General features: G+C 65.3%; 48 protein-coding genes and 1 pseudogene (1 of these 49 cut by a window edge). 33 read left to right on the forward strand and 16 right to left on the reverse strand.

Features of this window, described 5'->3' with window-relative positions:
- From PanNE5_RS17940 to PanNE5_RS17965, 6 genes are all read left to right on the forward strand, one after another.
- Window positions 1-1,126: the final stretch of a cellulose synthase subunit BcsC-related outer membrane protein gene (locus PanNE5_RS17940; protein WP_261938512.1), read on the forward strand. Its footprint begins 2,741 nt before the window's first position; only the last 1,126 of its 3,867 coding nucleotides appear in the window; its start codon lies beyond the left edge, outside the window; it ends in the stop codon at window positions 1,124-1,126.
- 80 nt (window positions 1,127-1,206) lie between these two features.
- Window positions 1,207-1,977: a cellulose synthase operon protein YhjQ/BcsQ gene (locus PanNE5_RS17945; protein ID WP_261938513.1), complete on the forward strand. Its 771-nt coding sequence runs from the start codon at window positions 1,207-1,209 to the stop codon at window positions 1,975-1,977.
- The gene (gene bcsA, locus PanNE5_RS17950; RefSeq protein WP_017232215.1) at window positions 1,974-4,631 is read left to right on the forward strand and encodes a UDP-forming cellulose synthase catalytic subunit; all 2,658 of its coding nucleotides are present in this window, start codon (window positions 1,974-1,976) and stop codon (window positions 4,629-4,631) included. The genes PanNE5_RS17945 and bcsA overlap by 4 nt, the downstream gene beginning before the upstream one ends.
- Before the next feature lie 33 nt (window positions 4,632-4,664).
- Window positions 4,665-6,290, forward strand: a complete 1,626-nt coding sequence (gene bcsG / locus PanNE5_RS17955; protein ID WP_261938514.1) for a cellulose biosynthesis protein BcsG — start codon at window positions 4,665-4,667, stop codon at window positions 6,288-6,290.
- A gap of 171 nt (window positions 6,291-6,461) precedes the next feature.
- Window positions 6,462-7,460 carry an aldo/keto reductase gene (locus PanNE5_RS17960; protein ID WP_017232213.1) on the forward strand — a complete coding sequence of 333 codons (999 nt, stop codon included), beginning with the start codon at window positions 6,462-6,464 and terminating at the stop codon, window positions 7,458-7,460.
- A gap of 268 nt (window positions 7,461-7,728) precedes the next feature.
- Window positions 7,729-8,664, forward strand: a complete 936-nt coding sequence (locus PanNE5_RS17965; RefSeq protein ID WP_261938515.1) for a universal stress protein — start codon at window positions 7,729-7,731, stop codon at window positions 8,662-8,664.
- A 79-nt stretch (window positions 8,665-8,743) separates the two neighbouring features.
- Here PanNE5_RS17965 and PanNE5_RS17970 read toward each other — a convergent pair whose 3' ends face one another.
- The 5 genes from PanNE5_RS17970 to PanNE5_RS17990 all read right to left on the reverse strand — a co-directional run bounded on the left by PanNE5_RS17970 (window position 8,744) and on the right by PanNE5_RS17990 (window position 16,683).
- Complete coding sequence (locus tag PanNE5_RS17970; RefSeq protein ID WP_261938516.1) at window positions 8,744-10,003, reverse strand: NAD(P)/FAD-dependent oxidoreductase; 1,260 nt, start codon at window positions 10,001-10,003, stop codon at window positions 8,744-8,746.
- A 116-nt stretch (window positions 10,004-10,119) separates the two neighbouring features.
- Complete coding sequence (locus PanNE5_RS17975) at window positions 10,120-10,773, reverse strand: TetR/AcrR family transcriptional regulator (protein WP_261938517.1); 654 nt, start codon at window positions 10,771-10,773, stop codon at window positions 10,120-10,122.
- Window positions 10,770-12,278 (reverse strand): efflux transporter outer membrane subunit, encoded by a 1,509-nt coding sequence (locus PanNE5_RS17980; RefSeq protein ID WP_261938518.1) that lies wholly within the window; start codon window positions 12,276-12,278, stop codon window positions 10,770-10,772. Before PanNE5_RS17980 ends, PanNE5_RS17975 begins: the two co-directional genes overlap by 4 nt.
- Window positions 12,275-15,475, reverse strand: coding sequence for an efflux RND transporter permease subunit (locus PanNE5_RS17985; protein WP_017232210.1), 3,201 nt, complete (start codon window positions 15,473-15,475; stop codon window positions 12,275-12,277). Before PanNE5_RS17985 ends, PanNE5_RS17980 begins: the two co-directional genes overlap by 4 nt.
- Window positions 15,472-16,683: an efflux RND transporter periplasmic adaptor subunit gene (locus PanNE5_RS17990; protein ID WP_261938519.1), complete on the reverse strand. Its 1,212-nt coding sequence runs from the start codon at window positions 16,681-16,683 to the stop codon at window positions 15,472-15,474. The genes PanNE5_RS17985 and PanNE5_RS17990 overlap by 4 nt, the downstream gene beginning before the upstream one ends.
- 385 nt (window positions 16,684-17,068) lie before the next feature.
- Between PanNE5_RS17990 and phbB the strand changes: the two genes are divergently transcribed.
- Both phbB and PanNE5_RS18000 read left to right on the forward strand, forming a co-directional pair.
- Window positions 17,069-17,812 carry an acetoacetyl-CoA reductase gene (gene phbB, locus PanNE5_RS17995; protein WP_017232208.1) on the forward strand — a complete coding sequence of 248 codons (744 nt, stop codon included), beginning with the start codon at window positions 17,069-17,071 and terminating at the stop codon, window positions 17,810-17,812.
- Window positions 17,813-17,853: 41 nt separating this feature from the next.
- Window positions 17,854-18,444, forward strand: coding sequence for a hypothetical protein (locus PanNE5_RS18000; protein WP_017232207.1), 591 nt, complete (start codon window positions 17,854-17,856; stop codon window positions 18,442-18,444).
- Here PanNE5_RS18000 and PanNE5_RS18005 read toward each other — a convergent pair.
- Both PanNE5_RS18005 and PanNE5_RS18010 read right to left on the reverse strand, forming a co-directional pair.
- Window positions 18,426-20,423 carry a PHA/PHB synthase family protein gene (locus tag PanNE5_RS18005; protein ID WP_157211346.1) on the reverse strand — a complete coding sequence of 666 codons (1,998 nt, stop codon included), beginning with the start codon at window positions 20,421-20,423 and terminating at the stop codon, window positions 18,426-18,428. The two genes, PanNE5_RS18000 and PanNE5_RS18005, sit on opposite strands and share 19 nt — an antisense overlap.
- A 199-nt stretch (window positions 20,424-20,622) precedes the next feature.
- Window positions 20,623-21,330, reverse strand: a complete 708-nt coding sequence (locus PanNE5_RS18010) for a phosphatase PAP2 family protein (RefSeq protein WP_261938520.1) — start codon at window positions 21,328-21,330, stop codon at window positions 20,623-20,625.
- A 249-nt stretch (window positions 21,331-21,579) separates the two neighbouring features.
- On the opposite strand from PanNE5_RS18010, the gene PanNE5_RS18015 reads away from it, so the two are divergent.
- From PanNE5_RS18015 to PanNE5_RS18045, 7 genes and pseudogenes are all read left to right on the forward strand, one after another.
- Window positions 21,580-22,440, forward strand: a complete 861-nt coding sequence (locus PanNE5_RS18015; RefSeq protein WP_261938521.1) for a M23 family metallopeptidase — start codon at window positions 21,580-21,582, stop codon at window positions 22,438-22,440.
- Between the two features lie 125 nt (window positions 22,441-22,565).
- Window positions 22,566-23,561, forward strand: coding sequence for a metallophosphoesterase family protein (locus PanNE5_RS18020; RefSeq protein WP_261938522.1), 996 nt, complete (start codon window positions 22,566-22,568; stop codon window positions 23,559-23,561).
- Between the two features lie 25 nt (window positions 23,562-23,586).
- Entirely contained in the window at window positions 23,587-23,967 is a 381-nt protein-coding gene (locus PanNE5_RS18025) for a cupredoxin family copper-binding protein (RefSeq protein WP_017232203.1), read from the forward strand.
- A 115-nt stretch (window positions 23,968-24,082) separates the two neighbouring features.
- Window positions 24,083-24,757, forward strand: coding sequence for an RNA polymerase sigma factor (locus tag PanNE5_RS18030; RefSeq protein ID WP_261938523.1), 675 nt, complete (start codon window positions 24,083-24,085; stop codon window positions 24,755-24,757).
- Complete coding sequence (locus PanNE5_RS18035) at window positions 24,744-25,601, forward strand: anti-sigma factor family protein (RefSeq protein ID WP_017232201.1); 858 nt, start codon at window positions 24,744-24,746, stop codon at window positions 25,599-25,601. Before PanNE5_RS18030 ends, PanNE5_RS18035 begins: the two co-directional genes overlap by 14 nt.
- A gap of 39 nt (window positions 25,602-25,640) precedes the next feature.
- A complete protein-coding gene (tam, locus tag PanNE5_RS18040) occupies window positions 25,641-26,432 on the forward strand; it encodes a trans-aconitate 2-methyltransferase (RefSeq protein ID WP_017232200.1) in 792 nt (263 codons plus the stop codon).
- A 96-nt stretch (window positions 26,433-26,528) separates the two neighbouring features.
- Window positions 26,529-27,380 (forward strand): annotated as a pseudogene (locus tag PanNE5_RS18045) (AraC family transcriptional regulator); the annotation flags it as partial.
- Here PanNE5_RS18045 and PanNE5_RS18050 read toward each other — a convergent pair.
- Together PanNE5_RS18050 and PanNE5_RS18055 are read right to left on the reverse strand one after the other, a co-directional pair.
- A complete protein-coding gene (locus tag PanNE5_RS18050; RefSeq protein ID WP_261938524.1) occupies window positions 27,341-28,582 on the reverse strand; it encodes an MFS transporter in 1,242 nt (413 codons plus the stop codon). The pseudogene PanNE5_RS18045 and the gene PanNE5_RS18050 overlap by 40 nt on opposite strands.
- A 179-nt stretch (window positions 28,583-28,761) precedes the next feature.
- A complete protein-coding gene (locus PanNE5_RS18055; RefSeq protein WP_017232196.1) occupies window positions 28,762-29,688 on the reverse strand; it encodes a LysR family transcriptional regulator in 927 nt (308 codons plus the stop codon).
- A 122-nt stretch (window positions 29,689-29,810) separates the two neighbouring features.
- Between PanNE5_RS18055 and PanNE5_RS18060 the strand changes: the two genes are divergently transcribed.
- Window positions 29,811-30,482 carry a glutathione S-transferase gene (locus tag PanNE5_RS18060; RefSeq protein ID WP_017232195.1) on the forward strand — a complete coding sequence of 224 codons (672 nt, stop codon included), beginning with the start codon at window positions 29,811-29,813 and terminating at the stop codon, window positions 30,480-30,482.
- Window positions 30,483-30,711: 229 nt separating this feature from the next.
- Complete coding sequence (locus PanNE5_RS18065) at window positions 30,712-32,373, forward strand: methyl-accepting chemotaxis protein (RefSeq protein ID WP_261938525.1); 1,662 nt, start codon at window positions 30,712-30,714, stop codon at window positions 32,371-32,373.
- A gap of 37 nt (window positions 32,374-32,410) precedes the next feature.
- Here PanNE5_RS18065 and dapA read toward each other — a convergent pair whose 3' ends face one another.
- Window positions 32,411-33,364 (reverse strand): 4-hydroxy-tetrahydrodipicolinate synthase, encoded by a 954-nt coding sequence (dapA, locus tag PanNE5_RS18070; RefSeq protein ID WP_261938526.1) that lies wholly within the window; start codon window positions 33,362-33,364, stop codon window positions 32,411-32,413.
- Between the two features lie 629 nt (window positions 33,365-33,993).
- Here dapA and PanNE5_RS18075 point away from each other — a divergent pair.
- Entirely contained in the window at window positions 33,994-34,242 is a 249-nt protein-coding gene (locus PanNE5_RS18075; protein ID WP_017232192.1) for a hypothetical protein, read from the forward strand.
- A gap of 122 nt (window positions 34,243-34,364) precedes the next feature.
- Complete coding sequence (locus tag PanNE5_RS18080) at window positions 34,365-35,765, forward strand: bifunctional diguanylate cyclase/phosphodiesterase (protein WP_261938527.1); 1,401 nt, start codon at window positions 34,365-34,367, stop codon at window positions 35,763-35,765.
- A 28-nt stretch (window positions 35,766-35,793) separates the two neighbouring features.
- Here PanNE5_RS18080 and PanNE5_RS18085 read toward each other — a convergent pair whose 3' ends face one another.
- Together PanNE5_RS18085 and PanNE5_RS18090 are read right to left on the reverse strand one after the other, a co-directional pair.
- Window positions 35,794-36,579 carry an FRG domain-containing protein gene (locus PanNE5_RS18085; protein WP_017232190.1) on the reverse strand — a complete coding sequence of 262 codons (786 nt, stop codon included), beginning with the start codon at window positions 36,577-36,579 and terminating at the stop codon, window positions 35,794-35,796.
- 161 nt (window positions 36,580-36,740) lie between these two features.
- Window positions 36,741-37,658 (reverse strand): helix-turn-helix transcriptional regulator, encoded by a 918-nt coding sequence (locus PanNE5_RS18090; protein WP_410007540.1) that lies wholly within the window; start codon window positions 37,656-37,658, stop codon window positions 36,741-36,743.
- Window positions 37,659-37,878: 220 nt separating this feature from the next.
- Between PanNE5_RS18090 and PanNE5_RS18095 the strand changes: the two genes are divergently transcribed.
- The 5 genes from PanNE5_RS18095 (at window position 37,879) to PanNE5_RS18115 (ending at window position 43,697) form a co-directional block, all read left to right on the forward strand.
- Entirely contained in the window at window positions 37,879-38,637 is a 759-nt protein-coding gene (locus PanNE5_RS18095) for a crotonase/enoyl-CoA hydratase family protein (RefSeq protein WP_261938528.1), read from the forward strand.
- 19 nt (window positions 38,638-38,656) lie between these two features.
- A complete protein-coding gene (locus PanNE5_RS18100) occupies window positions 38,657-39,595 on the forward strand; it encodes a 3-hydroxyacyl-CoA dehydrogenase NAD-binding domain-containing protein (protein WP_039829858.1) in 939 nt (312 codons plus the stop codon).
- A gap of 99 nt (window positions 39,596-39,694) precedes the next feature.
- Window positions 39,695-40,615 (forward strand): 3-keto-5-aminohexanoate cleavage protein, encoded by a 921-nt coding sequence (locus tag PanNE5_RS18105; protein WP_261938529.1) that lies wholly within the window; start codon window positions 39,695-39,697, stop codon window positions 40,613-40,615.
- A gap of 62 nt (window positions 40,616-40,677) precedes the next feature.
- Entirely contained in the window at window positions 40,678-41,859 is a 1,182-nt protein-coding gene (locus tag PanNE5_RS18110; protein ID WP_261938530.1) for an ABC transporter substrate-binding protein, read from the forward strand.
- Window positions 41,844-43,697, forward strand: a complete 1,854-nt coding sequence (locus PanNE5_RS18115) for a feruloyl-CoA synthase (RefSeq protein WP_261938531.1) — start codon at window positions 41,844-41,846, stop codon at window positions 43,695-43,697. The genes PanNE5_RS18110 and PanNE5_RS18115 overlap by 16 nt, the downstream gene beginning before the upstream one ends.
- Window positions 43,698-43,709: 12 nt before the next feature.
- On the opposite strand, the gene PanNE5_RS18120 is transcribed toward PanNE5_RS18115, so the two are convergent.
- Complete coding sequence (locus PanNE5_RS18120) at window positions 43,710-44,747, reverse strand: NAD(P)H-binding protein (RefSeq protein ID WP_261938532.1); 1,038 nt, start codon at window positions 44,745-44,747, stop codon at window positions 43,710-43,712.
- 96 nt (window positions 44,748-44,843) lie between these two features.
- Between PanNE5_RS18120 and PanNE5_RS18125 the strand changes: the two genes are divergently transcribed.
- From PanNE5_RS18125 to PanNE5_RS18165, 9 genes are all read left to right on the forward strand, one after another.
- The gene (locus PanNE5_RS18125) at window positions 44,844-45,734 is read left to right on the forward strand and encodes a LysR family transcriptional regulator (RefSeq protein ID WP_261938533.1); all 891 of its coding nucleotides are present in this window, start codon (window positions 44,844-44,846) and stop codon (window positions 45,732-45,734) included.
- Window positions 45,735-45,829: 95 nt separating this feature from the next.
- Entirely contained in the window at window positions 45,830-46,561 is a 732-nt protein-coding gene (locus tag PanNE5_RS18130) for an alpha/beta hydrolase (protein WP_026131644.1), read from the forward strand.
- A 61-nt stretch (window positions 46,562-46,622) separates the two neighbouring features.
- Complete coding sequence (locus PanNE5_RS18135) at window positions 46,623-48,248, forward strand: AAA family ATPase (RefSeq protein ID WP_261938534.1); 1,626 nt, start codon at window positions 46,623-46,625, stop codon at window positions 48,246-48,248.
- A 205-nt stretch (window positions 48,249-48,453) separates the two neighbouring features.
- Window positions 48,454-49,611, forward strand: a complete 1,158-nt coding sequence (locus tag PanNE5_RS18140; protein ID WP_261938535.1) for a PAS domain-containing protein — start codon at window positions 48,454-48,456, stop codon at window positions 49,609-49,611.
- On the forward strand, window positions 49,608-50,255 hold the full coding sequence (locus tag PanNE5_RS18145) for a response regulator transcription factor (RefSeq protein ID WP_026131643.1): 648 nt from the start codon (window positions 49,608-49,610) through the stop codon (window positions 50,253-50,255). The genes PanNE5_RS18140 and PanNE5_RS18145 overlap by 4 nt, the downstream gene beginning before the upstream one ends.
- Window positions 50,256-50,511: 256 nt before the next feature.
- A complete protein-coding gene (locus tag PanNE5_RS18150) occupies window positions 50,512-51,780 on the forward strand; it encodes an amidohydrolase family protein (protein WP_261938536.1) in 1,269 nt (422 codons plus the stop codon).
- Window positions 51,781-51,811: 31 nt separating this feature from the next.
- Window positions 51,812-52,348 carry a DUF1097 domain-containing protein gene (locus PanNE5_RS18155; protein WP_017232176.1) on the forward strand — a complete coding sequence of 179 codons (537 nt, stop codon included), beginning with the start codon at window positions 51,812-51,814 and terminating at the stop codon, window positions 52,346-52,348.
- Window positions 52,349-52,728: 380 nt separating this feature from the next.
- Complete coding sequence (locus PanNE5_RS18160; RefSeq protein WP_410007595.1) at window positions 52,729-54,279, forward strand: gamma-glutamyltransferase family protein; 1,551 nt, start codon at window positions 52,729-52,731, stop codon at window positions 54,277-54,279.
- A gap of 59 nt (window positions 54,280-54,338) precedes the next feature.
- Window positions 54,339-55,226 (forward strand): LysR substrate-binding domain-containing protein, encoded by an 888-nt coding sequence (locus PanNE5_RS18165; RefSeq protein WP_017232175.1) that lies wholly within the window; start codon window positions 54,339-54,341, stop codon window positions 55,224-55,226.
- A 108-nt stretch (window positions 55,227-55,334) separates the two neighbouring features.
- Here PanNE5_RS18165 and PanNE5_RS18170 read toward each other — a convergent pair whose 3' ends face one another.
- The 3 genes from PanNE5_RS18170 to PanNE5_RS18180 all read right to left on the reverse strand — a co-directional run bounded on the left by PanNE5_RS18170 (window position 55,335) and on the right by PanNE5_RS18180 (window position 57,428).
- Window positions 55,335-56,174, reverse strand: a complete 840-nt coding sequence (locus PanNE5_RS18170) for a bifunctional allantoicase/(S)-ureidoglycine aminohydrolase (RefSeq protein WP_017232174.1) — start codon at window positions 56,172-56,174, stop codon at window positions 55,335-55,337.
- 146 nt (window positions 56,175-56,320) lie between these two features.
- Window positions 56,321-56,845 (reverse strand): AidA/PixA family protein, encoded by a 525-nt coding sequence (locus PanNE5_RS18175; RefSeq protein ID WP_017232173.1) that lies wholly within the window; start codon window positions 56,843-56,845, stop codon window positions 56,321-56,323.
- 79 nt (window positions 56,846-56,924) lie between these two features.
- Window positions 56,925-57,428, reverse strand: a complete 504-nt coding sequence (locus PanNE5_RS18180) for an inclusion body family protein (RefSeq protein ID WP_130026056.1) — start codon at window positions 57,426-57,428, stop codon at window positions 56,925-56,927.
- Window positions 57,429-57,671 lie beyond the last annotated feature (243 nt).

Below are 57,671 nucleotides of genomic sequence, written 5' to 3' on the forward strand. Positions count from 1 at the left end.
TGAAATCGACGAGAAGAAGGGCGACGGCGGTATCTCGATGTTCAATGCGCGCGCCGTGCCGGTGTACGGCCAATACGCGCTCGGTTACGACGGCCACGTGTTCGCCCAGACCGACTACGTGAGCGCGGATGCTGGCGACTTGCCGCTCAATGGCACGTCGGCGCTCGGCACGCTGCCGTTGCTTAACGTGCCCGCGTTCCGGGCCGCCAATCCCGGTGTGTTGGGCGACTACGGCACGAAGCGTCAGAAGGCACATGGACAGGCGCTGATGCTCGGCTATGAGAACGACTGGATCCGGGCAGACGTCGGCCATACGCCCGTGGGCTTTCCCATTTCCTATGTGACCGGCGGCGTGCGCCTGTTCGGCAACGTGGGACGCTACCACTACTGGGTCGACGCGTCGCGTCGGCCGATGGCGGGCAGCATGGTGTCGTACGCCGGGTCGTACCTGCCGTTGCCCGAGATCTTCGGCGACGGCAAATGGGGCGGGGTGCGGCGCGATGCCCTGACGTTCCACGCGTCGCGCGACTTCCTGAAGTGGGGCATTTTTGGCGAAGCGAGCGTGGCGCGACTGACCGGCGAGAATGTGCTCAACAACTCGGAGGTGTCGGCGCGCGCTGGTGTCGACCTGCCGCTCGTCTACCGGCGCGACATGCGCATGAACACCGGTGTCACGGTGTTTTTCGACAGCTTTGCGCAGAATGAGCGGTTCTATACCTATGGCCATGGCGGTTACTACAGCCCGCAAACCTATGTGTCGCTAACGCTGCCGCTGGAGTGGTACGGCCGCACACAACGCTGGTCGTATTACCTGCGCGGGTCGGTGTCCGTCTCGCAAAGTCAGGAGAAATCGATGCCGTACTTCCCGACGGACGGTACGCTGCAATCGGCCAGCGGCAACTTGACGTACGGCTCGGGCGGCGGCTTCGGCGTGGGGTTTTCGCTTCTCGGGCGTGCCGAATACTGGGTCAACCGTCATTGGGTGATCGGCGCTCAGGCGCAGTTCGAGCGTTCGGACTATTACGCGCCGAATCGCTTCCTCGTCTACCTGCGCTATCACTTCGACGCCCGCCGTGGTGATGTGCCGATGCCGCCGTCGCCGGTACGCCCGATCTGGAGTTACTGACCCATGCGCGCTCGCATCGATTTTGCCTTCGCCGCCGTTGTGTCCCACATCTCCGATGCCTGGGCGGGGAAGGGGGCCACATGCTGACACTCATTGCCGTTGTTTCCAGCGCCGGTGGCGCGGGGCGCAGTACGGTGACGGCCCATCTGGCCGCAGAACTCGCGCAGGCATCGCATCCGGTCGCCGTGCTTGAACTCGACGCACAAAACAGCATCGGTGCGCTGCTCGGATTGCGCGAGACGTGCGCGGCAGGCGTGCTGTCACCGAGCGTTGCGCCGGACGGCTGGCGTAGTGTGCTGTGCGAGACGCCGGCGCGCGTGTCGCTGCTGCCTGCCGGTCGCAGCGAGGCGGCGAGTCTGAGCGCCATTGGCCAATGGCTGCGTCAGGACGCCGGCGGGCTGCGTCGTCATCTCGACGCGATGGGTTTGCCCGAGGGCACGCGCGTCCTCATGGACACGCAGCGCTTGCCCGATGTCATTGCCCAGGCCGCCGTGGCGGCCGCCGACCTCGTCCTTGGCGTGGTGCCCGTGACGACGACCGGCTACGTCACGCAGCTGGACCTGATCGCGGCGTGCGCGGGCCGCGCTCAGATGGTGCCGAACTTCGCTGCCGCCAATTCTGCGCTCAACAACGATCTCCTCCATCTGATCCAGTCCCGCGCGGGCGACGCCAGTGTGCCGTTGCGCATTCATCGTGACGACGCGATCGGCACGGTGGCGGCCAGCGGCCAGACCCTGGCCATGGGGGCGCAGGGATCGCAGGCTGCGCTCGATTTCGCCCATTTGGCCGCATGGTTGCTGCATGCCACGACGCCGATTGATGCGGTGACCGACACCGGGGGCCGCGCATGATCCGCGACGCATTGCGCACCCTTTACCGGCTCGGCAGCGAGATTCTGGTGGTGCGTCTCGCGGTGCCACCGCGCGCGGACGGGCGCCCGCCGAGTCTGCTGCAATGGACGCTTGCGGCGACCTTGCGTTCGCCGAGTCATCAACGCTGGGTCACGCAGGTTGGCGACCACGCGGTGACGCGCCTGGCGATGCGACTTGAGGTGAATCGGTTGGATCAATGGCGCGACTGGTGGTTGCGTCTCCTGTTTCCGCCGCCGCGCGCCGGACGCACTGATTATCCCGCGCGCGCACTGGCTTGGATCAACGCGCGTGTCACGCATCGGCTCGACGTTCCGATCGATGCGAGCGTCGGACAGATGGTGCAGGCACTGGTGTGGCGCCGGGCCGATCGGCGCCCGGCATTCCCACCGTACGTCGGCTGGCTGGCGCTCCGGGACAACAACGAACGCGCGCGCCTGTGGCTGGTGCAGACGCTCTTCGGCATTCCGCCCGACACCCCCGCGCAGCTCGCCCACCGCTTCGACGCGCAACTCGCGCGCGTGATGCAGTGGCGTGTCACATCGGCCGTTGTCGCGCTGCTCGGCTTGGTCGGCGTGTTCTGGATCGTCACGACACCGTTCGAGCCGTTCGAGCAGTTGCTGTTCTCGATCTGCACGCTCACGCTGGCGCTGGTATTCCGCCGGCTCGACAGTCAGTATTCGGTGCTCGTGCTGATCGGTTTGTCGTTGATTTCCACGATCCGCTATGTATGGTGGCGTCTCACGCAATCGCTGGCGTTCGACACCCTGCCGGAGGCGGCGGTCGGCTACACCCTCGTGGCCGCCGAGATGTACACGTGGATGATCCTGTTGTTTGGCTACATCCAGACGGTCTGGCCGTTGCAGCGCCGCATCACGCCGCTGCCGCCGGACACGCGCGAGTGGCCCAGCGTCGACATCTATATTCCCACGTACAACGAGGGCCTCGACGTGGTGCGCCCGACGGTGTATGCCGCCTGCGGGATCGACTGGCCGCCCGAGAAGCTCAATATCTACCTGCTCGACGACGGACGCCGCGACGAGATGCGCGAATTCGCTGCGCTCGCCGGGGTGCACTACGTGACGCGTCCCGACAATCGGCATGCCAAGGCGGGCAACATCAACCATGCGCTGGGCAAGACACAGGGCGAGTTCGTCGCCATCTTCGACTGCGATCACATTCCCGTGCGCTCGTTCCTGCAGACGACGATGGGTGCCTTCCTCAAGGACCCGCGCTGCTCGCTCGTGCAAACCCCGCACCACTTTTTCTCCGACGATCCGTTCGAGCGCAACCTCGCCACGCGCGGGGCGGTACCCAACGAAGGGCGACTGTTCTACGGAATCGTGCAGGACGGCAACGACTTCTGGAATGCCTCGTTTTTCTGCGGCTCGTGTGCTGTATTGCGGCGTACCGCACTCGACGAAGTCGGCGGTGTCGCCGTCGAGACGGTGACGGAAGACGCCCACACGGCGCTCAAGATGCACCGTCGCGGCTGGAATACCGTGTACCTGAAAGTGGTGCAGGCGGCGGGTCTTGCGACCGAGTCGCTCTCCAGTCACGTGGGCCAGCGCATTCGCTGGGCACGCGGCATGGCGCAGATCTTCCGCGTCGACAACCCGCTCTTCGGACGCGGATTGAAGTTCGGACAGCGGATCTGCTACGCGAACGGCATGCTGCATTTCTTCTATGGCATTCCGCGCATCATCTTCCTGCTCGCGCCGATCGCCTATCTGTTTTTCGGATTGCATATCGTGCAGGCGGCGGCCCTGAGCATCTGCGCCTATGTGTTACCGCATATCGCACACGCGAACATCGCCAACTCACGCATCCAGGGCAAGTATCGCCATTCGTTCTGGTCGGATGTCTATGAAGCCGTGCTGGCGTGGTACGTGGCGCTGCCCACGACGGTGGCGTTCATCAACCCGCGATACGGCAAGTTCAACGTGACGGCCAAGGGCGGTCTGATCGAGCAGAGCTTCTTCGACTGGAATATCTCGAAGCCTTACCTGGTGCTGCTTGGCTTCAATCTGCTGGGCTTTCTGGCGGGGGTGTTGCGCTACTTCTACGCACCGGCGCACGAGATGGGGGCGCTGGTCTTCAACCTGGCGTGGGTGACGTTCAATCTGGCTGTGTTGGGGGCGGCGGTGGCGGTGGCAACCGAGGTTCGGCAGGTGCGCCGCACGCATCGGGTGTCGATGCGCATGCCCGCCATGCTGTATTTGCCGGACGGCCGCACGATCGCGTGCCACACGCGCGACTTCTCCGGCGGCGGTTTGGCGCTGCTGCTGAGCGTGCCACTCGAACTGAGCGAGGGCACCGAAGCGCAGGTCGCGCTCTCGCGCGGCGCGACGGAATATGGCTTTCCGGTGCGCGTGGTCGGGGTGCGCGGGCAGGCGCTGTTTCTCTCGTTCATGCCACTCACGGTGGCGCAGGACAAACATCTCGTGCAATTCACGTTCGGCCGTGCCGACGCCTGGCGCGACTGGGACGTCGAGCGCACGCGCGACGAACCGATCAAGGCGCTCTTCGAGATGCTCGCGATGGGGCTGCGCGGTTATCAGGTGCTGGCGAATTACTTGCTGGGCAAACTCGTGACGCGCTGGCAGGATCGCCTGCGCAGCGCACGCCAGACGTAAGCCGGACAACACCGGAACTCAGGGACGCATACGATGGGCATCTGGAACCTCTATTTCATCCTGAAGCTGCTGCTCCTGTGGGCCGGCACCATCGGCTTTCACGTGCTGCCGAACTTCCTCTTCGCAGTGCTGCTCGCGATCCGGCTGCGCCCGCGCTGGGCGCGCATTGGGCGACAGGTGATCGCTCTGCCGGCCGGTGCGGCGCTGCTCTATTACGATTCGAACCTGCCGCCGTTCGCCCGTTTCGTCGAGCAGTTGCCGGCGCTGCTGCAATTCCGGTTCTCGTACCTGATCGAGCTGCTCGGACGCTTCGTGCCGACGCAATTCTGGCTTCTGCTCGCGATCCTGACGCTCGTCTACTGGATCGTGAACCGCTGGGTTCGCGTGACGACCTTCGTGATGCTCGCGCTCGTGATCGTGCCCCTCGTGCTGCGCTTCGGTGCGCTGGGCCCGGTCACGCCGGTGGTCGCGGCGACGGGCGATATCCCGGCCGCGCCGTCAGCGGGAGCGAGCGCCGCGACCGCCGGCGTGAACGAATTCGTGTCGGGTGACGGCGAGGTGCCGTTGGCCGCGAATCCAGACGCGGCACTCGATGGCTTCTACACTCGCGAACTGACGCGCACCGTCGCGATGCCGGCGCAGGCCGGGGCCGGCCCGGACTTCGACATCATCTTCCTGCACATCTGTTCGCTCGCGCAGGACGATCTCGACGTCGACAATCTCGCCAACCTGCCGCTGCTCTCGCGCTTTGATTTCGTCTTCAAGAACTTCAACTCCGCGGCGAGCTACAGCGGCCCGGCAGCCATTCGTGTGCTGCGCGCCGGCTGCGGCCAGCCGACGCACAAGGCACTGTACGATCCGGCCGGCCCGCAGTGCTACGTGATGAGTGACCTGAAGCAGCTCGGCTATACGCCGTCGCTCGCGATGAACCACGACGGGCATTTCGACAACTTCATGCAGGAGGTTCAGCAGAACTTCGGCGTGCAGGGCATCACGCCGTTCGACAACACGCGCACGCGTGTGACCATGCGCTCGTTCGACGAAACCCCGGTCCGCTCGGATGGCGACGTGCTGCAATCGTGGTGGCAGCAGCGTATGGCCATGCCCGACAAACGCGTCGCGCTTTATTACAACACGATCTCGCTGCACGACGGCAACCGTCTCGAAGGCTCGCGACTGCCCAGCGCGCAGAGCTATCCGATACGCGTGAAGGCGATGTTCGACGATTTTGGTCAGTTCATCGACACCATCGCCCGGTCGGGCCGCAAGGCGGTGGTCGTGTTCGTGCCCGAGCACGGCGCCGCGCTGCGCGGCAGCAAGCTGCAGGTCTCGGGCATGCGCGAGGTGCCGCTGCCGGAGATCACGCATGTGCCGGTGGCGGTGAAGCTCGTGGGGTTCGGCAACGGGGCGGGGGCCAGCCGCGGCACGCCGATCACGATTTCCACACCCACGAGCTATCTGGCGCTGATGACGCTGGTTTCGCATCTGATCGCGAACAACCCGTTCGCGGGAACGCCCGATCTGGGGTCATATGCGGCTGATTTACCGCAGACGGCCTTCGTGTCGGCGAACGAGCAGACCACCGTCATGAAGTACGGCGGCAAGCAGCTCATTCGAGGCACTGACGGTGTCTGGGTGGACCTCAAATCGATGGAGTGACGCGCCAACCCTGCGCGAGTCTTCGCCGGATCCGCACGCGAATGGGCGTTCGGGCTCGCGCACGCGTTTTCCCGGAATCGCGCATACTGTGCGCTCTTGCCAGCGGGCGTGGCCGGCGAGGCCCGCGATCGACGCCTGGCATGGACGCATTCGAAACTTCCGGGAGTGACTGTGCAATACACCAAATTCGGCCGCACCGGCCTGAGCGTTTCCCGCTTGTGCCTGGGCACCATGACGTTCGGTCTGCAAACCGAGGAAGCCGCCAGCCATGCGATTCTCGACCGTACCGCCGACGCGGGCGTCAACTTCATCGATATTGCCGACGTCTATCCGCTCGGCGCCGACATCTCGTTGTCCGGACGTACCGAGGAGATCGTCGGTCGTTGGCTCAAGGGGCGCCGTAGCCAGTTCATCGTCGCGACCAAAGCCTGCGGCCAGATGGGACCGTCACCGTGGGACAAGGGGGCGTCGCGCAAGCATCTGCTCGATGCCATCGATGCGTCGCTGCGCCGCCTGGGAACCGACTACGTCGACCTGTACCAACTGCATTCCGACGACACCGACACGCCCATCGACGAGACGCTCGAGGCGCTCGACACCATTGTGAAGTCGGGCAAGGCCCGCTACGTCGGCGTGTCGAATTACCTCGCCTATCGCCTCGCACGTGCCCTGGGCCGCGCCGACGTGCTGCGCGTGGCACGCTTCGTGTCGGTGCAGCCGCGCTACAACCTGCTGTTCCGTCAGATCGAGCGCGAACTGCTGCCGCTGGCCAGTGAAGAAGGTCTGGCGGTCATCCCTTACAACCCGCTCGCCGGCGGCTTGCTGACGGGCAAATACCGACATGATGCCGCCCCCAGCGAAGGTCGCTTCACCACGGCGACGGTCGGCAAGGCCGGCTCGATGTACCAGCAGCGCTACTGGCACGAGCGTGAGTTCGAGACGATCGAGTCGCTCAAAGGCATTGCGAAGGACGCGGGTGAGTCGCTGACGCGTCTGTCGCTCGCCTGGGTGCTGGCGAACCCGGCGGTCACGTCGGCGATTATCGGCGCGAGCCGCGTCGAACAATTGACCGAAACACTCGGTACCGTCGATTACGCGCTCGACGCCGGCCTCAAGGCGAAGCTCGACGACGCGTCGCATGCTTATCGCTGGGGCGACGCCGCCCGATAAGCGCGACGTTCCGCCCCCGGCTTTCTGCTGGACTCACGCCGTACACAGGCCCGATGCGTCGGGCCTGTGGCGTTTTTGCGTTGCATCAAGCAAGCGCGTCTTAAGGGGGATTCCCGAGCCAGTGAAGGTAGTCGTCGGCTACGATCGAGCGCTATAGTAGCTGCATCGTGTCACGGTTCGACAGTCGAAGCGACTCGCGCGGCGGCACGATGCCGGACACGCTGCCTGCGTGCGAGGCCTTCCTGTGATGCTCTTTGCGAGGCTGCTCATGACAAAACGCATTCTGCTGGCGACCGACGGTAGCGAATCGTCACGCCGTGCGCTGCGCGAGGCGGCCGCCTTTGCGCGCAACGGCGACGTGATCCGCGTCATTCACACGGTGGAAGACCCCGTCACGCCGGTGACCTCCGCCTTCGCCAAGCTCATCGACCTGGAGCAGGTGCGTCGCGACATGCAGCGCGAGGGCGAGGAACATCTGGCGCGCGCGGTGCTGTATCTGCGCGAGGAAGGGCTCGACCCACAGGCGCATTTGCTCGATCTGCGCACGACCGGCGAGACCGTTCCGGAGGCCATCACCCGCGAGGCCAACGAGTGGGGCGCCGAAATCATCATCGTCGGCACGCACGGCCGGGGCGGTGTGCGACGCGCCATGCTGGGCAGCGTTGCCGAACAGATTCTGCGCAGCGCGGAGGTGCCGGTGATGCTGGTGGCGGGCGAGGCGCGCCCGCATTCGCCGTTGCGTGCGGGCGGACACTACGAACGGATACTCGTCGCGCTCGACGACAGCGAGACGTCGCGCCGCGCCTTCGAATACGCACTTTCGCTCGCTCGCGCGCATGCGGCGTCGTTGCGCGTCGTCCATGTGCTGGATATGCCGGGGCCATTTCCCGAAGGCTTCGACTCGGCCCCGCTGCTCGGCGCGGTGCGCGCCGTGGGCGAGCAGGCGCTGAAGTGGGCGACGCGACGCCTGCATGAGGCGGGCGTGCCCGGCGACGTCGAGTTGCGAGAGCTTCAGCCGGTCGGCGAGGGGGTTGCCGATCAGATTATCTGCGCAGGCAAAGAGACCGATGCCGATGTCATCGTGCTTGGCACGCATGGGCGGCGCGGGTTCCGGCGCTTCACGCTGGGCAGCGTCGCGGAGGACACGGCCCGTCACGCCGGTCGGCCGGTGTTGCTGTTGCCCGCGCACGCACCGGTGGAGTGACACGCGCGCGGTCAGGCGGCGCGTTGATCGCCGGGCGGAAGCGCCCGGCGTTTGGCACATCGGAAGAAGGCGTTCGGCCTCAGGCGACTGGGCCGAGTTCTGACAGAAGCGTTTTGAGGGGCGTGGCCGCGTCGGCCAGACGCACCGGGTCGACCACGGCGCGGCGACCGACGAGTTCGCGTGCGGCCAGAAACTCCTGTGCCCGATTGATGCTCACGGCCGCCACGACGGCACCTTCGCGCAGATAGAAGCGCATGAACACGGCGGCCCCTTGCGCATCCGGCAAGCGGCGCTCGATCATGGCGTCATGGCCGTCCGTCAGGCCGACCATTTGCAGCTTCGCGTTGAACTGATCCGACCAGAACCAGGGCGCGGTCGCGACGGCCTTGGGCGCATCGCCATGCACTACGCTCGCCGCCACCTTCGCCATTTCGCTCGCGCTCGGCACCGATTCCAGACGAATGCGGCGGCCCAGCGCCGGGTGTTCGTGATGCGCGCAGTCGCCCACCGCCAGGATCGCCGGATCGCTGGTACGGGCAAATTCGTCGACGACGATGCCGTTCTCGACCGCCAGCCCCGCGGCCTGTGCCAACTCGGCGTTCGGAACGACACCAATGCCAACGACCACTACATCAGCCGGCAGGCGCTTGTCACCGGCCACGACCGCGACGACCCGACCGGCCGCATCCTGCTCAAGCGCGGTCACGCCGACGCCCACCTGCACGTCGACGCCGTTCTCGCGGTGCAACGTCGCGAAAAAGTCCGCCAGATCGGCTTCCGCCACGCGGGCCAGCAGGCGCGGGGCCGCTTCGAGCACGGTCACCGCGGCGCCCGCCTTGACGGCGGTTGCCGCCACTTCCAGCCCGATGTAGCCGCCGCCGACCACGACGACGCGCTTGCCCGGGGCGAGCGCCTCGCGCAGACGCGTGGCATCTGCGATGTTGCGCAGGTAGTAGACGTTCGGGGCGTCGCCGCCCGGAATGGGCAGATGGCGCACGCGGCCGCCAAGCGCCAGCACCAGATGGTCGTAGCCGAGTGTCTGGCCGTCGTCGAATGTGACGGTGCGCGCCGCGCGGTCGATGGCAGTGGCCGTCACGCCCAGACGCACGTCGATCTCGGCCTTCTCCCAGGCGTCTGCCGGACGGATCAGCAGGCTGGCTTCATCGGCCTGACCGGACAGAAACGCTTTCGAGAGCGGCGGGCGGCGATACGGCAGGTGGCTTTCGTTGCCGGCGAGCACGATGCGCCCCGTGTAACCCAGTTGACGCAGGGCGAGGGCGGTTTCGCCGCCGGCTTGACCGGCGCCGAGAATGACAGTGGTGGAATTAGCGTCTGACATGAGGATGAAAGCAAAAGAAGGCGGCCGCCAGTGTAATGCATCGGCGCGCCTGTCGCGTCCCGGATACCGTCAAGAGGCGTTCGTGACACCGCCGCGTCGCTTGTCGCTGACGGGGGTCAGTCTTTTGGGGCGTTGGGTTCGGCGAAGAACAGGCATTCGACCTGCTTGATCAGGGCCGGCCCGAAGGCGTCGCCGCCGACCTGCGGCGCAATCAATTGCATCAGCACCGGGGAGCCGGGCGGTGGGTGCAGGGCGTGGACAAGCACGCAAAAGTACATGGCCGGATGTTCGGCACGCACGACACCCGCCTGCATGCCCTGCACGATGAGGGGCTCCATGCAGTCGTAGACGGGCATCACCAGATGGCGGTGCAGGATGGCACCGCGCTCGCCGGTCTCCGATGCGTGCTGCGTGATGAACTGCTTGTGCTCCGGATGGTGGATGGCGTGGGCGGCGATGATCGCAATGGCTTCCTTGAGACGATCGGTCACCGGACGCGCAGTGTCGAGCGACAACGCGCGCAGCCGCTCGCTCGGACCCGCGAGCGCGCCTTCGAGCGTGTCCACGCATGCGCGCCACAGTTGCTCCTTCGAGCCGAAGTGCACGCGCACCAGGCTGGCGTCGACCTTCGCCGCCCGCGCGATGCCACGCAGGTTGGCACCGTCATAGCCCAGTTGCGAAAAGGCGTCGATGGCGGCGGCAAGCAACGCCGCACGGCCTTCGGGCAGGTGTTTGGGGCGACGGCCCCGCGGGGTCGATATGGCAGTCATTGTCGGACAACGTCGTGCGCGGGGCGTGTGGGCTCAGCGGCCTGGGCCGTATCGGCCACTGGCGCCGGCGGCACCCCCATTGCGTAAAAGAGGAGCGCAGTATCCGACAAACGTGCGCCGGTTGCACGCACTGTCGTGAGATAGGCGTTCCAGTACTGCTGTTCGCGCCCGCGAGCCGCCGACGCCGGCAGGGCGCCCAGGCGCACGCGGGCGGCCGTGTCGCGATAGATCTGCTCGGCCGCCGCGCTGGCAAGGTCCGCGTGCCGCAGCGATGTGTTGTCCGCTTCGAGCGACGCCAACGTATCGGCTACGTTCTTGAACGCGGCGAGCACCGTCTGCTTGTATCGGTCGAGCGCGGCCGCATAAGTGGCGCTCGCTGCCCGACGCTGCGCGAGCAATGCGCCACCGTGGAAGATCGGCTGCGAGATCGACGCGGCGACGCTCCAGAGCGCCCCGGCGCCGGAAAGCACCATCGGCCAATGGAAACCGCCTTTGCCCATCGACGCGCTGAGCGTCAGACTCGGGAACATCTGCGCCGTGGCCACGCCGACCTCGGCCGAGGCCGCCTTGAGGGCCATCTCGGCCGCCTGGATGTCGGGCCGCGATTGCAGCAACGTCGACGGCACGACGACCGGCACCCGTTCGGGGACCTTCAGCGCGCCCAGCGGCACATCGTCGGGGGCGCGATCGGGCGTGCGGCCCAGCAACACGGCCAACGCGTAGCGTGTGGACTGCCACTGCGCGCGCAGCCCGGGCAGCGACGCAGCGAGCGTCTCGGCGTTTTGCGCGGACGCCAGCGCGTCGGCGCGGGAGACGGCGCCGAGCACTTCTCGCCGGGCCATTTCTGTAGCGTCGGCCTGCGCCAGTTCGACGAGCCGCTCGGTCGCCTTGACCTGTGCACCGAGCACCGATGCCCCGATGGCGCCGGAGACGATATTCGCCGCGAGCGCCTGCCGCGCCGATTCGAGCTGGAACGCCTGCTGATCGACCTGGGCCGCCAGCGACGCGTCGGCGAAGCGAGCGGCGCCGAATAAGTCGAACGTGTAGCGTGCCTGTACCTGTCCCACGAACATGTTGTAGAGCGCCGTCGGCGGTCCAAGATTCGGGATGCCGAGATTGCGCTCGCGTGCCGCTTCGCCGCCAAGGTCGATCGACGGGAAGAGCGACGCGCCGATCTGCGCCTTCAGCTGCTCGCGCGCGGCCTGCAAGGCATGCTCCGCCGAGGACAGGGAGGGGCTGTTGCGCAGCCCTTCGTCGACGAGGGCATTGAGGGTGTCCGAGCGATAGGCATGCCACCACGCGCTCACGGGGGCCGCGCCCACGTCGAACTGCTGTGCCGTGCCCTGCGCCACGTCGGTATGCGCGGGCGGCGCGCTGGCGCCATAGTGCGCGGGTGAGGGCATGACCGGCGGCGTGTCGCCCGGAGTGAACGCGCAGGCGCTCAGCCACAGTGGGAGGATCGGAACGAGCGGGGCGCACCAGCGCCGGGCGAGGCGCGGCATCATGAGCGGTCTCCTTGCGGGTTGGCCGCGTGTGCGGGGTCGGCGGGCGAGGCACGTTCGTCGTGACGCACGCGGAATGCCGTGGCGTACAGCGCCGGCAGGAAAAACACGGTCAGGATCGTGGCGCTGGTAATGCCGCCCATCAACGCCGTGGCCATCGGGCCGAAGAAGTTGCTGCGCAGCAAAGGGATCAGCGCGAGCACGGCGGCGGCGGCCGTGAGCGTGATTGGCCGGAAGCGCCGCACCGTGGCGCTCACGATGGCGTCGAAGCGCGGGTGTCCCGCGGCGATGTCCTGTTCGATCTGGTCGACCAGGATCACCGAGTTTCGCATGATGATGCCGAACATCGCGATCACGCCGAGCATTGCCACGAAACCGAACGGCTTGCCGAACAGCAGCAACGTGGCGACCACGCCGATCATGCCGAGCGGGGCCGTGAGCACCACGAGCAAGGTGCGCGCGAAGCTCTGGAGCTGGATCATCAGGAGTGTGAGCACCGCGATGATCATGATCGGCATCTGCGCCATGATTGAGGACTGTCCCTTGGCGGACTCCTCGACCGATCCGCCGATCTCGATGCGATAACCCACCGGGAGGGCCTTGCGGATATCGCCGAGCGATCGGTCGACGGCGTCGGTCACGTCGATCCCCTGCTTGCCCGCGCGTACATCCGAGCGCACGGTGAGCGTCGGCTGCCGGTCGCGCTCCCAGATCACGCCATATTCCAGGTCGTTCACCACATGCCCCAGCGTGGCCAACGGCACCGGGCCGTTCGGCGTGGGCATGGCGAGCGTGGCGAGCTTCGCCGGATCCACCCGCTCGGCCTTGGGCGCGCGCAGTGTGATCGAGATCAGCTTGTCGCGTTCGCGGTATTGGCTGATGTCGTAGCCCGTAAGCGTCATGGCGATGAAGTTCGAGATATCCGTCGAACTCACGCCCAGTGCGCGTGCTTTCTGCTGGTCGACTTCAAAGTGCACCGAGCGTTGTGAGGGCTCGTCCCAGTCGAACTGGACGTCGGCGGTGTCACCGTTCTTGCGCATGACGGCCGCCACCTGCTCGGCGATCTTGCGCACCGTGCCAATGTCGTCGCCGCTCACGCGAAACTGTACGGGAAAGCCGACGGGCGGTCCGTTTTCCAGTCGCGACAACCGGGTGCGCACACCGGGCATGGCCTCGCGCAGCGTCGGCTCGAGCCATTGGGCGAGCGCCTCGCGATCGTCCACGGACTTGGCGGTAACAACCAGTTGCGCGAAGTTCGGCGTGGGCAGTTGCTGATCGAGCGGCAGATAGAAGCGGGGCGCGCCGGTGCCGACAAAGCTCACCGTGTGATCGATCTCTTTCCGACCCTTGAGCAATTTTTCCAGACGTTGCGTTTCGCGCAGTGTCGCTTGATACGACGCCCCTTCCGGCAGACGGAGATCGACCATCAGTTCGGGCCGATCGGAACTCGGGAAAAACTGCTGGGGTACGAGCGAAAAGCCGGCCATCGAAATCAGGAACAGCACGACGGTGATGGCAAGCACGATCAAGCGGCGCTCGATGCACCATGTCAGCCAGCCGCGCAGGCGATTGTAGAAGCGGGTGTCGTAGACCTCGTGCTCATGATCGTCGCCGTGATGGGCCTCGCGGGCTCGCTCGGGCAACAGCTTGTAGCCGAGCAGCGGAATGAGCACGACCGCGGCCAGCCACGAGGCGAGCAGCGCAATGGCCGAGACCTCGAAGATCGAGCGTGTGTATTCACCCGTGCTCGACTTCGCCAGGGCAATGGGCAGAAAGCCGGACACGGTCACGAGCGTGCCGGTCAGCATGGGGAACGCCGTGCTCGTGTAGGCGAAGGCGGCCGCACGCTTGCGATTCCAGCCTTGGGAGAGCTTCACGGCCATCATTTCGACAGCGATGATGGCGTCGTCCACCAACAGCCCGAGCGCCAGGATCAACGTGCCGAGTGACACCTTGTGCAGCCCGATGTCGAAGAGGTACATGAACAGCGACGTCACGGCGAGGACAACCGGAATCGAAATGGCCACCACCATGCCGGTGCGCAAGCCAAGCGAGACGAGGCTCACGATGAGCACGATGGCGACGGCTTCGGCCACCGCTTCGAGGAAGTCGTCGACGGACTGTGACACGGACTTCGACATGCTCGCGACTTCAGTGAGCGTGAGGCCTGCGGGCAATTGAGCACGCAGCTCGCCCATCTTGCCGGCCAGCGCCTTGCCAAGGTGAACGACGTCCTGCCCCTTTTGCATGGTGATGCCGATGCCGAGCACGGGCTTGCCACCGAAGCGCATCTCCGAGACGGGCGGGTCGACATAGCCGCGCTTGATCGTGGCGATGTCGCCCAGCCGGAAAGATCGGTTGTTCACGCGGATGAGCGTGTCGGCAAGGTCAGCCACGCTGCGGAACTGGCCGCTCGGGCGCACGACCAGCCGGTCGTTGGGCGTGTCGATCGTGCCCGCGGGCGAGACCGCGTTCTGCGCGCCCACGGCCTGCGCGATCTGGTTCGGGGAAATGCCGAGTCGCGTCAGTTGCGTGTTGTTGATCTCGACATAGATGCGCTGCTCCTGGTCGCCGAAGTAGTCGACCTTCGCCACGCCAGGCACGCGCAGCAGCACGGTGCGTAGCGAGTCGGCGTAATCGCGCAACTGGGCGGGACCGAAGCCGTCGCCCTGGAGCGTGAAGATGTGCGTGTAGACGTCGCCGAATTCATCGTTGAAGAACGGTCCTTGCACGCCCTGCGGCAAGGTGTACGCGATGTCGCCGACCTTCTTGCGCACCTGGTACCACTCTTCCGGCACGTCGCTCGCGGGCGCCGAATCCTTCATCGAAAAAAACAGCAGCGACTCGCCAGGGCGTGAATAGCTGCGTTGGAAGTCGATCGCCGGCATCTCCTGGAGCTTGCGCGCGATCCGGTCGGTGACCTGCTCCTGCACCTGTTTGGCGGTCGCGCCCGGCCAGTACGTGCGGATGACCATCACGCGGAACGTGAAGGGCGGATCTTCTGATTGCGCGAGGCGCGAGTAGGCCAGAATGCCGAAGATCGTGGCCATCGCGATCAGGAAGATCACGAGCGCGCGATGCCGCAGGGCCCATGCGGAGAGATTGAACCGGCCCTCCTCGTGACGATAGTCCTTGGGTGCGGCGGGCGGCGCGGCGGGGGATGCCGCGGGCACAGGCGGCTTGCCGTCCTGCGGGCTCATGACGCGAAGTCCTCGGGGTGCAGCGGCGCAATCACGCGAACCTTCTCGCCGGCGGTGACGGTGTGCGCGCCTTGCCAGACGACGCGCTCACCGGGTTGAATGCCGCCCGCGATGGTGACGGTGCGCTCGCCGTAGCGAGCAATCTCCACGCGTCGCAGCACCAGCGTGTCGTCGGATTTGACGACCCACACCGCGGGTTGATCGCCCTCGTGAAAGAGCGCGGTCGACGGTAGCGTGATGGGCGGACCGTCGGCGAGTGGGGTGGCGGCGGGCCCGCCGGACACCATTGCGGCGGGCGTGGCCGATGTCGTCGACGGTGCCACAGGTGGGGCGACCGGCGGCGCGAAGGGTTGTGCGAACGCGACGTTGGCCGTCATGCCGAGTTTGACGTCGGGACTGGGTGAGAGCAGCGAGAGCTTGGCTCGGTAAGTGCGGCTCGTGGGATCGGCCGCCGGCGCGATTTCACGCACCCGCGCTTGCCACGTCTTGCCCGGCACCGCGGGCAGCGAGACGGTCGTCATCTGCCCGACGCGCAGGGCGCCGAGCACGACTTCGGGCACGTCGGTAATCACATCGACGTCGCCCGTCCATGCCAGCTGGTAAACCGGCTGACCCGCGCTGACGTTCTGTCCCGTATCGGCTTGCTCGGCGGTGATCACGCCGTCGCGATCCGCCTTGAGGCTGCCGTAGTTCAACTGGTCGCCGGCCAGTGCGGCCTGCTGCGTCGCCTGATTGCGCTGGGCGAGCGCGCTCGCGTAGGCATTCTCCGATTGTTCCAGCTGCGCCGGGGCGATGAGGTTTTCGCGGGCTTGCGCGCGGTCACGGGTGACGGTTTGTGTCGCGTAATCAAGTTGGTGCTGCGCCGCGTCGAGCTGAGCGCGCGCACTGGCAGCCTGCTTCGAGAGATCGCCCGGATCCAGCCGGGCGACGATCTGGCCCGCCTTGACGGCGTCGCCGAGTCGCACGCTGCGCTCGATGATCTGGCCTGCAACACGGAACGAGAGCGGCGTGACGTAGCGCGCCTCGATTTGCGCCGGTAGCGACACAACGGGCGCGTGCTCGGCGACCTTGGCCGCCACCGCCACGACCGGGCGCGGGGGCACCTCTGGCGGGGCTTTGCGCGAACACGCGCTCAATAGGGCGGCAATGGCCGTGATGGCGACGGCCAGGGCAAGGCGGCGTGGTGCGATGTCGGGCAGAAGGGGCATCGTGCGCTCGTAACTGACAAAGGGAGACATCAAGATTAAATCTACGGGCGATGATATATGGATTGACCGCGTGGTGCAACGGCGCTGCGCACGACTTTTCACCGCCCTGTGACTATCGACGGGGGGCGTGTCATTGGATTGTTGTCGGCAAGCCGGGAAAGGCCAACCGCCGAATTAATTTGGAGTACGATGCCTAGCGAGTACCCGACGCAACCACTGCGGACATGAGTGAGTCTTCGCGCGCACGACGCCACGTGGGCTTGAGACTTTGACCGAAGTCAAGCGAAGGGCATGCTGGGGGATCGCGCACGGCGGAAAGCTGGGGGTTCGCGGCTATGCTGGAGGTATCTGACGTTTCGCGATCATTCACCGGAGACGGATAGCCATGACAACACGCATCGCTTTGGTCACAGGCGGTATGGGCGGTTTGGGTGAGGCCATCAGCCTGCGCCTGGCCGATGCCGGGTATCGGGTTGCAGTCACCTGTTCGCCACAGAATCACGATTGCGAAGGGTGGGTCGAGCGCATGCGCGCCACGGGCCGCGAGTTCGCCGCGTACCGTGTGGACGTCGCTGATTTTGCCTCATGCGAGGCTTGCGCGAAAGCCGTCGAATCCGATACCGGTCCGGTGGACATCCTGATCAATAACGCGGGAATCACGCGCGACGCGACAATGCGCAAGATGACGTCCGAAGACTGGCAATCGGTATTGCGCACGAATCTGGATAGCGTATTCAACATGACCCGGCCGATCTTCGGCGGCATGGTCGCGCGCGGCTGGGGCCGCATCGTCAACATTTCGTCGGTCAATGGCAGCCGTGGGGCGTTTGGACAAGCGAACTACGCGGCGGCGAAGGCCGGCATGCATGGGTTCACCAAGTCGCTGGCGCTGGAGGTCGCCAAGGCCGGGGTGACCGTCAACACGATCTCGCCGGGATATCTCGCCACGAAGATGGTCACGGCGGTCCCGGCCGATGTGCTCGAATCGCGCATCCTTCCGCAAATTCCGGTCGGCCGGTTGGGGCGCCCGGATGAAGTGGCCGCCCTGGTGGCCTTCCTTGCCTCGGAAGACGCGGGTTTCATCACCGGCAGCAACCTTGCCATCAACGGTGGCATGCATATGGAGTGACTTGCAGCGACGCTGCCTACTACTTATTCAGGAGAGTCACGATGTCAAAGGAAACGAATCCGGCACTGACGATGGTCAAGCTCGGCACAGCGAGTGCGCTGGGCGCCTACGGCATTTTGCTGGAAGCTGCGCAACACATGCACCAATTGCAGGCAGAGCGCGATACCGAATTGCTCAAGGCCCATGCGGACGCCGCCAAGTCGCTCGGCGGCGCCAAGGACTTCAATGGGTTGTTGACCGCGCACTTGCAAATGCTCAACGGTCAGCTCGCGCAACAGAACGAATTCTGGCGCGAGTGGCTGGCGGTGTGCGCGAACAATCAACTGCTCTGGACCGAGCATTTGCGCAAGACGGGCGAAGAGCTGCAGCACGGCATGGCCGGTGCGATGACGCTGCCCGATCTGATGGGGGCGGGCACAATGCCAGGAGACGCCGCCAAGGCCGCCGAAGCGCCGTTGCAGAAGTGGTTCCAGGCATTCAACGACGCGACATTGGGCACGATGGACGCGTGGCGACGCTTGTCGACGCAAGCGGCACAGGCCACCGAGGCGGCCGTTTCTCAGCAGTCGCCTCTCAACGGGCGCGTACCGCCCAAGCGCGGCGGCGCTCCGGCTCAACGCTCGAGCACGTAAGCGCCGGGCGCATCGCATAGCGAGTGCGCAGGTGGCCAGGCGGTGGCGACGGATTTGCCGCTGCCTTGGGCGAGCAGCCACGCCTGCCATGCCGGCCACCAGGAGCTTGGCTTGGCGGGCGTGGTGACGAACCATTCGTCGGGATCGCGATACGCCGCGCCTGCCACGCGCGTCGCGACGCGATGGTGACTAGTCGGATGTCCCGGCTCACAGACGACCCCCACGTTGTGCCCGCCCGAGACGAGCGCAAACGTCAGATCGCCGTTGTAGAGCAGATGCATCTTGTAGACGGAGCGCCACGGGGAGATGTGGTCGCGTTCCGTCGCCACCACGAACATCGGCACGCGAATGTCCGATAGCGCGACCGGTAGCCCACCCACCTTCAGTGTTCCCGTCGCCAACGCATTGTTCAGATACAGCTCGCGCAGGCACTGACTGTGCAGCCGCGCGGGTATACGTGTGGTGTCGGCATTCCACACCGTAAAGTCGGTCGTTTGCGCCGGTTTGCCGAGCAGGTAGTCGTGCATGAGCCGCGACCAGATCAGATCGCGCGAATTGAGCAATTGGAACGTCCCCGCGAGTTGCTCACCGCTGATGAATCCCTGGCGCCACATCATCGCTTCGAGATACGCCACCTGGCTGGCGTCGATAAACAATCCCAATTCGCCAGGCTCGCTGAAATCGGATTGCGCGGCCAGCAGCGTCACGCTGGCGAGCAGGTGGTTTCCTGCCTCGCGGCCTTTCGAACGTCCGTCCCCGCCTCGGTGATCGCGACTGATCTCGCTTCCCTCTTCACCGCCGATCGGGTTTCCGCGCGCAAGCGTCGCTGCCGCGATGGCGAGCAGCGTGCCGCCCAGGCAGTAGCCGCAGGCATGAACGGGCACGTTGTCCGTCAGGCGATGCACCTCGCGCAGGGCGGTCAGCAGTCCGGCGTTCAGGTAGTCGTTCAGTCCACGGCCACGAGCCTTCGGCCCGGCGTTATGCCACGACATCATGAAGACGTTATGCCCCTGCGCGACCAAATAACGCACGAGTGAATGCTGCGCTTCCAGATCGAGGATGTAGTACTTCAGCAGCCATGACGGCACGATGAGAATCGGTTCGCGCCACGTCTGCGCCTGCGCCGGAGCGTAGTGCAGCAACTCAAAATACGCGTTGCGATAGACGACCTTGCCGGGCGTCGCGGCAATGTCGTGGCCAACGCAGAACGCTTTGCACGCTTCGGGCCCCGCCCCCGGCGCATGGCCCGCCGCCATGTCGCGCAGGTCGGACCACCAGCGTTGCGCGCCACTGACGAGGTTTTGCCCGTGCGTGTCGCGTACCGCGTTGATGACTTCCGGATTCAGGAACCAGACGTTGCTTGGCGAGAACACATCGAGCCATTGCCTTGCCATGAAGCGCACCACGTCGCGGTGGTGCCGATCGACGCCCGGGATTTCGCCCGTCATCGTGTCCACGAAATCCTGCGTTCGCAGGAAACGTTCACGCCACCAGGCGAACGGGAGTTGATCCCAAAGCGGGTCGCGGAAGCGCCGGTCGGCGATGGAGGGGCCGCCGACCTTCGCCCGATCACTGGCCGTGGGTTTGTCGATGGCGGCGAAAGCCTTGAAGACGTTGAGCTGATGCCCGGGCGCCGTCGCGGCGTGCATGGCCCAGTCGGCCCAGGCGAGCGCGACCGCTGCGGGCGAGACATTGCCGGTAAACCGCGCGGTCGCGGCCATCGCGGCACGGTCCAGGCTGTCGGTAAATGAGGTGGCCAACGACGGAAATGCGATCTCGGGCGTCTCCACTGGCGCAGGTGTGCCTCCCGTCGTGGTAGAGACAGGGCTTGCTACGGCGGCCGGCACCGGGCCAGGGGGCGTCGCACGGCGCGTCGGCGGATTCGCCGCTTTGGGCGTGCCGCGCGAGCGCGATGCGGAGGAAGATTGGGACGATGGGGACGACGGCGATTCGGAGGTCTTGGCAGTGCGAGCGGGCATGGCGGACTCCGTTCTACCTCGCTACGATCATGCGAACGCGCGCGGCGGACGACGAAGCGAGGAGGATGCATTGGGCAACCCCGGTGTCGCGACGTCAATACGTCACGGGGCGTTTCGACAAATATATCGCAGACGCTATGCACGTATCGTGATCTGCGACAAATTGCGCAGGGACGACGACGTCATTCCGTGAGGTGGTTCATCGTGCCGCGGCTGGCGTCGGGGCATCGGGCGAGGCGGCGGGTTTCGCCGGCGCGGGGCGCGAGGGCCGCAGGGTCGACGAGGGCATGGGCTTTCGTGCGCGCCAACTGATGCGACGGAACGGGTGCTCGCGTCCGGACAGCGTGAGCGCGACGTGGGTGATCCAGCGCTGCGTCGGCACGCGCTCGCCGTGCAGCCACATCACAAGCGCGAACAGGCTGGCCGCCATCGGCAGGGTTTTGAGATTGGGGGTGGCGTCGCGACGCGTATGCCAGGCAAAGGCAGCACAGATGGCGAAGCCCACGATACAGCCGGCCACCGTCTCCGAAATCGAGTGCGCAGACAGGGCGACGCGCGACGCCCCGACCGCCACGCTACCCGCCGTGGCGGTGGCCATGCCGAGCACGCGCCACGGCCACGCGAGGTGGCGCACAAGCATCCATGCAACGACGGGGTACACGGTGGCGGCGAGCATCGTATGGCCGCTCACGCCGGTGAAATCGAGTTCGCGCCACCCGAGGCCCCAGCCGAGGAACATGACCTTGGAAGCCGCCACAACAAGCGCACCCGCCGCAAACAGGGCGACCCAGGTGAATGCCATGCGCCACGCACGGGCCGAGAGCAACCAGAGGGTGAGGGCGGCGGCGGCGGGCACCGTCACGGCGGCACCACCGAAATTGGTAATCGTGATCCAGAAGCTAGACATGACTGGCAAATGACGGCCCGAGGGCGGAGGGCTTCGGGCGAAAGCGCTATCTTACGCGCGCGACGCTAGGGAGAACAAATGCCGGTCCGGCATCGCACGGCGGCAAGGCACGGAACGGGGTCTCGCGCCGGGTTAATTCCCAAATGACGGCATTTTGCTGGGACTTGATGGATGGTTTGCGCATTTTCCCGTCAATTGTTGTCGTGACGCCCCGTAGACTGCGTCGTTTTCGAACAGGTTTCTCGAACGATGTCTTTCTCTTCTCCTTCCTCCAAGCGCAGGTGCGCCGCGTTGGACGGCGGCGCGCAAGGCCTGCGGGGGCAAGGCGAAGGCCGCCGTGCCCGCTGGCGCGCGGCGTGCGTCTGGCTGTGCATGGCGGTGCCGGCGGCTGCGATGGCCGAAACTGGCGGCATGGCCGACGCATTACGCCTGCACCCGCGCCTGACCCCGTCGTTTTCCTTCTCGCCGGCGGCACCGACCGCGTCGGCCGACGCATCGTCGCCGCACGCGAACGTGGCATTGCCGCAATCCGTCTGCGGCAAGGTATCGCCGCTGTATGCCACGACCATGACGGTACGGGCGTCGAAGCCTCTCGTCATGCCGGTGACCTATTCGCGCGTTTCGTCGGATTTCGGCACGCGCTCCCACCCGGTGCGGCGCGTGAAGCATCGGCACACCGGCATCGATCTCGTGGCGCCGTCGGGCACGCCGGTGCGCGCGGTGGCGCACGGTGTGGTGAAGTCCATCGGCTTCGAGCGCCGGGGGTTCGGGCGTTACATCGTGATCGCGCATCGGCACGATAGCGAGACGATCTACGCCCACTTGTCCGCCACGGCGCGCGGGCTGCGTGTCGGTGAGACGGTGGCGGCGGGCCACCTCATCGGGGCGGTCGGCAAGACGGGAATGGTCACGGGCCCGCACCTGCATTTCGAACTGCGCCGCCAAGGTGTGCCAGCCGATCCACGCCCGTTGCTGCGCCGCACGGCCAAGATGAGCGAATCGCTGGCGGGCACGGGCAACCCTTGCCTGAGCATGATCAATGGCGTGCCGTCGTGGCTTCTCCATGGGGGGGCCGGGGTGGCCACTCGATGGCAGTACTCGCCGCTCTGAGGGGCGCGTCGAGATCGACTTTCCGGGAATAAAGCGGTACGTGCACCGGTATTACGGATATGGGCGCTCTTGCGACTCGTCACGGTGACGGGCGGGGCAGCGCACGTAACGAAGGGAGGTGCGCGATGAGCCATCAAGGGGAAGTCAAGCCGGAGACCGGTTCCGATGCCCGTTCGTTCGACGAGGGCAACCCGTCGCGACGCATGTCGCGTCGCCGGGCGATGACATGTCTTGCGTGGGCGGGCGCGGGTATCCTGTGGACCCTCGACGGGGGCGTGCCGCGCGGCCTGTCGCTGGGGGCGCCGGCTGCGGCAGCCGACGAGGCGACACGTCATGCACTGTCGTTCGTGCAGATCAGCGACAGCCATATCGGCTTCAACAAGGCGGCCAATCCCGATCCGGCGTCCACGCTGCAACTGGCCATCGATCGAATCCGCGGTGCATCGCAGCGTCCCGCGTTCCTGCTCCACACGGGCGACGTGAGTCATTTGTCGCGCGCCGAGGAATTCGATACCGCGCAGCAGATCGTAAGCAGCGCGGGCCTGGAAACCCACTACGTTCCCGGCGAGCACGACGTGATCGCCGACGACGGACGCGCCTTCTTCGCACGCTTCGCACCCGACAGCCGGGGTGTCGGCTGGTACAGCTTCGATCGGCAAGGCGTGCACTTCGTCGCGCTGGTCAACGTGATCGGGCTCAAGGCGGGCGGCATGGGCTATCTGGGCGACACGCAACTCGCCTGGCTCGAGGCGGACCTGAAGGGGCGCTCGCGCAGCACGCCGCTCGTCGTGTTCACCCATATGCCGTTGTGGTCGGTCTATCCCGCCTGGGGCTGGGGGACCGACGACGGCGAACGCGCACTCGCCCTGCTCCGGCCGTTCGGCTCGGTGACGGTGCTTAACGGGCATATCCACCAGGTCCTGCAAAAAGTGGAGGGCAATGTGCGTTTGCAGACAGCCATGTCGACGGCGTATCCGCAGCCCGCGCCGGGTGACGGCCCCGGCCCGGGACCGTTGAAGGTCGACGCGTCGCAACTGCGGCAGGCCCTCGGCATTCGTCGCGTCGACTTCACGGCGCTCGACGGAACGCCAATGCTCAGTGACACCTCGTTGGCGTCGTGACGCCCACGGCTTTCGGAGCCCTTCCATGAAATCGTCTCTTCTGAACGCTTGCGGTGCACGGCGTCGCGTATGGCTGCGTGGCGTCGCCGTGGCGTCGGCCGGCATGCTCACGCTCTGTCTGCCGGCGCTCGTGGGCGTCGTCAACGCCGCGGACGCCAATGCCGTCAATATCGACAACTTTGCGTTCTCGCCCGCGACGCTCACCGTCCGCGCGGGCACGCGTGTGACATGGACCAATCACGACGAGGACCCGCATACCGTGACCAGTTCGGACAATCCGCATGCGTTTGCGTCGGGCGCGCTCGATACCAACGGCACGTTCTCATTCATGTTCGACAAACCGGGAACGTATCGCTACTACTGCGCGATTCATCCTCACATGACCGGTGTGATCGTCGTGAAGTAGTCGCGAAATCGTCGTGGCGAAAGGCAGATGTGATTCAATGAGGCCATTGACGTCGTGTTCGCGACGACAGACCAATTCACCCGGGCACCGCGTTGCCCGCACTGGGGAGACTCCGGTGACCGACGCTGAAAAACCCGGCGCGCCTGCGTCGGAACGGTTCGATGCACTGGCCTTGCCGCACCTCGACGCGGCGTACAACCTCGCGCGCTGGCTGTCGGGCAGTGCAAGCGACGCCGACGACATCGTGCAGGAATCCTACTTGCGAGCGTTGCGTTTCTTCGACGGTTTTCGTGGCGACAATGCGCGCGCGTGGCTGCTGGCCATTGTGCGCAATACCTGGCTGACGGAGTGGCGTCGCCGCGCCGATGCGGCGCTCGGCACACCGTTCGACGAGGCCAGGCACGGCCTGCAGGATGACGCCCGTCTGCCCGGTTGGGATGACGCAACGCCCGGCGACCCTGAGCGTCTTGCCGTGCAACGTGACGAGTGCGCGCTTGTGCGCGGAGCGCTGGCCTCGTTGCCGGTGGTGTTTCGCGAGGTGCTGGTGTTGCGTGAGATGGAGGATCTGAGCTACCGCGAGATCGAGACGATCGTCGGGGTGCCGGCGGGCACGGTGATGTCGCGTCTGGCGCGCGCCAGGCAGATGCTGGCCGCTGCCGTGCTCGATGCACAGGCCGCCACGCGCACGAGCGCCAAGACCACGCCGTGCGCGCCGTCGGCGCAGGTCGCACGTCTGACACGTCTGCCAGTTGACGGCACCACGCGGGGAGGACCCGATGAACAAGCCTGACGACCCCAACGATACGACGCCGGGGACGAGCGCCGGCGAAACCCCTGTCGCCGGCGAAGCGACTACGCTCGGCAAGCTGTTGCGCGACGGTTCGTTGCGCCATGCTGCCCCGCAGACGTTACGCGAACGCCTGCGCGACGACATGGCGCTCGCCGAACGTCAAGTGCGCCTGACGTCGGCGCCCGCCACGGCAGTGCCTGCGCAGGATGCGAAGCCTGGGGGCGATCCGACGAATCCGGCCCATCCGGCGTCGCCGCCGAAGCCCTCACACGTGAATCGACCGGCCGAGCTGGCGTGGGGGCCGAGCCTTGCCCCTTGGTTGTTCGGCGGTGCCGGCGGCGCGATTCTCGGCGGACTCGCGGTCGCGATGGCGTTGCTGGTGGCGCGTCCGCCCGCGACGCCGCAGGGGATTGAGGAACCGGCTGTCATGGGCCTGCAACCGCAGGAGATCGTGGCGAGCCATGTGCGTGCGTTGCTGTCGCAACATCCGATCGACGTGGTCTCGACCGATCAGCACACCGTCAAGCCGTGGTTCAACGGACGCATCGATTACGCGCCGCCCGTCACCGATCTGTCGGCCAAGGGGTTCCCGCTGGAAGGCGGACGCGTCGACTACGTGGGTGGACGCACGGTGGCCGTGCTCGTCTACCGTACGGACAAGCATCCGATCGATGTCTACGTGTTTCCGGCGCGTGACATGGGTGCGGCGGCGCCGACGATCACGGGGTCCGATGGCTATGCCATTGCGCGCTGGCGGCGCGGCGGCATGACGTATTGGGCGATCACCGATGCCGAGCCGTCGCACCTGCGTGTGTTTGTCGAGGCATTGCAGGCGGCGACCTGATATCGTAAGGCGCTTGCCCCATCCCCCATGGAGAGCGTCATGTCGAATGCCCCGGTGAATCCTGCGTGGCAGGCCGAACAATACGTCAAGTTCGAAGACGAGCGCACGCGTCCCGTGCGCGATCTCGTCGCCGCCATTCCGCCGCTTGCGGGTCGTGGAGTGGCTCGCGTGGTCGATATCGGCTGCGGCCCCGGCAACTCCACCGAAGTGCTCGCCGCTCGTTACCCTCACGCTGACGTGCTCGGGCTCGATAGTTCGCAGGACATGGTCGATGCGGCGCGTGCGCGACTGCCGCAATGCCGCTTTGACGTGGCCGATATCGCGACCTGGGCCGATGGCCCGTTCGACGTGATTCTCGCCAACGCGGTGTTGCAATGGTTGCCGGATCACGAGACGCTGTATCCGCGTCTGGTCGATTGTCTTGCGCCCGGCGGTTCGCTGGCCGTGCAGACGCCCGACAATCTCGACGAGCCCGCGCACCGGCTGATGCGGGAAGTGGCGGCCGATCCGCGTTGGGCCGCAACGCTCAAAGGGGTGGAGCGCACGGCACGCCACGGCGCGACGTTCTACTACCCGCTGCTGCGCGCGCTGTGTTCGCGCGTCGACATCTGGCGCACCACGTACTACCACCCGCTCGCGGGCGGGGCACCGGCCGTCGTGGAGTGGTTCAAGGGCAGCGCGTTGCGGCCGTTCCTCGCGAAGCTCGACAACGCATCGCGAGAGGCGTTTCTGGCGCGCTATACCGACGCGATTGCCAACGCGTATCCGGCGCTGGCCGACGGTACGGTATTGCTGCCGTTTCCACGCCTGTTCGTGGTGGCGACGCGATGATGGACGGGATAGGGCAGGATCGCCGTGCACCGAGGACTCAAGCAGGCAAGGTGCGCGCCCGGCAAACTGCCTGACGCCGGGTGTAAAGTAGTGCACATGAATCTACTGTCCCCGCCGATTCAGCCGTTTCGCAACGCCCCTCACTACTGGCGCTCGTCGCTGGTCCCCGGTGGCGATATGGTCACCGCTGAGTACAACGACCACACCTTCGCACCGCATTGGCACGATGCATATACGTTCGCGTGCATCGTGGAAGGGGCCGAGCGCTATGCCTACCGGGGCGGCGAGCATGTGGCGGACGCCGGATCCGTGGCCGTCATTCACCCAGGCGAAGTGCATACCGGCGCGCGCGAAACCGATTTCGGGTGGCGCTATCGCGTGTTTTACCTGCCGGTCGGCTTCGTGCAAGGCGTACAGCGTCAGGTGACGCGTCCGTTGGCGGGGCTGACGATGCCGGGCGACGCGCATCCCTGGTTTGGCGAGCAGGTCATCCGCGACCCGCAGGCGATGCATCGACTGACGGCGGCGCATCGTCTACTTCAGGCTGGCGCCGACCCGTTGCTGGCGGAAAGTGTACTGATCGAGGCCGTGTCGTTCATGCTGGCGCGCCATGCGCGGGCGCGGGTGCCGGATACGCCGGCATATCGCGATGCGGTGCGGGTCGAGACCATGAAGGCGCGGCTCTCGGCCGATCTCACCGAGCCATTGTCGCTGACGGCTCTGGCCGAGGCGGTCGACCTGTCGCCGTTTCACGCCGCGCGACTGTTCTCGCGCGAGACGGGCCTGGCGCCGCATGCCTGGCGCAATCAGTTGCGTCTGGTGCGTGCCTTGCCCGCGTTGCGCGCCGGCGCGTCGGCGACCGACGTGGCCGTCGCGCAAGGCTTCAACGATCTGTCCCACTTCACTCGCTACTTCCGGCGTGCGTTCGGTGTGTCGCCTGGTAAGTGGAGCGCCAGGCGAGCGGAGGCCACGTTGACGAGCAGCCCGATCGCCATCGCGACACCGCCCACCATGAACAGCAGCGAATAGTTGCCCGACGTCGCGGCGAACACAAACGATAGTCCGTAGGCGGCGCCTGCCTGCAACGTCGCGAAACTGGTCGTGGCGGTGCTCCACGCGGCTTTTTGTCCGGCAGGATGATGGGCGAGTAGTTCGTTCACGCGTCCGAGCACCAGCGGCACGATGCCCGGGGTGAAGGCGCCCATGACCACGCTGGACACCATCAGAGCGGGCAGGCCGAGGCCGAGCACCGGCAGCAGCACCGCACAGAACTGCGCGACGTAAGCGACACGCAAGGCCCTTGCAAAGCCGATCCGGTCGGCGAGGTGCCCGGCGAAAAGCGGACCGACGATCGCCCCCAGTCCGTACAGCACCCAATAGTTCGCGCCGGCGTCGAGTCCCTTGCCCAGCCCTCGGGCGACATAGTCGACGAGAAAAATCATGTGCGGCACCAGTGCGACGGCGTTTAGTGCGTACTCGATATAGAGCGAGCGCAGCGCCACCAGACTGAGGTGTGGGCGCCTGATGGGAGCGGGGGTGCTGGCGGCCGTGGCCGTCGGCGTGCCGTCGGGCCAACCACGCCACGCCACTGCCGTGAGCACGAGCGAAAGCACGCCGAGACCGCTCCACGCGTGGGCAAGCCCGTCGCGCAACAGGAGCGGCACGAGCGTGCCCGACGCTGCGATGCCCAGCCCGAGGCCGGCGAAGATTGCGCCGCTCACGATGCCGCGCCGCGAGGGGGGCACGTGCGCCAGCACCGACGGTGCTGCCGTGACCATCAATACGCCGCCCGCAAACCCCGAGGCGAAGCGCCATCCGAAAAACCAGACGAACGAGATGGGCCAGGCGCAGGCGAAGAAAGCGAAGACGGCGACCAGCATCATCGTGCGCACGAGTCTCACGCTCGACACATGCCGGGCAAGCACGCGTGCCCCCAAGGCGCCGGCCAGGTAGCCGCCGAGATTGGCCGCGCCAAGATAGGCAGCAGTCGCGGGTGCGAACCAGTGCGCACCGATGATCGCGGGCAGAAGCGCCGTGTAGGCGAAGCGGGCAAAGCCGATGCCGACAAGACTGGCGCAGGCGGCCGACAGCGTGGCGCGCCAGGCGTTGAACGCGGCGGTTGTGGGGCGGCCAAGGGCGGCGTGGGACATGCGGACTCCGGAAGCACCGGCTTCGCCCCGGCGTGGGTCGGTGCGAGGTTTGACGGCAATGGCCTCAGTCTAGGAGGTGGCCGCGCGCAGGGGAACGGCTATGTCTCGGAAGTCATTCTTCCGCACGGCGTAACAATGTCGCGGCGGCAGGACGCCGCTTCATCGGCACTGCCCATTCCTTATGCCTGGCTCGCCAACTTGTGTACGCGTGCGAAATGCTTGCGCAGTCGCGGTACCGCGAAGTCGACGAAGGCGCGCACCTTGGGCACGGCCAACCGTCCTTGCGGTGTGATGACGTGAACCGGCATGGGCGGGTGTTCGTAGTCTTGCAAGACGATGCGCAGCGTGCCGTGCGCCATTTCGTCGACGATGTGATACGTCAACATTCGCGCCACGCCGTGTCCTGCGACGACCGAGGCAATCGCGGCCCGGATCGAATTGACGACCAGCCGCGGGGTGAACTGTACGATCTGCGGTACTGAACCGCGTCCTGTGGCGGGGAAGCGCCACGAGTCGATGCCGAAGTACGTCATGGACACGATTTGCTGCTTCGACAGATCCGCGGGGGACCCGATAGGATCGTGGGTCGCCAGATAAGCGGGCGAGGCGGCAATGATTCTTCGAACTTCGCCCACGTGTGTGGCCACGAGCGAGGAGTCGGGCAGGTGGGCGACGCGCATCGCGACGTCGATGCCCTCGTCGATCAGGCTCACGGGCAGGTCGCTCAACTGCAGGCGGACGACGACTTCCGGATAGCGTTCGATGAAGGCGTCCACGATCTCGCGCATGAACGTTTCACCGGCGGCCAGCGGCGCGGAGACGGTGAGCAGGCCGCGTGGGGCCGAGCGTTCCCCGGCGGCGATCACATCGGCTTCGTCCAGATCGAGCAGGATGCGCCGACATGCGGTGGCATAGCGCTCGCCTGCAACGCTCAGCTTGACCGAGCGCGTCGTGCGATGGAGCAGCGCCGTGCCGGTATGCGCCTCGAGGTAGCCGATGGCGCGACTTACCGCCGCGGCAGAGCGCCCCAGGCGCCGGGCTGCACCGGCGAGGCTTCCTTCGTCGACGATCGCGACGAAGACTTTCATGGCATCGATTCGGTCCATGAGGGATGAAAGAGAGGGAGAGGGCGCAGAGTCGATTCCGGATCGGCCGATGGACAAGATTACCCTTAAACCCGGCGTTGCGGCGACAATGGCGAGCGGACGTCCCGCCGGAGCCAGACCCTATGCTGACGGTTCACCATTTGAACAACTCGCGCTCGCAGCGCGTGCTGTGGATGCTCGAAGAGCTGGGCATTCCCTACGACCTGCGTCGATATACGCGCGACCCGAAGACCATGCTCGCTCCGCCGGCACTGCGCGAGGTGCATCCGCTCGGCAAGTCGCCGGTTGTGACCGACGGTGAACTGACGCTCGCCGAGTCGGGCGCCATCATCGAGTATCTCGCCGATCGCGACGAACTCGGGCGACTCGCCCCGCCGCGAGGCACACCGGAGCGGCTGCGTTGGACCTACTGGTTGCACTACGCTGAGGGGTCGGCCATGCCGCCTTTGCTGCTCAAGCTCGTCGCCCTGCGGATCGCGAGCGCGCCCATGCCGTTCTTCGCTCGTCCGATTGCCCGCAAGATCAGCGACACGCTGCAGTCGAGCTTTGTCGATCCGCAACTGCGCCTGCACTTCGACTACGTGAACGACGCGCTCACGAAGACCGGTTGGTTCGTCGGCGATCGCTTCAGCGCAGCGGACATCCAGATGAGTTTCCCGCTCGAAGCCGCGAGCGCGCGCGGCAACGCGCAGGGGCGCTGGCCCGCGATCGCCGATTTTCTGCAGCGCATTCATGCGCGTGATGCGTATCAACGCGCCCTGGCCCGTGGCGGACCCTATCAGTTGCCAGGCTGACAGGCGTCGTTTGCGCCGTTTTGGTGCGGACATCCCCCGATGGTCGCCTGTTTGAGCGGCACAGACGGACGATTCGGCGAATTCGTCGCGCAGAGGCTCAAGTTTCGTCGAATGCACTCGTTATACCTCCACAGAGGTACAGAGAGAGGCACCGACCTGCCAGGCTTGCCGGCGGCAGGCTGAAGTCACGACTACACCGCAGGATGAATCGCTTAACGCGCGCAAGGCAATGTTCAAGAACCTGAGTATCAGCAAACGGCTCGCCGCCGCCTTTTCCGTCAATGTATTCATGCTGTTGGTCGTGGCGGTGGTGGCCGTGACGAAAATGGCGACGATGGATACGAATACCCAGCTCATCGTCTCCGACCTGAACAACAAGATTCTTGAATTTCATGGCCTGAAGGATCGCGCGGCGCACGTTGCCGTACTCCTGCGCGATATCGTGATGTCCGAAGACAACACGCAACTCGATGCCCGTCTGGCCAAGATCGACGAGATGCGCCAGACCAACAACAAGAGCATCACGGGCATGGCGACGATCTTTTATACCGACAAGGGCAAGGCGCTCTACCGGACGCTGGCCGACACGAACGCGGACTATGGAAAGCAGCTCGACGCGGTTGTGGCGCTGGTTCGCAGCGGCAACTTTGCGCAAGCCAAGATCGAACTGATGGGGCCGCTGCAGAAGGCGCAGGTGGCGTATTTCGCCCCCCTCGACGGTCTGATGGAGGTCGGCAAGGTGGTCAGCGCGAAGGAAGCTGCCGATGCGACCGCCGCTTATGGATCCGCACGCCTGTGGCTGCTCGCCACAATGCTGGCGTCGGTCGTGCTCTCCGTGGTGTCGGCGGTGGCGATTACGCGCTCGGTTACGCGCCCGGTGCGCGCGGCGGTGGCGGGGGCCTCGGCGCTCGCGCGTGGCGACCTGACGCATCGTGTCAATGCCGAGCGTGCTGACGAAATCGGCCAGATGGCGAGTGCGCTCGACACAGCCGTCGAACAACTGGGCCATCTAGTGCGCAATATTCAGGGTGCGTCGGGGGCGATCGACAACGCGGCACGCGAAATTGCGCAGGGCAACACCGACCTGTCGCAACGCACCGAAGAGCAAGCGGCCTCGCTAGAAGAGACGGCAGCGTCGATGGAAGAGTTGACATCGACCGTGCGTCAGAACGTCGAACATGCGATGGAGGCGCGGCGCCTGTCGCACGAAGCGACCGGGGTGGCGGACGCCGGGGCGCAGAGCGTGCGTGCCGTCGTCGAGACGATGCAGGCAATGGCCAGCGCGTCGGCGCGCATGAGCGACATGATCAAGGCCATCGAAGGCATTGCTTTCCAGACCAATATTCTCGCGCTCAATGCGGCCGTGGAAGCGGCACGCGCCGGCGAACAGGGACGCGGCTTTGCCGTGGTGGCCGGCGAGGTGCGCACGCTCGCCCAGCGCTCCGCAGGCACGGCCAAGGACATTCGCGAATTGATCGCGGCATCGGTGCAGCAGGTCGAAGACGGCACGTCGCGCGTGGAAGTCGCGGGGCGTACCATGGACCAGATCGTCGTGTCGGTGCGACGCGTGAGCGAGCTGATCGCCGAGATCGCCGCCGCGAGCGACGACCAGGCGCGCGGCATCGAGCAGGTGGGGCAGGCTGTCACGCAGATGGATCAGGTCACGCAGCAGAACGCCGCCCTCGTGGAACAGGCGGCGGCTGCGGCGGACCACCTGCGTCAGCAGGCCGCCGACCTGGTCAACGAGACCGCGAAGTTCCGCGTGGAAAGCGACGGCAGCGCGCGCCTGGGCATTACGCCGCGTGTGCCGGCATTGGCGTTGACCGGCGCTTTGTCGTCCCGCGGCGAGCGCGGCACGACGGCGCAAGGACGACAGCGCGCGGCGGCCTGACGTCCACTGTTCCACACCCCTCGTCTTCTATCTCGCCTCAGGCGGCATTGACCGCCTTCGCGCCCAACGCGGCGTCGATGGCGGCAACGGCCGCGACCAACTGCTGTGTCAGGGCAGGTGAAGCGCTCGTCATCGGCGCGCGCAGTACATCGGCCATTAGGCCCTCATGTGCAAGCCAGGCCTTCACGGGGCCGGGATTCGCCTCGGCAAACATGAGCTGCATCATCGGCATGAGCGCATGGAACAGCACGCGCGCGACATCGAGCTGCTGCGCTTGCACCGCGCGATACAAGGCCACGAAATGCGCCGGCCGGCAGTGCGACGTCGCAATGATCGCGCCATGGCCGCCCATCGCGAGCGTGGACAGCAATTGAGCGTCCTCACCTGCCAGCACCGATAGGCGCGCGTCGGCGATGAGTGCCTGCGTGGTGTGCGCGTTGCCCGCGCAATCCTTGATGCCGCGAATGTTGTCGTGACCCGCAAGCGTGAGCAGTGTCTCCAGCGTCAGGGGGGTACCCGTGCGATACGGAATGTCGTACAGCACCACCGGCGCACGCGAACGATCCGCCAGCGTCCGAAACCAGTGGACGAGCCCGGCCTGTGCGGGCCGGATGTAATACGGCGCCGGCGTTAGCACGCCCGCCAGGGGCAGGGCGTTAAAGGCGTCCAGGCGCGCCAGCGCGTGACCCAGGTGATTGCCGGCGAGCCCGGCGATCACCGGCAGGTCGCCGACCTCGGTCAGCACGGTGTCGAGCACGGCAAGCTGTTCGGCGTCGTCAAGGGCTGCCGCTTCACCCGTCGTACCACACACGACAAGGCCGGCGATGCCCGAGCGACGATAGTGCGCGACCAGTCGACGTAATGCCGCGTGATCGACCGGTGTGTCGGCGCCATCTCTGGCGAAAGGCGTGACGAGCGGCACCCAAATACCGCGAAAGAGTGGGGCGCGAGAGGAAGCGAGCGATTGGGGTTGGGACTGTGCGGCTTGCATAAGTGTCTCCCTGGACGTTACGTGCGAAACGAACGTACGTTGACCGGTAAGAAAACCGTTCAGCAGGACGACGGGCAATGGCAGGCGCGTGGGAAACTTCGAGGCAGGCGCGCCGGGTGAGGCAGGGCGGCGCGAGGTGAGGACTGCCGGGTCCATGTGGCTGTTCCGTCGCTCAACTGACGGAACAGCACGCCCCGGTCAGTTGAGCGACTGTTTTTTGCTTTTGACGAACGCACCCCGCTGTCCCATCGGGACAACGCGCAACCGCGGCGAGCAGGGGATTCGGAAATTCGTCATGGGCAGACTCTATCCGCTGTACGCAAGTGGCGTCAAGTGCATCGATCCGCGATGGCGCCGCAATGCGCGAGGGTCATGTCGATGTCGATCACGCCGGCATCTGCGCGGCGCGATTTAAAACGCCTTTTAATTCTTCGTTTAATCCATTCAATCGAAAATCGACGTTCGGTTAACGCCGGATTGCGGTGACCGCCCCGTGGTGCGACCGCCACGGGCGCACGTTCCCGGTTGCCAATTTGAATCCGTCAAGTGACAATCGCACTCACACCCCGGAAACGCAAAACAATAATGGGCACACTGGGGCGGGGAAAACTGAAAAGTATTGAGACAAGATGGCAGCCAAAGTCGTGAAGTATTCGCGTGACGGGGTGACGTATTACGAAATTCGAGGCCCCTTGCCCGACGGTACCCGATATGAGGACCGGGTGGGATTCAGCGAGCGCGAGTTGGCATTCCGGCGTCTCGTTGCGGCGAGAATCAAGCTGCTGCGAAGTGAATACGAGACCGCGTGCCGGAACGTGCGGGCGCAATGCGCGGCAAATATCGCAGCGCCGGGGTGGCTGAAGCAACTGATTTTTTGAGGAGCGCGGGATCGTAGTGCGGCGGGGAAGCGATCGCAAGTTTTGCGTCGTCAAGGTGACGAAATATTCACATATTGAGATTGCCTTATACTGCGCGGAGCCTTCGTGTCCGTTCGAGATACATGGAATTTGTAACAAAAGACGTCTTGGCAAGCTGTATGGCGTTGCTGCTCGACGCTGTGTTTCTTGTCGACAAGGCTGGCGCTCTCGTCTATGTGAGTCCGGCCTGCGAGCGCATTCTCGGGTACACCCCGGAAGAATTGCTGGGGCGCTCGATGATCGATTTCGTCGTGAAGGAAGATCGCGAGCGCACGATTGAAGAATCGAAGTTCGTGATGGCGGGACTTCCTCGGATCGGGTTCGAAAATCGGTATGTACACAAGGACGGTCATTACGTCCACATCATGTGGTCCGCCCGCTGGTCCGAAGACCACGAACTGCGCATTGGCGTGGCGCGCGACGTGTCGGCCAAGAAGCAGGCCGAAGCGCTGCAGCGCGCCACGTACTCGATATCCGAAGCAGCCCACGACGCCGCCGATATTCGCTCCCTGTGCAAGGCCGTCCACGACACGCTGGCCACACTGTTTCCGATCGAAGCCATTGTCGTGGCGACCTGTGACGCGGCACTGATGACGTGGGAGAAGGCGTATCAGTATCGCGACAGCGCCGACATCCCCTTGCTCGACTGGCCGCAGGCGCGGGGCCTCTCGGCGCAGGCTGCGCAAGCGCAACAATCGCTGTGGCACCTGATCGAAGCGGCCCCTATCGACGGCGCGGGGCAATCGATCCCCCACCTATGTACCGAACCGTTCGCGCCAGACGCGCTCGCCAGGCCCGGCGCACAGGCGTTGGTGATTTTGCCGATGCACACGGCGCGCCGTGCCGTGGGCACACTCATGCTCTACGGCCCGGCCAGCGCGCTGCGGGCGGAGGCTGCCCAGCGGCTGCTGGCGTTCGTCTGCGACCAGACCGCGTTGGCCATCGAGCGAAAGCAACTGATCGACGACCTCTACAAAGCGGCGCGATTCGATGAGCTGACCGGACTGCCGAACCGCCGCACGTTTGGCGAATTCGCGAGCGAGGCCGTGCGCCGCGCACAGCGCACCAACGGGAAGCTGGCGCTCCTGTTCGCCGATATCGACGGGTTCAAGGGGGTCAACGACAGCCTGGGGCACGCGGTCGGCGACTTGTTGCTCAAGGAGATTGGTCAGCGTATGAAGGCCGGGGTTACGGGAAGCGGCTTCGTGGCGCGTCACTCGGGAGACGAGTTCGTCGCCATTGTCCAGGATGCGGAGGTCGTCGAGCGAATCGACGTCGCAGTCACGCGTCTGCGCGCCGAGATCGAGCAGGTCATCTCCGTCAATGATGCCAGCTTGAGCGTGCGCGTAAGCGTTGGGGTGGCGGTGTTCCCCGACGACGGCGAATCGATGAGCGAACTCATCCGCGTGGCCGATCAGCGTATGTATGCCAACAAGTCCGCGCGCAAATCCGGTGGGGCCAGTTTCTTGCAGCAGTTGATCTGACGCCTGACTGACCCGCACGCCGGGGCATTCATCCCAGCGTCTGCGTTGGCCAGATCATTTCGATTTCGATGGCAATCGAGCGGGCGAGGCCGTCGAGATCCGGAAACAGCGATGCGTTCGTGACGTTCATCCGATAAAGCCATTTCATTGCGTCCGCGCGTAGCGCCAACGGCAGCACGATCTTGCGCAGCAGCGGTTCGTCGCTCTCATAGCCGTCGAGAATGCGGTGCATCGGCCGGTCGATCACGCCGGGTACCACGAATGTGCCGGATTGTGCGATCAGTCGACCGTCCATTTCTTCCGGCTCGCCGAACCAGACCACCTCGTTGTCATTGCCGAGGAAGTACTTCTCCATGTTCCCCTTGACGCGCGGATCGATCGTATCGCGGGTGAGCCACGGTGCATGACGCGGGCGAGCACGGTCGTCGTACAGTGCGGGGGTGTTGAGCGCGAAAATGGCCGAATCGCTCGTGGCGCGCTCCAGTGCAAAGAACGCGGCGACAAAGGGCGATTTCGTGAAGTCGAGCAAACGGGTCGGGGCACCATGGTGCTGCATCAGCCCAAGGCAGCGAAGATCGTCGTGCAGCAAGTCGGGCCAGGGCACATGGTTGTGCGCCTTGCGCCGGAAGATGCGGATGGCGCGTGCCTCACGGCTGCGCCACTGTTCCTTGTCCGCCACATAGGCGTGCAGGTACCGCGAGAGCGAGCTTTGCAGATGCCAGCGTGCGTCCTGCTGCCCGCGAAAGGCCCAGCCTTCGAAGCGGGAGGACAGTTCCATGAAATCCTTCCAGCTTTCGACGACGGTGGTGTCCATAGTGAGCGAAATCCTTGAGTTGGCGTGCGGCGCCGACGTGCCGCTGATCGAGCGCGTCACGACAGCGCGAGCGATGCATGGCGTCGGCCACTATAGTACGGCGTCTGTGACAGCTCAAGCGCGCGACATGCAAATGCGTCTTTCACCCGTTGGGGGACCGCTCACGCGGCGCGGGCAGGCGACAGATCGCGCGTGAGCGCCGAGAGTGCGGCGTCGGGCGTGATGTCCGACGTATCGAGCGTAACGTCGGCTAGCCGGTAGAGCGACTCGCGCGCATCGAGCATGCGATGGATGTGATCGAGCGCCTCGTTGCGAAGCGCCTCGGTGGCAATGCGCGCGTCGTTTTGCTGCATCACGCGCTGGAAGTGAATTTCTGGGCGGGCGCGCAGCCACACCGTGCGAAATGCGCGGAGCACGCGCTCGTAGGTGGGCGCTTCCGAGACAATCCCGCCGCCGGTGGCGAGCACGACATGGTCGTGCTCCGCAATGATCCGCTCGATGCACTGCCGTTCGATGCGCCGCATCGCTGTCTGTCCGTAAAGCGTGATGACTTCACCGATGGCGATGCCCGCCTCGCGCTCGACCTCCTTGTCCAGCTCGATGAAGGGCGCGCCGATGGCCTGTGCCAATGCCGGGCCAAGCGTTGACTTGCCCGCGCCGCGCAAGCCGATGAGGGCAATGCGCTGCCCCGTGCGGCGCGCGTCTGCCGCGCCCGGCACGACAATCTGCCGACGCAGGCGTGCGAGCGTTTCCAGCGGTTGCTGACGGAGATACTCGACGAGGATGAGCAGATCGCCATCGTAAGCGGTGCGCTCGGCCACGAGCGCCTCCACGCGCACGTTCAGCGCATCGGCAAGCTTGTGCAGAACGGCCAGCGAGACGTTGCCGGTGCCGGCTTCCACGCGAGCGAGATAGGGGAGGGACACCCCCGATTGCATGGCGAGCTGCTTGCGCGTCATGCCCCGCTGCGCGCGCAACGTGCGTACCTGCCGAGCCAACGACGCCAAAGGCGACGATGCCCCTGCCTCGGCGTCATCGGCCGGATCTAGGGTGGGGTGGTCGGCGGGCGGTTTCGGCATCGGGCAGACAGGGAATGCAAGGCTTGCGCATAAATATACTATGAGATACCCGCCGTGTGTCCTACGTTATCCGGACTCGTCGCCAGAATGTCCGCATGGCGTGCATTAAATTGCCTGAAAACGTATTTATCCCTGTTAACCCTGAACTGCATTGCACCATCCGCGCAAAGCGGAAAATATCTTATAAGATACTTTTCATCTTTTGGAGCGACTGCAGACAATGACTTATCCCCACTTGCGCGTGCGCGTCGACGACGGCATCGCTTTCGTGACACTGGATCGCGCAGACAAGCGCAATGCGCTCAACGATGCTGCCATCGACTCGCTCGACGCCGCATTTCGCGATTTCAACGACAGCGTACGCGCCGTTGTGCTGAACGGCGCGGGAGAGCACTTCTGCGCCGGGCTGGATCTGTCGGAGAACAGTGCGCGGGACCCCATCGACGTGCTGCGGGTTTCGCAACGCTGGCACAAGGTGTTCCACGAGATCCAATTCAGCGGTCGCCCCGTGGTGGCGGTGCTTCACGGCGCGGTGATCGGCGGGGGGCTGGAACTTGCGCTTGCCGCGCATGTGCGCGTCATCGAGCGAAGCGCATTCTTTCAGTTGCCCGAAGGCAAGCGCGGCCTCTTCGTGGGCGGCGGCGCGTCGGTACGTGTGGCGCGCATTCTCGGGCCGGACCGCATGACGGAAATGATGCTCACGGGCCGCCGTTACGATGCCGTCGACGGTGAACGCCTGGGCCTGGGCCATTATTTGACGGAAGCGGGCGAGGGACTGGCGCTCGCGACGCAACTGGCCCACGAGACGGCGGCCAATAGCCCACTGTCGAACTGGGCGACGATTCACGCGCTCTCGCGCATTCACGATATGTCCATGGCCGACGGGTTGTTTACCGAGTCGGTCACGAGCGCGTTGATGCTCGCGACGCCGGACGCACGCGAACGCATGGAACGCTTTTTGGGCCGGGTGGCACGTTAGTCGTTCCACCCCCCTCCCTATGGAGACGAATGTGAAATACGACAACATCGAACAGATCGCCGTCATCGGCACGGGTGTCATCGGTGCCAGTTGGGCGGCTTACTTCCTGGCGCGCGGTCTGCGCGTGAGTGCCTGGGATCCGGCGCCGGGCGCGCGCGAGCGCTTGCGTGAGGCAATCGATGCGCATTGGCCCACGCTGATCCGGATCGGCCTCACGGCGGGTGCCTCGCGCGACGCGCTGACGTTCCACGACACGCTCGACGCCGCGCTCGCCGGCGCCGACTTCGTGCAGGAGAGCGGTCCCGAGCGCGAGGACCTCAAGCAAGATCTTTTTCGCAAGATGGACGCTGCCTTGCCATCGTCCGTCGTCATCGCATCGAGTTCTTCTGGACTACTGATGAGCCGTGTGCAGTCGGTCTGCACGCATCCTGAGCGCGTGGTGCTGGGGCATCCGTTCAATCCGCCGCATCTGATTCCGCTGGTCGAAGTCATTGGCGGCGAGCGGACGTCGCAGGCGGCCATCGAGACCGCCATGCAGTTCTACCGCGCCATCGGCAAACGTGCGATCCATGTGAAGAAGGAGGTCAAGGGGCACATCGCGAATCGGCTGCAGGCGGCGCTTTGGCGGGAGGCGATACATCTGGTCGACACCGGCGTGGCTTCGGTGGCCGACATCGATGACGCGATCGCCTACGGTCCGGGCTTGCGCTGGGCGGCCTTCGGTCCGTTCGTTAACCTGCAGTTGTCGGGCGGTGCGGGCGGTATCGCCCATATGCTGGAGCATCTCGGCCCGCCGATCGAATCGTGGTGGGCGGATCTCGGCGAGCCAGTGTTGACGGACGACCTCAAGGCGCGCATCGCCGCTGGCGTCGACGCCGAACTGGCCGGCCGCGGCAATGCGCAACTCGAAGCACAGCGCGATGCGGTCATTCTCGGCATTCTCGCGGGCAAGGCTTAGTCGACGCGGGCGCGGGCATCCTCGGACACACCGCCCGCGCCCCAAATTCAACGATCTATCCATTCGACGCCCCGCATTCCGGGACGCAAGGACATTGGCATGAGCAAACCGAAAGTCATCGTGACCATCGCGCCGACGGGCGGCATGGCGTACAAATCGCAGAATCCCCACCTGCCCACGCAGCCCGACGAGATCGCGCGCGACGTCTACGACTGCTACAACGCGGGCGCGAGCGTCGTGGCGATCCATGCGCGCCGTCCCGGCGACGATGGCGCCACGTGCAACCCGGCCATCTACCGCGACATCAACCGCCGCATTCGCGACAAATGCGACATCGTGATCAACAACTCGACGGGCGGCGGCGTGCATGGCGACATGATCGGCCAGGCCGACAATGGCTACTGGGAAATCCTCTGGGAAGAGCGGTTGAAGGGCATGGATGCCGGTGCCGAGATGTGCACGCTCGACGCCACCACGATCATCGCGAGCTTCGGTGGCCGGGAACTGCTCATGCATACGTCGCCGGAGCGCTCGAAACATCTCGCCATCGAGATGAAGAAGCGCGGCATCAAGCCCGAATGGGAGGTTTTCAGCCCGACGCACATCGTGCAGGACCTCGCTACCCTCACTGCTGCGGGCTTCGACGACGAACCGTTCTTTGTCAATCTGGTGCTCGGTGTGCACCGGGGATTTCAGAATGCCATGCCATACACGCCGCGCGTGTTGCAGTCGATGGTTGATCTGCTGCCCAAGGGAAGCATTTTCTGCGTGAGCGGCATTGGTCCCGCGCAACTGCCGTCGGCCATGAACTCGCTGCTGCTGGGCGGGCACGTCCGCGTCGGTCTGGAAGACAACCTGTATTACGAACAGGGGGTGCCGGCAACGAACCAGCAACTGACCGAGCGCGTGGTGCGGCTCGTGCGCGAGATGGGTTACGAGCCGGCGACACCGGCCGAAGCCCGCGACATCATGGGCCTACCTCGCAATCGCGAAGTGCTGCCGGAGTTCGCGGTGCGTTGATTCCGGCGCCGGCGCGGCATGGGGCATGGCCCCAAATACAAAAAGACAAGGAGACATGTCACATGGCGGCAAAGAGGTTCACTCACCGTTTTGCATTCTCGCGCGCCGCGCTTGGCGCAATGGCCTTCTGTGCGGCGGCGCTGTGCGTCGCGCCGCCCGCAGGCGCACAACCGCCCGGCGTCACTATCGGTGTGACGCTTTCGTCCACGGGGCCTGGCGCATCGCTTGGCATTCCGGAGAAGCAGGCCATCGGCATGCTCCCGCCCACGCTCGGAGGCGTGCCCGCGCGTTATATCGTGCTCGACGACGCGACCGACCCGACCACGGCAACCAAGAACGCGCGCCGCATGGCGACGGAGGACAAGGTCGACGCCATCATCGGCTCATCGACGACGCCGGCATGTCTGGCGGTGGCGGCGGTCGCGGCCGATACGCGCACACCGCAGTTGGGGCTCTGCCCGTTCGTGCCGAGTGCGACGCAGATGCGCTACGTCTTCTCGCTGCCGCAGTCGGTCGCCGTCATGGCGGATGCGGTGCTCGACGACATGAAAGCGCATCACGTGAAGACGCTCGGCTTCATCGGCTTTTCCGATTCTTACGGAGAGGCGTGGCTCAAGGACATTCAGGCACGCGCGGTTGCACGGCAGATTCAGGTCGCGCCGGTCGAGCGCTACGCTCGCAACGACCAGTCGGTGACCGCACAGGCCCTCAAGGTGATGTCGGCCAACGTCGACGCCGTGCTCGTCGCGGCCAGCGGCACGCCGGGGGCCTTGCCGATGAACACGTTGCGCGAGCGCGGCTACAAGGGGCGTATCTACCAGACGCACGGCGTCGCCAACAACGACTTTCTGCGTGTCGGGGGCAAGTCTGCCGAGGGCGTGATTCTGCCGGTAGGCAACATTCTCGTGGCCGAGCAACTGCGCGCGGACCACCCCGGGCGTGCCGTGGCCGTGGACTTCGTCAAGCGTTACGAGGCGCAATACGGGGCGGGTTCGCGCAATCTGTTTGCCGGCTATGCCTACGATGCTTATCTGGTGCTCGACCGAGCGGTGGCCGTGGCGGCCAAGCAGGCGCAACCTGGCACGCAGGCGTTTCGCGACGCCTTGGTCGCGGCCATTGAGCAGACCCGGGGTTTGGCGGCAACCCACGGGATGATCAACGTCAATGCACAGGACCATTCGGCGTATGGCGAAGATGGTCGCGTGCTCGTTACGGTGAAAGGCGGCAAGTGGACGATCAATTGAGCGCCGCCGCGGCCGGTGCGCGCCGATTGGCCCGGCCCGATATCGAGCGTGAGACGCGTGCCGACGGCAGCTTCGTGATTCGTTCACGGACGCCGCTGGGCGAATTCGCGCGCAGCCCGGCCGACTGGCTCGTGCAATGGGCGGCACGCACCCCCGGTGCGGTGTTCCTCGCGCAGCGGCATGCGCCCGAGGCGGGCGATCGCTGGCGTCAGGTGACGTATCGCGACGCACTGACCATGGCGCGCGGCGTCGGGCAGGCGTTGCTCGACCTCGACGTGCCGCGAGATCGACCGGTTGTGATCCTGTCCGACAATAGCGTCAACCACGCACTGCTGGTACTCGGCGCGATGATGGTGGGGCGTCAGACGGCCATCGTGTCGTCGGCCTATTCGCGCGTGGCGAAGGACATGGGCAAGCTGCATGGCATCCTGGCGCGTCTCGACCCGGCGCTCGTCTACGTGGAAGATGGCGACGCCTATGCGCGCGCGCTGGCGGGGGCGCCTATCCGATGCCCGATCGTCGCGACCGACTGCCAGCGGGCAGACTGGCTGTCGTTCAAGACGCTCGCCGCCACGGCGGCATCGCCCGCTGTGGAGGCGGCGTTTGCCAAGGTGCTTCCGGAAGACACCGCCAAATTGCTGCTGACCTCCGGCTCCACGGGAAAGCCGAAGATCGTCGTCAACACGCATCGGATGCTCGCCGCGAATCAGCAGATGATCGCGCAATGCTGGCATTTCATCGACGAGGCGGCACCGGTGGTGGTCGATTGGCTGCCTTGGAGTCATACGTTCGGTGCGAATCACAACTTCCATATGGTGCTGCGCAATGGTGGTGCGTTCTATGTCGATGACGGCCGCCCCGTGCCGGAGTTGATCGGGCGCTCCGTCGAGAATCTTCGCGATGTGTCGCCCACGCTGCACTTCAATGTGCCCAAGGGATTCGAGGCGCTCGCGCCGTTTCTGGAAGCGGACGACGCGTTCGCCGCGCGCTTCTTCGGTCGTCTTCAAGCGCTGTTTTACGCGGCGGCGAGCCTGCCTCCGGCGGTATGGCAGCGGTTCGAACGACTGGCGTCGAAGCATTGCGACACATTGCCATTCTTCACGTCGGCGTGGGGGGCGACGGAGACGTCGCCATTGATCACCAGCGTGCATTTTCCGATTCCGGGCGCAGGCAATATTGGCGTACCGGTGCCGGGCAATGAACTCAAGTTCGTGCCCAGTGGAGACAAGCTGGAGATGCGCGTGCGCGGGCCGTCGGTGTTCGAACGCTATGCGGGCGATCCGGAGGCAACGGCCGCCGCGTTCGATGAGGAGGGGTTCTACCGGACCGGAGACGCGGGCCGCCTGTGCGATCCGGACGATCCCGGGGCGGGCGTGATATTCGACGGTCGCGTCTCTGAAGATTTCAAGCTGACGAGCGGGACATGGGTGTCGGTCGGTGCGTTGCGTTTGCGTGCCGTGAGTGCGCTGGCACCGTACGCGTCGGATGTGGTGATCGCGGGGCACGACCGTGATGAGATCGGATTGCTGATCTTCCCGAGCCCCGCAATGCGCGCCAAGCTGTCATCGGACGACGCGCTGCACGAGGGCAAGGCAATGGCGCTGCACGACGATGTCCGGGCGTGGGTGGCAGGTGCGCTCGCACAACTGGCACAGGACGCGGGCAGTTCGCAGCGTGCCGCCCGCGCGGTGATCCTGGCGGCGCCGCCGTCGCTCGAGCAAGGCGAGATCACCGACAAGGGCTACGTCAATCAGCGCGCCGTGCTGACCTTGCGCGCCGACGACGTGGCTCGCCTTTACTCGGACTGCCCGTCGGTCATTCGGTTGCCGGTGGCGTGACATTGACGCGCGCTACCGCGCCCCGGGGGTCGGATGTGCCGCCGGCGTGCTGTCTGAAGGCCCGCCACCTGGCAAGCATCCGAGCCCTTCGAGCGTGGCGCTCAGCGCGACGTCCAGCGGCGTATGAGGCTCATGCCCGAGCGTCGCCACGAGTCGCGTGTTATCCATGCGCACGGGCTGCAGCCACAGATAGCGCATTTCACGCAGCTCGCGAAGCGTCGTGACGAAGGGCGATGCCGCCCAAACGAGCCACCACGGGAATCGACGGAGTTTGACGTCGACACCGTGTCGCGCCATGACACGAGTGATCGCGGCCGCCATCTGAGTGCCGTCGGCATCCCAATGCCCGGCCATGTGGAAGGTGGCGAAGGCGTCGAGCGCATGACGACGCTCGATGAGCATGACCATCGCGCGGCCGACGTCGGGCAAATAGGACCATTGATGACCCACGCCGGGTGCGTTGGGCACCTGGACGACGCGCGCGATCCGACCCGGCTTCACCAATCCTTGTCCAAACCAGCTATTGCGTGATTGCGCACCAAAAAAATCGCCGGCGCGAACGATAATCGTCTGCACGCCGTGCCGGCTCGCGTCGCGCAGACGGGCTTCCATCGTCGCGCGGATGCGGCCCTTGCGTGTGCGCGGCCGCTGCGCGGCGTCATCGCGCAGGACCGGGAATGTCTCGGGGCCGTAGTTGTAGACCGTGCCCGGCAGAACGATCGTGGCGCCATGCATCGTGGCGGCCGCGAGCGTGTTCTCGAGCATCGGCAACACTTGCGTGTCCCAGTGGCGATAGCCGGGCGGGTTCACGGCATGCACGATCACCTCGCAGTCGCGTGCCGCCGCGAGGACGTCGCCGGTCTTCATGGCGTCGCCGTCGAACCACTCGATGCCGGCGGGCGATGCAGCGGCACGCGGCGCACCGCCGCGACGCAACGCGCGCACATGCCAGCCGGCGGCGAGCAACTGACGCGCGACTTCGCCGCCGATGCCACCGGTCGCCCCGAGAACCAGCGCGCGAGAGATTTTGTGTTGGGACCCGTAGTGCATGATGCCGCTCCTTGAATGTTGTCGGTGACGCCATTCTCCGCGCGAGGCAATTCAATTAAAATTGCCTAAAACCATCTATCGGCTATACATTTTTGTATGGTGACACCACTGAACTGGGATCTCTGCCGGACGTTTCTCGCTGTGCTGACCGAGGGCTCGCTCTCCGGCGCGGCGCGTGCGTTGGGCATTACGCAGCCGACGGTCGGCCGTCATATCGCCTCACTGGAGGCGGTGCTGGGGCAAACGCTCTTCACGCGTTCGCAGACCGGCTTGCTGCCCACCGATGCGGCGGCATCGTTACGACCCCATGCGCAGGCGATGCAACACACCGCGCAGGCATTCGAGCGGGCGGCGGCAAGCCAAGGGGAGGGGGCGAACGGCGTCGTGCGCCTCTCGGCGAGCGAGGTCGTTGGCGTGGAGGTGCTGCCACCGATCCTGAGCGCGCTGCGACGCGCCCACCCGCACCTCGTCATCGAACTGGTACCCACGAACCGCATTCAGGATCTGCTGCATCGCGAGGTGGATATTGCCGTGCGAATGGCGCCGCCACAGCAGGACGCGCTGATGGCGCGTCGCGTCGGAAACATCGACGTCGGCCTGCATGCGCGCGACGATTACCTGGCGCACTACGGCGTGCCGACATCGCTGGCCGATCTCGCGCATCACACGATGATCGGCTTCGATCAGATGACGCCGTTCATCCGCGAGGCCACACGGGGCATGCCCGTCTGGTCACGCGATAGTTTTGCGTTTCGCGCCGACAGCGATCTGGCGCAACTGGCCATGATCCGGGCAGGCTACGGCATCGGTGCGTGTCAGGTGCCGCTGGCGCAACAAGATGTCCGGCTCGTGCGCGTGCTGCCCGATGCCTTTCGCTTCTCACTGCAAACGTGGGTCACGATGCACGAAGACTTGCGTCAGAGTCCGCGCTGCAAAGTCACCTTCGACGCGCTCGTGGCAGGATTGACCGCCTATATGGCCGAATAAGGCGGCTGTCCAAAGGCATATCGGACATCGGCGGAGATCTTTATTGATATACAATATATCAATAACATCAACGATCACGAGACAATCTCCTCGCTATGTTCGACCCTTCGTTGTTTGGACGAATGTCACCGGACGTGCTGACGTCCGCCTCTCCCGACGTTGGCGCAGCGGTGCCTGCGCCGACGTCATCCGGCGCGGCCTTGCTGTCCCCCTGGCCTTCCGGCCGTCACTCGCTTGGGTTGAGTGAGCAGCGTGACACTGTGCTTTACGTGCCGCCCGATCTCCCCACCGACACCGCCGTTCCTCTGTTTGTCATGTTTCATGGCGCGGGCGGCTTTCCGGAAAAAGTGTTGCCGTTCATTGAGCCGCATGCGCAGCGTCACAAGTTTCTCGTGCTCGCACCGCATTCGACCTTTCCGACGTGGGACATCGTGATCGGCGGCAACGGCCCCGATCTGGAGCGTCTTCAATCGGCGCTGCGCGAGGTCGCCAGCCGGTATCGCATCGACACAGGGCGTGTGGCGTTCGCGGGCTTTTCCGACGGGGCGAGTTACGCCTTGTCCATCGGGGTGACGAACGGCGACATTGCGACCCATGTGATCGCGTTCTCGGGCGGCTTCATGTCCATCTTCGTTCAGGAAGGGCAGCCCCGCGTCTTCATCGCGCACGGACGCGCCGATGAACAACTGCCCATCGAGACAAGCGGCCGTCAAAACGCCAGCAAGCTCGCGGCGGCGGGCTACGACGTGCAATTCGTCGAGTTCGACGGAAGGCACATCATCGAGCCGGACGTCGTGGCGCGTGCCGTCGACTTCTTTCTCGCCTGACACGCGCCTTGCCACGGGGCAACGTACGCACGGGCCATACGCCTTACGGGGAGTGCCGTTCATGGATTTCGAAATTCCCGAGTCACTGATTCATCCGCTGCTGCAACTGATCGGCACCGATTCAACGCTGGGCAAACAGTTGACGGCTTACGGCGTGTGTCGCGGCAACCTGCGAGTGTCGAGCCACTGGTTCGACGCCAAGTCGCTCAATACGCTCTACGTGCTGTGCAAGACGCAGAACGAACGGGCGCTGATGTTCCAGATGCTCGCGCTCGACAACGTCTTCAATGCCCCGCAGGCGCGGGTGATCCCAAGTCTGGACAAGCTGGTGCCGGGCCTCGTCGCCTATCTGGCGCGCGACGTCATCGATGGCTGGCTGTACCAACGTCACCGTGACGGTGCGTTGCTGCCGTGGCTCGTGCGCCGCTTGCGCCATGTGGAGCCGGAGCAAGGATCGCCTTATGTCGTCATGGACATGCTGGCGAACACGATGCAGTCGGCCAATTCCAATCTGACGGAGCATCGCCTGCGCCGCTCGGGCATGACCACGTCGCTCGTGTTCACGCGCGACGACATCGCCAATCGCACCATTCCCGAGCTGCTCGCCGAGTTCGGTTTCTACAAGGAGTGCGCCGAATTCAAGCGCGAATACGAACAGCATGCGCAGCGGTTTCTGCGCGTGCAGCGTGCCTTCGGCGCGCAGTTCGTACTGCGCCGCGCGGCGTTCTCCGTCGATGCAAAAGGCGCGACCGAGTTGATTCGCGTGGTGGACGGCGCGGCAGCGAAGTGCGTGAACGACGAAGAGCGCCTGGAGCGCAATTTCGAGATGGCGTGCGATGCGGACTTCTGGCGCAACGCCGAGGTCGCGCAGGGGTTCGAGACCATTCCGCTGCATTGCTATGTGCACGTGTTCCACCTGGACTGGCACCGCAACCTCTGGGTGCACGTGCAGAACATGACCGAGTATGCGTATCAGCCGGGGCTGCGGGACAAGCTCGTGCTGCCGGCGCATCATCACGACCTGATCGACATCCTGACATCGAACATGGAGGTGATGATGCCGGACTTCGTGCCCGGCAAATCGGGCGGTGCGACCATCCTTTGCCAGGGCGCCCCGGGACTCGGCAAGACGCTCACGGCGGAGATCTATTCCGAAGTCGTCGGCAAGCCGCTCTACCGAGTGCATTCGGGGCAATTGGGGACGACCGCGGCGTCGGTCGGGGCCACGCTCATGAGCATTCTGCGTCGGGCCATGCGCTGGAATGCCATCCTGCTGCTCGATGAGGCAGACGTGTACATCCGCCGGCGCGACAACGATCTGGAGCACAACGCCATCGTCGCGGAATTTCTGCGCTCGCTGGAATACTTCCATGGCCTGTTGTTCATGACGACCAACCGGAGCGGCGACGTCGACGACGCCATTTTGTCGCGCTGTATCGCCACGATCCATTACGAGACGCCATCGCCGTCGCATGCGCGTCGGCTCTGGCGGATGCAGGCCGATCAGGTCGGTGCGCCGCTCGACGACGCGCTGATCGAGTCGCTCGCGAGCCGTTACCCGAACGCGAGCGGACGCGACATCAAGGAACTGATGAAGCTGGCGAGCCGCTATTGCAAGGTCAAGGGCACGCCATTCACGGAAGATGTATTCCGGCTGTGCGGGCTGTTCCGGGGGTATGAAGGCTGAGGTGTCGGGCGTGCGTCAGCCCCGCAGCATGGCGATATGCGGGAAAACTAGAGGCGCGCCCAGGCGCCGGTCTGGCTATATTGGGGGCGGACCGGCACCGACGTCACGGTGTGCTGTCGATGGGGCGAGCGCCCCGTTCGCGAGCGCGTGAGGGCGTAACGTCGCCGCGCCGCTGCGGCAGTCCGTTGCCGGCCAAGGAGACGAAGTGGAGACGCATGGAGAGCTGCACCGGGCGATTCTGAACAACATTCCGGACCAGGCCTGGCTCAAGGACACCGAGTCGCGCTACATCCTCGTCAACGACGCTTTCCTGGTGGCTTGCGGCCGCACGGAAGCCGAGATCATCGGCAACACGCCCGACAAGGTCTGGTCTTCGGAATGGGGGAAGGTCTACCTCGCCACCGACAAAGCGGTCGTGGCCAGCGGCGAACGCCGGCGCTACGAAGAGAGCCGGCCGGGGGCCGACGGCGCGCCGCGCTGGTTCGACACCGTCAAGATGCCGGTTCGCGACGCGGCTGGCCGTATCGTGGGCACCGTTGGGATTTCTCGCGACATCACCGACCGCAAGCGCTCCGAAACGGCATTGCTCGACTCGCGCGCGCAACTGCGTCAGCTCTCCGCCTATCTGCAAACGGTGCGAGAAGCGGAACGCACGCGACTCTCGCGCGAACTTCACGACGAACTCGGGCAGTGGCTGGGCGGCCTTCGGCTGGGCCTGAGCTACCTGGACACGCAACCCGTTGCGTCGCCGGCCGATCGGTCCGCCCATATCCAGATGCTCAAGGACCTGGTCGACGAGACCATCGACGCGGTGCATCGCATCGCGGCCGATCTTCGGCCCGCCGTGCTCGACGAGCTGGGCCTGCACGCCGCGCTGGAGTGGCTGACCGAATCGTTCGCGCAGCGGCATGGGTTGCCGTGCGAGCTGGACATGCCGGAAGCGGTGACTACGCGTCTCGACAGCGAATGCAGCACGGCGATCTTCCGTATCGTGCAGGAGTCGCTCACGAATGCCAGCCGACATGGGCAGCCGTCGCAGGTGCGTGTGGCGCTCGAGCTGCGCGACGGCGATTGTTACGTGAGCATCGCGGACGATGGCCGGGGCATGGACACTGCACGGGCCGGGGACGGTCAGCGCCTCGGTCTGATGGGCATGCGCGAACGCGCGCTGATGCTGGGCGGCGCGTTCGAGATCGAAAGCGCCCCGGGACACGGAACGCGCGTGCGGGTGAGAATTCCTGCGCGCGCACCTGCGGCAGGGTTGACCGACGATGATGCCGCCAACGCGATGAACGCGACGAGCCTGGCGACTCCATCGAACCTCACGGACCTAATGAACCTGACGAACGAGAGGGAGTGGTGATGCGTGTCATGATTGCCGACGACCACGCGATCATTCGCGATGGGCTGAAAAAGATCATCTCGATGGCACCCGACATGTGCGTGGTGTCGGAAGCCGTGGACGGCGCGGATGTCCTCAACCGGCTTCGCCTGATCGCCGTGGACGTGCTGCTGCTCGATATGTCGATGCCCGGCAAGAGCGGCATTGCCCTCATCGCGCAGATCAAGGCAACGTATCCGGCGCTCCCCATACTCGTGCTCAGCATGTACCGCGAATCGCAATACGCGGTGCAGGCCATCCGCGCCGGGGCCGCCGGCTATCTCACCAAGAACGCCGAGTCGGAACAGTTGATGAGCGCCATCCGGCGCGTGGCACGCGGCGGCACGGTCGTCTCGCCCCTGGTCGCGGACAAGCTCGTGCGCCAGTTGCAGCAACCGGCCGAGGCGTTGCCGCACAGTGGGCTGACGGCCCGCGAATTCCAGATCTTCCAGATGCTGGTCGAGGGCCATGGCATCAACGAGATCGCACGCTGCCTGTCGCTCTCGGCCAAGACCGTGAGTACGCACAAGGCCAATATCCTCACCAAGATGGACATTCCGTCGACGGCGGGCCTCGTGCTCTACGCCATCGAACACGGCTTGATCGTCGCCGGCACCGACGCCTGATCCCACACGCGCCCCACGCCCCCAACGCGCAAGACATTCCCGACGCGATCATCGGCCACTCGCGTCCCCCCTCGGTTTCGCTTGCTGCACTGCGTCTAGGGAAATTCTTAGACGAAAACCAGCAAATCCCGATGCCCCGCCCGCGGGCACTCCCCTAATCTTGCTTCAAGCCCCGAAGGCGGGGCACCGACTTACTGCCACCCGGCCGGCGCTTGCCAGCATTTCATTCAACCCTGAGACGTAAGGAGACCGCACCATGCATGTGGACCTGCTGATCAAACACGTGTGCGTGCGCGACGATGCGCCGCTCGTGGACATCGCCATCAAAGACGGACGCATCGCTGCGATGGAGCCCGGCATCGACGCCAGCGCGACCGAGGAGATCGACGCGCAAGGCCGCGCGGCGATTCCCGGGCTTATCGAGGCGCACCTGCATCTGGACAAGGCACTGCTGCATCGCCGTCTGCCCGCACGCTTCGGCACGCTCGACGAGGCCATCCGCGTGACCGGCATTCTCAAGAGCCGGCAGGAGCGCGAGGACGTGCTCGATCGCTCGCGTCAGGTCCTCGACATGGCGATCAAGAACGGCACCGTCGCGGTTCGCGCCCATCCGGACGTTGACCTGATTCAGGGGCTGATCGGGGTCGAGACGCTGCTCACGCTCAAGGATGAGTACCAAAGCTTGCTCGATCTGCAGATCGTTGCGTTCCCGCAGGAGGGCATTCTCAAGTCGGCGGGCACCTACGAGCTGATGATCGACGCGCTGCGCATGGGGGCGGATGTGGTCGGCGGATGCCCTTACAACGAGCTGAACTGGGAAGACACCAAGCGCCATATCGACATCGTGTTCGAGCTGGCGCAGCGCTTCGATGCGCCCATCGACATGCATGCGGACTTTGCCGACGACACCAGCGATCAGCGTTTCGCGGCCATCTCGTACATTGCGCAGCGCACGATCGATACCGGCTATCAGGGCCGGGTCTCGCTGGGGCACGTGACCAGCCTGGGTGCGCTCGACAACGACGAACTCGCGCCCGTGATCGAGCAGATCCGTCTTGCCGGCATCAGCATCGTCACGCTGCCCGCGACCGATCTTTATCTGGGTGGGCGCAAGGACGTGCAGAACCCTCGGCGGGGTCTCACGCCCGTCAAGGCGTTGCATGCCGCAGGCGTCAACGTGGCGTATTCGTCCAACAACGTGCGCAACGCCTTCACGCCGTTCGGCAAGGCCGACATGTTGCAGATCGGCAATCTGCTCGCGCACGTGGCGCAATTCGGCGTGCCGGAGCACCAGCAGGCGATTCTGGACATGGGCACGCATAACGCCGCGCGTGCCATCGGACTCTCGCACGACTATGGCATCGCCGTGGGCAAACAAGCCGATCTCATCATTCTCGACACGTTCAAGGTGGCCGATGTGCTGCTCGACATCCCGCCACGCCTGTGGGTGATCAAACGCGGCCGAATCACGGTCGTGACGCAGCATCACTGCGAGATTCACCGGCATTCCTGTTGTTGCGCGTAATGCAGTTCTCATCACACTCAAGGAGACACTCATGAAGAAGCTGCCTGCGGAAGTCGTTGCCTCGTTACTGGCCGTCACCACCATCCCGATCGCGATGCTGCCGCTGCATTTGCCGCCCTGGGCGATCTTTATCAGTTGGGCCGCCACCTTTGCCATGGGGGGACCCACGTTGGTGAACCTAAAACGGATCTGGGCGACGCTGCCGGTGGGCGCGTGCTTCGCATGCCTCATCGTGCTGGGGTTCAAGCAAGCGGGTGCCCAGTTCAGCGGTAACACTCTTGTCGCCGCGGAGATGGTGATTCTTTTCGCGGGCAACGGCTCGATGATGGCGCTGGCCCGCGTGTTCCCGGCACTGAATTTCATTCCGGGCATGTTCTTCGGGTTCGCGACGTACTTCGCCACGCTGTTCGGCGGCTTCGGCCCGGTGGCACAGGACCCGTTGGCGGCACTCGGGGCGGCCGTCGCCATGAACGCCCTCGGCCCGGTCTACGCCTGGGTGAAGGAGCGCTTCTCGGCCCCGGAAGTGACGCATCAACGCCACTGGAAGGGCTGGAAGGCGGAAGTCTGACGCAAGCCTGCCGTTTCGCGCATCCAGCCGGGGCGGCGGCACGGTGCGAGCCGGTTCCGGCTCGACGCACGGATGGGATCGGGGCGAAGCGTCTGCCGGTGTCGGGCGCGCTTCGCCTTCCAATGACATTGTTTGGGGAGACGGACGGCATGACGTTCGCACAAGACATGGCCGATGGGCTGACCACGACACCTCCGGTCGCGACTGGCGACACCGCCGGCAGCACGACGCGGCGAAACTTCCTGCGAGGCACAGCTGCATTGGCCGGTAGCGCGGTGCTGCCCGCGGCGGCGGCCGACGCGGCCCAAGCCGCCCACAGCGACGCACGAGCCGACGCACGAGCCGACGCCGGCCCGCGCCTTGCGCAATCGACGCGGGGCATGGTCACCAGTCCGCACGCGCTGGCCAGCGAGGCGGGACTCGAAGTGCTTCGCGCGGGCGGCAACGCCATTGAGGCCGCGATTGCCATCGGCGCGGTGCTGAGCGTGACGTATCCTCACTTCACCGGTCTGGGCGGCGACGCCTTCATGGTGATCAGCGACCGCGAAGGCAACGTGCGTACGCTCTCGGGCATCGGACAAGCCGCCGCACAGGTGCCGGCCTACCGCGGCGCCATCCCCGTGCGCGGTCCGGGGGCGGCGCTGACCACGGCCGCGACCGTGGCGATCTGGGACAAGGCATTCGACCTCAGTCGCCAGCAATGGGGGGGACAACAGGCGTGGTCGTCGCTGTTCTCACGCGCCACGGAATATGCGGCAAACGGCTTCCCGGTCACCCCGTCGCAACACTTCTGGCAAACATTGCGCGCGGCCGAATTGCAGGGTTGGGAAGGCTTCGCCTCGGTCTTCATGCCGAACGGCCGCATTCCGCAGGCGGGCGAGCGCTTTCATCAGCCGGCACTGGCGCGCAGTCTCGATCGCATTGCCACCCATGGCGGGCGCGAGTTCTACGAAGGCGATCTGGCCGGCCGCATCGCGGCAGGCCTCAAGCAGGCCGGCTCGCCGCTGCGCGCCGGCGACCTGTCACGGGCGCAGGCGCGCGAGGAAGTGCCGCTGCGCGTGGCCTATCGCGACGGCGAGCTGCTCGGGCTGCGTCCGCCGACGCAGGGCGTGACAACGCTAGAGATCATGGGCATTCTCGATCGCTTCGATCTGAAGTCGATGCCGGAGGGCAGCGCCGACTACTACCACGTGCTGGTCGAGGCGGTGAAGCTCGCATTCATCGACCGCAATCGCTATGTAGCCGACCCCGATTTCGTCGATGTGCCGGTCGATCGCTTGCTGGCGAGCGCCCACCTTGACGCGCATGCCCGCAGCATTCGCATGGATCGCGCCATGCCGTGGCCGCATGTGTTCAAGACTGGCGACACGGTGTACATCGGTGCAGCGGACAGTCAGGGCAACTGCGTGAGCATGCTGCAGACCGTCTACTTCGATTGGGGCAGCGGTGTGGTGCTGGGCGACACGGGCGTGCTGTGGCACAACCGGGGCGCGTCGTTCAGTCTCGACGCAAGGAGTCCGAACGTGCTGCACGGTGGCAAGCGCCCGTTCCATACGCTCAATCCAGGCATGTATCTGAAGCAGGGACGCCCGCAACTGCTTTACGGTACGCAGGGCGCCGACGGGCAACCGCAGACGCTGGCCGCGGTGCTCACCCGCCTGATCGATTACGAGATGGATCCGCTCACCGCGCTGGGACGGCCGCGCTTCCTGCTCGGCAAGACCTTCTCCGACAGCCGCGATGCCCTTAAGCTCGAACAGGATGCCGGTGCCGAAGTGTTCGCGGCGCTGGCCGCGCGTGGGCACGAGATGAGCGAGCTGCCGCCGCAGAGTCAGTTGGCGGGCCATCCCGGTGCGATTCGCATCGGTGCGCACGGGCAGATGAGCGGTGCCCACGATCCTCGCAGCGATGGTCGGGCCCTGGGGCTTTGACGCTCGGTTGTCGCGCGTGATACAAGTGCTGCCATCCATCGACAACGTAAATACTTCACATGGCTGGCAGTGCAAAATCGAATCGCCCGCTGTTCGATCTGGATCTGCTGCGCTCGATCATCACGGTGGCGGATTGCGGCAGCTTCACGGCGGCGGCCGCGCGTCTGCATTCGACGCAATCCACCGTGAGCCAAAAGGTGCGGCGTCTCGAAGACCTGGTCGGGCACAAGTTGCTCGAACGCGGCAATCGCGACGTCCATGCCACCGACGCGGGCGAGCGATTGCTCGGCCATGCGCGTCAGATGCTCGCGCTCAACGACCAGATGTTCGAGGCGCTCTCCGGAGCCGTGATAGTGACGGTGCGGCTGGGCGTGCCGGAGGATTTCGCGACCGGCGCCACGACGCAGGTGCTCGCGCGTTTCAATCGGCAGTATCCGCAGGTCAAGCTCGAAGTCACGAGCGGCCTGAGCCGCGATTTGTTCGCGAGCTACGATCGCGGCGAACTCGATCTCGTGCTGGTCAAGCAGCGTCGCGGCAGTCGCGAATCGGTGGCGAGCCGCCCCGAGAAGCTGGCGTGGATCGACAGCGCAACGCATCCGTCGTTCGGATGCGATCCGGTGCCGCTCGTGACGTTTCCCGCGCGCGGGTTGTATCGCGACGATATGATTCATGCACTTGAGACGATGGGACGCGACTGGCGCATCAGCTTCACCAGTTCCAGCCTGAGCGGCATTCAGGGCGCGGTGGCCGACGGGATGGGAATCAGTCTGGTGCCGCCGCGCGCCGTACTGCCGCGGCATGCGGTGCTTGGCCGGGCGCAGGGGCTACCGGTCATCGACGCCTTCGAGCTGGCGATCTTTCACCGACCGACGGCGGATGCCATGGTGATGGCGCTCGCCAAAGTGCTCGTCGGGATGCTCGCGACGAAACCGCGCGCGCCGAAGTGAGCGACGCGCGCGGCGGGATGCGTGCGGGGATGGGCGCCAAGGGGCGCATAGCGCAGACGCTGATTTCAGCGCCTGCTACGGCACCGGTTTCAGCGCTTGTTTCGGCACTTACTTCGGCTGGGCACCCAGCGTCAGGTTCATGTGACGGTTGACGTCCTTGTACAGCAAGTAGCGGAACGGGCCGGGGCCACCGGCGTAGCACGCCTGCGGGCAGAAGGCGCGCAGCCACATGAAGTCACCGGCTTCGACTTCCACCCAATCCTGATTCAGGCGATAGACGGCCTTGCCTTCGAGCACATACAAGCCGTGCTCCATGACGTGAGTTTCCGCGAACGGGATTACGCCACCGGGCTGGAACGTCACGATGTTCACATGCATGTCGTGGCGCATGTCCTGGATGTCGACGAAGCGCGTCGTCACCCAGCGGCCGTCGGTGCCGGGCATCGGAATCGGCTCGACGTCCTGCTCGTGCTTCACGAACGGCTCAGGGGCCGGCAAACCCGGCACGGCTTGATAGTGCTTGCGAATCCAATGGAAGCGGGCGGTGCCCTGGCTGTGGTTGCGCACTTGCCAGTCGGTCGCGGGCGGCAGGAACGCATAGCCGCCCGGGGTGAGGCGGTTCGCCTTGCCCTGGATCGTCACCGTGATCTCCCCTTCGACGACGAACAGCACGCCCTCGGCGTTTTCATCCTGCTCGGGTTGGTCGCTGCCGCCCCCCGCTCCGACTTCCATGATGTATTGCGCGAAGGTCTCGGCGAAGCCCGAGAGCGGACGGGCGAGCACCCACAGGCGCGTGTTGTCCCAGAACGGCAGATGGCTCGTGACGATGTCGCGCATCACGCCCTTGGGAATGACGGCGTACGCTTCGGTGAACATGGCGCGGTCGGTCAGCAGTTCCGATTGGCTCGGATGCCCACCCTGCGGCGCGTAATACGTAGTCTTCGACATGATTGATGGCTCCTGTGTCGTTCTGATCGCGGAGTTTCGTGGGGGCGAAACCATCGGGAAAGATGCACAAGATAGCGAACCCGCCATCCATCGACAAATTAAATATCAAAATGGGTGACATTCGATTTTTGAATGAATGAAGACGCTCAGGGCACAACCACGCGCATTGGCCAGCGAAATCGGCCGAGCACATGGACATCGCGGTCCGTGACGATGGCCTCGATGGTCAGCGCTGCCGTGCCGCTGCCCACGACATCGGCTTGCCAAAAGGCATCCGGGGCGTCGCGCGCGACGGCGGCCTGCGGCGAACCCGATTGCGGCGCGTAGCGCGTGGCGTGCTCAAGGCAATGCAACTGCAGGCCGCTCAGCGTTGTCTCGTCATCGAGGCAGAGCTGGAGCATCACGGCATGTTCGCCACGCATGGCGAGCGGCGTCCAGCGCAGCCGCAAGCGGTCGCCGGGGCGAACGTCGACACGCCATTGCGCCGCATTGACACCGGTGAGCGCCGCGCTATCCGCGGCCAGCGCATGGCAGCAGTCGGCGTCTACGCCCACGGGCGCGTCGATCGCTTCGGGGTGCTGGTCAAGCAGCGTCACGGTATCGATGACAAGCAGAACGTCGGCAATCGCACCGCATTCGCCATCGCCGTCGGAGGTGTTTGCGTTGGACATTGGGATTCCTTGCCGTGAGCCTAGGTGACCGCGATCGGGCGCCCGGATTGGCGCGTCGTGGATCGCGGCGCGGCGCTCGTCAGTGATTGCGAATGGTGATGAACGGATCCCACTGGTAGCAGCCGCACAAATTACCGCTGCGATCGAGGATCATGAACTGAAAGTGGTAGGTGACGCGACCGGTCTTGAGCGTTTCGCACGACCAGAAGTAGTTCGAGCAGGTCTGCTTCTTCGGATGGGTCGGGTCGGGCGGATTCGGCACGGGGATCGTGACCTCCGCTTCCCGTGGCGAGGGCGGGGAGATCAGGTCGTTGCCCTGATTGCCGATGAACTTGTAGAAGATGCACGATTGCTCGAATCCGAGCGAGAGCGAGCATTCGCGCCACCGGATGACGTCGCCGACGGTCGCCGCGACGTCCAGCTCACCGCCCGCCTGTCCGCTCACCACGTTACCCTGCGCCACGATCATGAAGACGTGCTTGAAGTCGATGAGGGGGGGATTCGCCATGCTGGAGTTCTTGCCGTACCGGTCGACGATCGTCTTGGTGTCGATGCTGACCAGCACATCGGTGATTTGCGACATGTGTTTCTCCACGAAAGGCTGAGTTGGATGCCGTCCATCGGACGATGGCGGTCTCTAAGCCAGCGGCCTGCCGGCCGCGCGCGAAACGCGGCAACGCGCTTCACGGATGGAGCCTAGAAACGGCGACGGCAATGTTCAACCTCGCGCGGGCTGCGCTTTATGAGTGACAGTTGCGTGCAAAGCGGCGTCGCGACTCGCGTTGCGCGGATGGGCACCGATGCACCAATCGGGGAATTGGAGCGA

The organism is Pandoraea sp. NE5 (assembly GCF_024363545.1).
Lineage (GTDB): Bacteria > Pseudomonadota > Gammaproteobacteria > Burkholderiales > Burkholderiaceae > Pandoraea > Pandoraea cepalis.

Bases quoted from the DNA above. Each gene is read 5' to 3' on its own strand.
- PanNE5_RS17945 (WP_261938513.1), top strand. From the start codon at position 1,207: ATGCTGACACTCATTGCCGTTGTTTCCAGCGCCGGTGGCGCGGGGCGC.
- bcsA (WP_017232215.1), top strand. From the start codon at position 1,974: ATGATCCGCGACGCATTGCGCACCCTTTACCGGCTCGGCAGCGAGATT.
- bcsG (WP_261938514.1), top strand. From the start codon at position 4,665: ATGGGCATCTGGAACCTCTATTTCATCCTGAAGCTGCTGCTCCTGTGG.
- PanNE5_RS17965 (WP_261938515.1), top strand. From the start codon at position 7,729: ATGACAAAACGCATTCTGCTGGCGACCGACGGTAGCGAATCGTCACGC.
- PanNE5_RS17970 (WP_261938516.1), bottom strand. From the start codon at position 10,003: ATGTCAGACGCTAATTCCACCACTGTCATTCTCGGCGCCGGTCAAGCC.
- PanNE5_RS17975 (WP_261938517.1), bottom strand. From the start codon at position 10,773: ATGACTGCCATATCGACCCCGCGGGGCCGTCGCCCCAAACACCTGCCC.
- PanNE5_RS17980 (WP_261938518.1), bottom strand. From the start codon at position 12,278: ATGATGCCGCGCCTCGCCCGGCGCTGGTGCGCCCCGCTCGTTCCGATC.
- PanNE5_RS17985 (WP_017232210.1), bottom strand. From the start codon at position 15,475: ATGAGCCCGCAGGACGGCAAGCCGCCTGTGCCCGCGGCATCCCCCGCC.
- PanNE5_RS17990 (WP_261938519.1), bottom strand. From the start codon at position 16,683: ATGCCCCTTCTGCCCGACATCGCACCACGCCGCCTTGCCCTGGCCGTC.
- phbB (WP_017232208.1), top strand. From the start codon at position 17,069: ATGACAACACGCATCGCTTTGGTCACAGGCGGTATGGGCGGTTTGGGT.
- PanNE5_RS18000 (WP_017232207.1), top strand. From the start codon at position 17,854: ATGTCAAAGGAAACGAATCCGGCACTGACGATGGTCAAGCTCGGCACA.
- PanNE5_RS18005 (WP_157211346.1), bottom strand. From the start codon at position 20,423: ATGCCCGCTCGCACTGCCAAGACCTCCGAATCGCCGTCGTCCCCATCG.
- PanNE5_RS18010 (WP_261938520.1), bottom strand. From the start codon at position 21,330: ATGTCTAGCTTCTGGATCACGATTACCAATTTCGGTGGTGCCGCCGTG.
- PanNE5_RS18015 (WP_261938521.1), top strand. From the start codon at position 21,580: ATGTCTTTCTCTTCTCCTTCCTCCAAGCGCAGGTGCGCCGCGTTGGAC.
- PanNE5_RS18020 (WP_261938522.1), top strand. From the start codon at position 22,566: ATGAGCCATCAAGGGGAAGTCAAGCCGGAGACCGGTTCCGATGCCCGT.
- PanNE5_RS18025 (WP_017232203.1), top strand. From the start codon at position 23,587: ATGAAATCGTCTCTTCTGAACGCTTGCGGTGCACGGCGTCGCGTATGG.
- PanNE5_RS18035 (WP_017232201.1), top strand. From the start codon at position 24,744: ATGAACAAGCCTGACGACCCCAACGATACGACGCCGGGGACGAGCGCC.
- tam (WP_017232200.1), top strand. From the start codon at position 25,641: ATGTCGAATGCCCCGGTGAATCCTGCGTGGCAGGCCGAACAATACGTC.
- PanNE5_RS18050 (WP_261938524.1), bottom strand. From the start codon at position 28,582: ATGTCCCACGCCGCCCTTGGCCGCCCCACAACCGCCGCGTTCAACGCC.
- PanNE5_RS18055 (WP_017232196.1), bottom strand. From the start codon at position 29,688: ATGGACCGAATCGATGCCATGAAAGTCTTCGTCGCGATCGTCGACGAA.
- PanNE5_RS18060 (WP_017232195.1), top strand. From the start codon at position 29,811: ATGCTGACGGTTCACCATTTGAACAACTCGCGCTCGCAGCGCGTGCTG.
- PanNE5_RS18065 (WP_261938525.1), top strand. From the start codon at position 30,712: ATGTTCAAGAACCTGAGTATCAGCAAACGGCTCGCCGCCGCCTTTTCC.
- dapA (WP_261938526.1), bottom strand. From the start codon at position 33,364: ATGCAAGCCGCACAGTCCCAACCCCAATCGCTCGCTTCCTCTCGCGCC.
- PanNE5_RS18075 (WP_017232192.1), top strand. From the start codon at position 33,994: ATGGCAGCCAAAGTCGTGAAGTATTCGCGTGACGGGGTGACGTATTAC.
- PanNE5_RS18080 (WP_261938527.1), top strand. From the start codon at position 34,365: ATGGAATTTGTAACAAAAGACGTCTTGGCAAGCTGTATGGCGTTGCTG.
- PanNE5_RS18085 (WP_017232190.1), bottom strand. From the start codon at position 36,579: ATGGACACCACCGTCGTCGAAAGCTGGAAGGATTTCATGGAACTGTCC.
- PanNE5_RS18090 (WP_410007540.1), bottom strand. From the start codon at position 37,658: ATGCCGAAACCGCCCGCCGACCACCCCACCCTAGATCCGGCCGATGAC.
- PanNE5_RS18095 (WP_261938528.1), top strand. From the start codon at position 37,879: ATGACTTATCCCCACTTGCGCGTGCGCGTCGACGACGGCATCGCTTTC.
- PanNE5_RS18100 (WP_039829858.1), top strand. From the start codon at position 38,657: ATGGAGACGAATGTGAAATACGACAACATCGAACAGATCGCCGTCATC.
- PanNE5_RS18105 (WP_261938529.1), top strand. From the start codon at position 39,695: ATGAGCAAACCGAAAGTCATCGTGACCATCGCGCCGACGGGCGGCATG.
- PanNE5_RS18110 (WP_261938530.1), top strand. From the start codon at position 40,678: ATGGCGGCAAAGAGGTTCACTCACCGTTTTGCATTCTCGCGCGCCGCG.
- PanNE5_RS18120 (WP_261938532.1), bottom strand. From the start codon at position 44,747: ATGCACTACGGGTCCCAACACAAAATCTCTCGCGCGCTGGTTCTCGGG.
- PanNE5_RS18125 (WP_261938533.1), top strand. From the start codon at position 44,844: ATGGTGACACCACTGAACTGGGATCTCTGCCGGACGTTTCTCGCTGTG.
- PanNE5_RS18130 (WP_026131644.1), top strand. From the start codon at position 45,830: ATGTTCGACCCTTCGTTGTTTGGACGAATGTCACCGGACGTGCTGACG.
- PanNE5_RS18135 (WP_261938534.1), top strand. From the start codon at position 46,623: ATGGATTTCGAAATTCCCGAGTCACTGATTCATCCGCTGCTGCAACTG.
- PanNE5_RS18150 (WP_261938536.1), top strand. From the start codon at position 50,512: ATGCATGTGGACCTGCTGATCAAACACGTGTGCGTGCGCGACGATGCG.
- PanNE5_RS18155 (WP_017232176.1), top strand. From the start codon at position 51,812: ATGAAGAAGCTGCCTGCGGAAGTCGTTGCCTCGTTACTGGCCGTCACC.
- PanNE5_RS18160 (WP_410007595.1), top strand. From the start codon at position 52,729: ATGGTCACCAGTCCGCACGCGCTGGCCAGCGAGGCGGGACTCGAAGTG.
- PanNE5_RS18165 (WP_017232175.1), top strand. From the start codon at position 54,339: ATGGCTGGCAGTGCAAAATCGAATCGCCCGCTGTTCGATCTGGATCTG.
- PanNE5_RS18170 (WP_017232174.1), bottom strand. From the start codon at position 56,174: ATGTCGAAGACTACGTATTACGCGCCGCAGGGTGGGCATCCGAGCCAA.
- PanNE5_RS18175 (WP_017232173.1), bottom strand. From the start codon at position 56,845: ATGTCCAACGCAAACACCTCCGACGGCGATGGCGAATGCGGTGCGATT.
- PanNE5_RS18180 (WP_130026056.1), bottom strand. From the start codon at position 57,428: ATGTCGCAAATCACCGATGTGCTGGTCAGCATCGACACCAAGACGATC.